We start from the raw sequence: 57671 nt of genomic DNA on the forward strand, positions 1-57671 counted from the left end.
CTTAGATGTTTCAGTTCCCCGGGTCTGCCTTCCATACCCTATTTATTCAGGTAAGGATACTGCCCCATTACGGGCAGTGGGTTTCCCCATTCGGAAATCTCCGGATCAAAGCTTACTTACAGCTCCCCGAAGCATATCGGTGTTAGTCCCGTCCTTCATCGGCTCCTAGTGCCAAGGCATCCACCGTGCGCCCTTTCTAACTTAACCATTGCTAATTTGTGATGACCGTCGGCCTTCTTCGTCAGCTTCACTCGCTCACTCCTCACGTATGTGCAATACGCTCCGGTGCTCGCTCGATTGCTTCCTCGAATCCCTCGGTCCTGACAAATTATCAGTTTTACATCTCGGTGTTTTGAAAATTGACGCAAAAAATTTGCCTTATTACTGTTATCTAGTTTTCAAAGAACAATGTTCATTACCTAATGTCGCGAAAGCGACTTGCCCATCATAACACATTCGTCATGAGAACTGTAAGGTAATTATTGGTTTGAAAGAATTGCTTCTTTCAAAACTGAACAAAACATAAGCGCCTGACGTCTGTATATCCTTAGAAAGGAGGTGATCCAGCCGCACCTTCCGATACGGCTACCTTGTTACGACTTCACCCCAATCATCTGTCCCACCTTAGGCGGCTGGCTCCAAAAGGTTACCTCACCGACTTCGGGTGTTACAAACTCTCGTGGTGTGACGGGCGGTGTGTACAAGGCCCGGGAACGTATTCACCGCGGCATGCTGATCCGCGATTACTAGCGATTCCGGCTTCATGCAGGCGAGTTGCAGCCTGCAATCCGAACTGAGAATGGCTTTATGGGATTGGCTCGGCCTCGCGGCTTCGCTGCCCTTTGTACCATCCATTGTAGCACGTGTGTAGCCCAGGTCATAAGGGGCATGATGATTTGACGTCATCCCCACCTTCCTCCGGTTTGTCACCGGCAGTCACCTTAGAGTGCCCAACTGAATGCTGGCAACTAAGATCAAGGGTTGCGCTCGTTGCGGGACTTAACCCAACATCTCACGACACGAGCTGACGACAACCATGCACCACCTGTCACTCTGTCCCCCGAAGGGGAACGCCCTATCTCTAGGGAAGTCAGAGGATGTCAAGACCTGGTAAGGTTCTTCGCGTTGCTTCGAATTAAACCACATGCTCCACCGCTTGTGCGGGCCCCCGTCAATTCCTTTGAGTTTCAGCCTTGCGGCCGTACTCCCCAGGCGGAGTGCTTAATGCGTTTGCTGCAGCACTAAAGGGCGGAAACCCTCTAACACTTAGCACTCATCGTTTACGGCGTGGACTACCAGGGTATCTAATCCTGTTCGCTCCCCACGCTTTCGCGCCTCAGCGTCAGTTACAGACCAGAGAGTCGCCTTCGCCACTGGTGTTCCTCCACATCTCTACGCATTTCACCGCTACACGTGGAATTCCACTCTCCTCTTCTGCACTCAAGTCCCCCAGTTTCCAATGACCCTCCACGGTTGAGCCGTGGGCTTTCACATCAGACTTAAAGGACCGCCTGCGCGCGCTTTACGCCCAATAATTCCGGACAACGCTTGCCACCTACGTATTACCGCGGCTGCTGGCACGTAGTTAGCCGTGGCTTTCTGGTCAGGTACCGTCAAGGTGCCAGCAGTTACTCTGGCACTTGTTCTTCCCTGACAACAGAGCTTTACGACCCGAAGGCCTTCTTCGCTCACGCGGCGTTGCTCCGTCAGACTTTCGTCCATTGCGGAAGATTCCCTACTGCTGCCTCCCGTAGGAGTCTGGGCCGTGTCTCAGTCCCAGTGTGGCCGATCACCCTCTCAGGTCGGCTACGCATCGTCGCCTTGGTGGGCCATTACCCCACCAACTAGCTAATGCGCCGCGGGCCCATCTGTAAGTGACAGCCGAAACCGTCTTTCCATCCTCCCCCATGCGGGGGAAGAACCTATCCGGTATTAGCTCCGGTTTCCCGAAGTTATCCCAGTCTTACAGGCAGGTTGCCCACGTGTTACTCACCCGTCCGCCGCTGACTTCCGGGAGCAAGCTCCCTTCTGTCCGCTCGACTTGCATGTATTAGGCACGCCGCCAGCGTTCGTCCTGAGCCAGGATCAAACTCTCCGATAGAATTTGTGACGCACATGGATGTGCTAACATCGGCGTTGTCACAGGACGTGACGATCTTAGCCGATGATCCTTAACTCTTGTACTTTTAAAGTGTGTACTCACTATTATTTAGACGTCTTATTTCTTATAGAAGAAACAAGAATCTGGCGCTTGTTTTGTTCAGTTTTCAGAGAACAATTTCCCTTTGTCGTTTCTTTCGGAAGCGACTTGGTTATCATAACATCTGTTATAATTTAAGTCAACACTTTGTTTAAATTATTTTTTCGAGTTACTTGATAAGCTAGCCACCGTTCGGCGACAAGAATTAATATACCACCCCTCCAATATTTTTGCAATATATTTTTTTCGTCTTTTTTAGGTTTGTAATTTTTAAAGGTAAATGACTAGGGTAATTATCTTCCCGATTAACTTTGCAACCTTTTTATTATATGCATATATTTTTTGCTCGAAGCATTTCTCCCAAAGGGCAAGCTTTAAGTAGTTTTAGATACAGGGGATACTTTTATAGGCCCAGGATCTTACTTCTGTTAAGGCTTATTTCGGGCTGTAGCAACTTAGAAACCTCACTTGTGGATCAACTATGATACGAATAATTCTACCAAATAAATTTTACAATTCCGCCACTTCTTTTAAAAACTGTTATTCAAAGTTCCTAGCTGGTGCACAAACAATGTAACAAAAAAGAAGCGCCCTTAATGGATCGCTTCTTTTAAACATTAATCAAGACTTTCGACTTCAGCTTGAATAACTCCGTGTATAGATTTCATATCATAGAACACGTCAGTAGTATAGATATTCTTGTTGGTAGTAACTATACAGCTAATCACAATGTCATCCACTTCCTCGATTACCTTTACTCGTTTAATCGTAAAATGCTTACTTTTCATTTCTTTTAGTAAATTGGTTAAATCAGTGTTCTTCTGAATAAACAATTTGACTTTAGTATCCTTTGTGTTTAATCCTTTCGGCCCAAGGTGTTCAAAGAAATATGGAATAACTTTTATGCCCACTATCAGAAAAAGGATACCCAAAATTGCTTCTCCGTAGAATCCTGCCCCGATAGTAATGCCTATTCCTGCAGAAGCCAAGACTAGAGCGGCAGTAGTTAGTCCTGAAATAGCTTCATTCCCTCTTCTCAATATCACTCCCGCTCCCAGGAAACCTATTCCGCTTATTACATATGATGGAATCCTTCCCGGGTCCATTGGGCGTGCATATTCTTTTGCATACAAGAATGCAGATTCATAAGATACAACGGTCAGTAGACACGCTGTTACCGAAACGATCATACATGTTTTTAAACCAAGAGGCTTCCCTTTTAACTCTCTTTCCAAACCAATGACAACTCCAGCAAGAGCTGCAAAACTAAGTTTAAAAAGCACATGAAAATGTATTATTTCAACGATCTCTTCAAACCCCTCAAATAGTTCTTCCATCAGTGGCTCCTTCAGCTTTACTCAGCCTGTACGCTGGCATGTTCTTGAACAAATAAATTAGTTACTTAGATATATATGTGTAATTCAGTTCGCGTAAACATCTTTTTTGTAATATAATATTCCCCAGTTGTTTTTTTGTGAAAATACTATCGCACAGTTTGGTGTTGCTATGCTTTTGGCTAATATAATGACTTAATAGGTTTTAACCTCTTTCAAAGAAATTGAAACAAAAAGTTTTTTTAAAAATATTATTGACTTTTTCCGTAAAACGGATAAAATAAATCTTGTAACTGATTCGGGGCATTAGCTCAGCTGGGAGAGCGCTACGCTGGCAGCGTAGAGGTCAGCGGTTCGATCCCGCTATGCTCCATTTATATGATTGAAGAAAAACCTTGAGAAATCAAGGTTTTTTTCTATGTAACAGACAATTAGTGTTGAGTAGTACAGGGAGATTGGGGACGAATTGGGGACCGTTTTTTTTTTGATTTATTTCGTTTCACTATCAAATATATCGTCAAATTGGTTGGCAGCAGCTTTTTCCGCATCCTGTAAAACATGGCCGTATATATTCATTGTTGTGCGGATATCAGCATGACCTAACCGATTGCTTATAACTTTCATGTGGACACCCTTATTGATCAAAAGGCTAGCCGATGTATGCCGTAAATCATGGAATCGAATATATTTTAATTCATTTTTTCGGATAAACCTATTCCACCAATTTTTCACACTGGAGGGGTGTAACGGCTTGCCATTAAAAGCAGTGAATAAGAAGCAGTGATTTCCCTCGGCCCATACATTAGCACATCCTTCTTTATTTGCCCTCCATTTTTCATAATAAATCTTTAACATATCCATAACATTTTCGGGAATCGCCACGGTCCGCTTTGAATTTTTGGTTTTTGGCTCTTTGATAATATACTCCCCGTTAACATAGGTCAGTGACTGCTTGATGTGTATAGTATTACCGATAAAGTCCACGTGGTCCCATTCTAAACCGATGAGTTCTCCTCTCCTCATTCCGGTGGTTATCGCAAGATGAATAAATACTTGCCACATTAAACTTTCTGATTTTAAACGGGCTAGAAGTAGTTTTGCTTCTTCTTGGTTATACACTCCCGTTTCCCTCTGATGAACCTTTGGTTTTTTAATATCCTGTAAAGGACTGACTTTTATCACTTTCCATTCTGTGGCTCTCTGAAAAATATTCTTCAAGATTCGATGATTATACTCCACCGTAGCTGTTGATAGACTTGCTTCCTTTCCGTCTTTCCTTCTACCTGGTTCACTTAAATCATTCAGAAAAGTAATTACTGACATCGGTGAAATCTTGTCTAAATTCTTGTGTCCAAAATAGGGAAGAATATGGTTTTTCAAATGATGTTTGTAAGTCGTCAGGGTCGAAGGACTAAGGTTTTTCTTAGCATATTTGCTTTCCCATTCTTCCACAAAGCGACTGAATAGCATTTTTTCAGGGGCAATATACTCGCCAGCTTCTACCTCTGTCACGAACTGGGCAAGCAATTTTTCTGCTTCTCTTTTACCATTTGCTTTTACGGTTTTAGTTTTTTTAATTCGCTTACCATCAGGACCATATCCAAGACTTACAATGAGGCGATAGGAGTTATTACCTCTTTTTTCAATACTTCCTGCCATTGCTAACAACCCTCCATTAAAATGATTTCTATCCTCCCTAACACCAACAAGTACGTAGAATAATCACCTCCTTTAATTATCTTAACCGCATATTTTTTCGTTTCCGTTTTGCAATCCATTGCTCCACCAGTTCCGTTTTGTACCCCCATTTTTCCGCAAACTCTTGAACAGTAGTTTTTTTTTCAATAATAATTTCCTTATAAGCTATCGATTTATGCTTGCGAATACGTTCATTTTTACGTATTTTTTCGGGATTACTTTCCCTATTCCACTTGTCATTCTGTTTTCTTAATATTTTTTGGCACATAGCTTCTCCACAAGTGGATTTCTTACCTCCACGTCCTTTTAATCCTTCCAAGGCGTATGTCTGACCACAGAATGTACAAATACCAAATTTCGCTGAGAGCACTTCAGAAAAACGAACCTCCAGCCAGGCAAAAGATAAAGGATTAGTTGATGCCCCAGTTTGAATAGCCGATTTTGGCTTTGTCAGGTCCTTGGGACTTTTAAATTCCTTTATCACATCTCCATCAATTAGCGTGACCTGTTTAATTCTTTTTGACCGTATTTCATCGGCTAAAGCAAGCGACCCAAACTCTCTTTCATAAAACCAATCGTACTGTTGCTTTAGGGCTTGAAATTCAAAATTTATAGTCGGAGTTGCTGGAGTACGCTCCCATACGTACTGAATCAAACATAATAATTCGTAAATTAGACTGACTTTCACCTTATTTATCGTTACTCTGCCATCTAACAAGCCGTAATGTTCTATTCCTATAAAAGCAGTTGCGTAATCAACACCAAGTGATTTGAAGGCATCTTTCACTATTGTTACCATCACTTGGTCTGCTTCATGGTTTTCAGGCGATAAAACACTTGGGTCTGATCTTAGTTTCTCAAGTAAACGCTTACTAAGAGCAGTAACTATAGGCAAGGGATTTGTCTGCTCGCTTTTGCCTTTAGAAAGGATGGTTTGTGTAAAATATCCGTCTTTTAAGAGTGTTTTGGGTTCTGATAATTGTTCATCCTTGGCGGATTTAGCATGTTGAAAAATTTCTATATCTTGTCCAAATGCAAGTAAAGTGGGTGTCACGTTTTCATTAGTATATAAATAAAATTTTTTCAAGTAGAGAAGCTCCTTGTGAAAAGTATAGATTCAGGATTTCACGTTTTAATAAGTTTTTTATTAAACGTGATAGAATCTTTATACTAATATTAGCAGTAGCAAGAAGGGACTGCAAGAGGGGGTAGAATATTTTGAAAAAAGCGAATTGTGATATCCGGCTTGCTAAAGGCAAGATTCCAAATTGGGTACTGGCCCAGGCTGTTGGTGTCCATGAAATCACCTTCATTAGATGGATGCGAACAGAGCTTGATCCAGAAACAAAGGAAATTATTTTTAACGCAATCACAAAAATAAAAGAAGCAGGTGGTAATGAATGATGAAACAAGACATTACAAACGTAACATTAAGTGTGAATGAGGCAGCGCTTTATATTGGCGTATCCACTGATTTAATCTATGAGCTTGTAAGAAAGAAAAAAATACCCCATTTTCGCGTAGGGCAGAGGATATTATTCAGGAAGGCTTCAGTTGATACCTGGATAGTTGAACAGGAAGCAGCATGTTCCCAAATGGCTTGAGTGCGTTTGATTGCCTGCCTGAATAGGCCTAGGTAGTTCCATTTATGATTCAGGTGGAACATCAACTGCGTTTTGCCTGAATCAAAATTTATATAACAAACACATTAGGAGGAATCCATTCAATGAGAAAAGTAACAGTATATAATTTTGAAGAAGTTTTAGTTGCATTGAAATCTGGTAAGAAAATAAAACGGGTCAACTGGGATGGCCATTGGAAATTGACCGTCTTTGGTCAGCTTGTATTAGTGTCCACAGATGGATTTGGAAAAAACATAACCGACACAGCTAGGCCACTTTCGAAAGACATATTTGCTAGTGATTGGGAGATAATTGATGATTAATCAAAGAGTCCCGAACAGAATAACTCTAGAAGGGGGGATGGTTGCAGAAATGCAACCATCTTTTCAGGAAGTAGATGTTGCAAAGTCAAAGCCACAGCCGGAAACACACTCCAAAGTAGCACGAGAAAAGACTTTTCCAGTATCACTTTTTCCGGCTCCTATTCGAGAATTCATTGTAGAGCAATCGAAGGCGTTAGGCTGTCCCTCCGATTTCTTAGGTATAGCAGTATTAGCGACAGCCAGCACAGCAATAGGCAATAGTAGAAAAATACAGCTGAAAAAGAATTGGAGAGAGGGTGCAGCACTTTATTGCGGGATAGTGGCAGAACCAGGTAGTAAAAAAACATCCGCTATTAGCAAAGCACTCCAACCGTTAAAAGATATTCAAGAGGACAATAAACGAATATATGATATACAGAGCAGCAAATATTCCTCTCAACTGGAATGGATTCAAGCGCAAAAGGAACTTCATAAAAAGTTTTCACCAAAACTGGGTCATAATGATTCCAGTCTGGAGCTTCCAGAGCTTCCTAAAGCGCCGAAAAAACCGCAATTCCAACAGATTATAACAGTAGATGCCACCATGGAGTCATTGCTGGAACTATTGTCGGTGAACGCACACGGTGTTATCCAATATCGTGATGAGCTTGTGTCATTTGTAAAAAGTATGAATCAATACAGGGCCGGAGCGGATCGTCAGTATTGGCTCTCAATGTGGTCAAATGAATCTTTAATTGTTAACCGAAAGGGTTCCGAGCCGCTTGAATTATTGATGCCCTTTTGCACTGTTATAGGAGGAATCCAGCCTGATGTATTGGAAAGTATGGTTCAGGGAAATAAAAATGACGGATTTCTTGATAGATTCCTGTTTGCATATCCCATGTCTCAATCAGCCTTATGGACGGACGATGATGTAACTGAACAAGTGAATGATGGCTATGCTAACATCATTAAGGCAATCTATAAAGCTCCACTCAACAATGAACAACCTTGGGTAATAGAATTGTCTGCAGAAGCGAAAACAATATTTACAAACTGGTACGATGACATCAGCAAGCAAATTTCAGATCCAGCCCTTCCCGTGAATCTAAAGGGAGTATATGAAAAATTAAAGGGTCAATGTGCTCGCATAATGCTAATTCTGCATACCCTCCGCTGGTTTAGTGGCGAGTCAGAACATGAATTGAGTGTCGATAGGGATACTGCCACATATGCGGTATATTTGGTGAATGGCTATTTTAAGCACCATATCTCCAAAGTGTTTCAATACTTAGGCTTTTCGGAAACGGAGATGCACATCCTTAAAATTATTCAGCGCATGAAAGATGTTGGTGAAAAAGATGATAACGGTCGTATAAACATCCGAGTAAATGTTTTAAATAAGGCAAAAATCTTAGGAAGAAAGACCACCAAAGAAAAAATACTCCAGATCTTAATGCAGATGCAGCAAGAGGGAATCGGCGAACTCTATTCAGAAATGATTCATGGTAAACTCATTGATTATTTCGCCTTATATGATGGATCAGTATCGAATGTATAGAACTTTTTGAGTAGCAATTACTCTCTGCAGTCCGATGAAAGCCTCCATGAATCGAACAATCGAACGATCGACATTACACTAAGGGGCATGACAGCATGCCCCTTTAGTGTTTTTTTCATGTTCGACTGTTCGGTTGTTCGACATTGCCCTTCGTCACTTCAGTATGAATAGGAACTGCGTAAAGCAAAAAAGAAGCTATAATAAAAGAGTCCCGACGGTTGGGGACTCTAAACATTTGGCTTCTATCAATTTTTATGTGTAGGCCTCGGAATATTAAACTCCACATTAATTGTCCGGTTTTCGGTGAGTTCCTTCTTTTCCACTGCTTTAAACCCTGCTCTATCCAGAAAGTCTTTCGCAGCTTGTAAACGAATCGTAGGAGTGACCTCCGAATCATTCATAATGTCGTACATAATTTGTCTAGCTACAAATGCATCCGATAAAAACTGTGCACGGAGAGCTTCTGTGGTCTCATTTCTAATGGAAGATATGAGGGCCTGTATCTTTTCCGTTTTTAACATCCGACTAGCTGTCACATGAGCACTGTTTTCTGAATAACCCGCTTGAATGGCGGAAAGAGTTCCATTTTGCGTCTTGACGTAGAACTGGCAAAAAAGTAGCTCCTTATCATTATATTTATGATCATTGTCGTTTAATAATGTCATTCCCAAGTGCATCACTTCCTTTACATTTCTATATATAAAATATAGCAGATATCAAATAGAAACAGTGAATATGGCATCAAATAGAAGGAAATGTTTAGCATACTTTTACGAATAAGTATCCTGGAGCATAATAGACAAGACTTTTTTTAAAAGCAATATAATACAGTAATGTTCCATTAAGTATAGATATACCACTGCATAGTAAGTCAAATCGATGCAGTATACATACATACAAAACCGGCATTTAACATGACAATACCGAATTGAATGTATGCTAAAAACTGTTAAGGAAATTTTATCATCAATAGCTATTTAGTCGAAGATGCGTAAGGTCGCGTGATCTGAATCGTTGTTTTCATGCTCCGCGCTAAACCGAGAAGCTGGGTACACTAAGTCCTGAATGTTTAACAATTGGTAAATATAGTTGGCGAATTCATCTTTAGCGTTGGAAGATTCCGGGTTATTCCTTTGGTGATTGATTCTTCTATTGATAGCGCCGGTAAACAAATCAGAAATCTGGATAAATCTACTGTACTTAGAATCGATTGAGGTAAATGCATTCAACCGAAGATTGCCTTGATAATGCAATGTAAAATTATCCCTTAAGGACTGTTCTATTCTATTAAGCCTCATTGCGCTTTCTCCGTCCTCAGCATCTTTAAAATATGCAATTTGTCGAGGAAGACTTACACGCCCAGTTCTTTGTTCGTGTTCAACCCCCGTCCGCACCAACTGATAAAACAATTCTGTTATAATTTCATCTATAGGTTGGGCTATTTTAGTTTTATTAACAGCGATTGCTTTAAAGCTAATCATATGACCATGAGAAACAACAAAATCGATAAAGTCTTTATATACAGTGAGGTTCCTTCCACCATTATTTATTTTGTTGAAATGAAATTCATCCGGGCAAGTATCATCATCTTGTTTTCTTGCCTGGACCCATGAAGTAACTTCACTCTGCAAAGATCCCACTTCTGCAAGAATCCACATACTGCCGACAATAGCGAAATCATCGTTCTTACCGCTTTCATCAGCATATATGGAAATAAAATCCATCGAAGGTTTTGTGGCTATCTGATATTCCTTTTGCGTTTCTTCTCGATTTTGTCTAAATCTCCGTATCTTCTCGTCAGCCTTAAATAGCCCATATTCATTTTGAATTTTTGCGCGTGTTCTTGAAATGGACGTAAGCCGCTCTAATCTAAACAACTTACTAACACTAACAAAATTCGCTTTATGTCCCTCATATACTTCCCAGTATTTAACCATTAATGCCACATCAGAATTTCTAGTATCAGGGAACCGGTTTAGTATGGACGCGACTTTAGTAATAAGATGTTTCGTATTTCCCGCCTGCACTTCAGTCCATAAAGCGGCGGCCTTCTTCCTTCTTTTAGCCTCCTTTTCTTCCTCCGAATGGTCAGCGAGATCATCTTCCTCTTCTGTTAATATTTCTTCATCTATTCGTTCCAATATTCGATCATGTTCAGTCATAAAAAGAATCCCGCCTCGTTACAAGTTTGACTTCATAATTCGACAGAAAATTTGATTATTCCTTCTTTTTCTAAATCATTTTTCAGCTACACTAAAAATATTTGTACCTAAGACAACAAAATATAGCATGGCATTGCTGCGGATGCGATTCCGTGTTTCTTCCAACTTAAACGCACTTTAACGATGGGTTGGTGTTCTGCTGTGTGCTCGAAATACACATACTGGTGATATGTATGCGTTCGGGCCTAACTCGCTTGAAATTCTAAAAAGTTCTCCACTATGTCCTTATGAAAAAAACAGGCCAGCAGCTATGGCACAGATGGTCGCAATTAGATTCGGGTCCATCTCAAAATTGAACCACTTACCTATTTTTACCTTCACATCTTTCACCCCCTATTCGACTAGGACAATACTCCAGGTCTTATTACTGAAGCTTGGATATGCGCCACAGGAAATCTATCTTCAAAAAAATAAGCCGTCTGAAATGAGACGACTAGTCTAGATCCGTCAAAGGATGCACGGTTATTAATACTTAGAAGCTTATCTTCCATATAGCCAATATAACATGGCCAAATTGAAAAATTGTCCGTTTATTGTACGGAAATTGTTCAGGAAATGTCCGCGAATTGTACGCAGATTGTACGCGTTACTCTTTTTCTTTCTGTTCAGTCCTGCCTCCCACCATAACACTGAAGTCGATGGCGTTCATTAGATTCCCTAATGTATCAAAGATGAATTCATATACTTGTTGGATTTCCTTTGGTTCCAACGTGGTGCCCATAGTGACAACGAGAAGTACCATGAGGACACGGTAGACGGTCATCTTCAGTGCGCCTGTTGAGGCACCAATCGGAAGGGTAATGGCTGCTTCTGGTATGTCATCTGCCAGGTCGTTCTCTTCCATATATTCCACAACTTCGTCTAGGAGTTGCTTTGACTGCACTCCGTCCAGCTGGTCAAGGGAACGGCGCACAACCGAATCCATGAGTCCGTAATCCCACCGGAGCTTCTCCGCAGGAAGACTTGCCGATGCAATAAAATCCGAAAAGGGTCCCTTGATGAGGGTGTTGATGGAAGAGGATAAGGCATTCAATGTGTCATAGGTGGCAGATATGCGTGATGAGAACAAATCTATCTTTTCGGCGTTTGTAATCAGTGACGCTGCCGGAAGGGTGTATAGTTTACCGACAGTTTCTCCATAGTTTTTCACCATGTGTGCCTGCGTGGAAGAAAGCGTGTCCCTCATCTTTGCGTTCATCGTTGCTGCCTTCCCTATCCGATTATAGAGAAGTTCCGCCCTTGTAAAATGCGAATTCAGCCTGCCTGCCATTCTGTCTGCTACATTCGTGAAGTCTTCGATGGTCTTAACCAGTCGTTCTGCCGGTATGTCGGTGGGAAAAGTGAAGCTTTTTTCTGTCATTTCCTACACTCCTTGCCTGTTTGATACCTCCATGGTACATCAAAAAGTGAGAAAATACGCCTCCTATCGCTTTCCCCTCAAGACAAATTCTGTCTTTCTTCAACTAAAGCCCCCGTTAGTTTAAGTGCATTTTTTCACAAACTTGTGCAGGAATGCCTCCATTTATATAAGGCGTTAATCCTTCAATGACTAACGCATCCCAAATTAAATTATGGAGAAATATAATCAGTTTTATCTTCATACAAGAACTACATATCAATCTTCAACTAAATCAAAACTAACGCGTATATCACCGTCACCCACTGCTTGAGCAAATTTGTCTACGTCCTCGATATAACCGAGTCGAGTGTAACTAAAGGAACTTGAGATGCTTTCATAGAAGAGTACCAAGCAATTGTCCCCATAAAGCATAATATCTCCCGCATTAATATTTCCGGGCATCTCAGATTCTGTCGGAAGTTTTTCTGAAAAGTAATAGAACTTTTCATTTCTATGAAGATCCTCCATATCTATGCTTAAGGGAAGTTTTTCAATGAGTGCTCGTGTTGTTTGGTTATCATAAAGCCTTGCTGAGAATACCTCGTCGCCAATAGTTATGTTTAGCCCTATAGTTTGTGGGGATGACATTTCAGCCTCATCCCTTTCTTGGTTATTTTCACTGCTTGGCCCTCCTTCTACATTCATTTCTTCACTTTCCTGTTTATTTTCACTATTTGGCATTTCCTCTGCCTTCATCTCTTCTCTTTCATTTGTTTCACTAGTAGAACAAGCAATCAGACCAAAGCTGATCGTAAACATAAATAGAATTAAAAGCATTTTTTTCATTATGGATACTCCTTTCTTTATAAAATTATTTAAGTACGTTCAATACTTATCACCTTGTAATATGTAAATAACACGAAAACAGCAGGATTACTCCATACTGTTTTCGATTTTTTTAATAATTTTTGCAGGTACACCGCCAACAATAACTTTAGGCGGTACATCCCTGGTAACAACAGCACCTGCGGCGACAATAGCACCGTCACCAATGTTTACACCAGGAACAACTGTCGCGTTTGCTCCAATCCATACATTATTACCTATCACTACGGGTGCAGGATGCAACGTACTCCGTTTGTTGGGATTAATATCGTGGTTAAGGGTAGCCAGAACAACATTGTGTCCAATGAGCGCGCCATCGCCAATTGTAATGCCGCCCTGATCTTGAAAACGACATCCCGAATTGATAAAAACATTCTTTCCGATTTTGATATTTTTACCACAGTCTGTATAAAAAGGAGGAAACATCGCAAATGTCTCATCCACGGGACTGTCGATTAAATCAGAAAACAATTTACGAATTTTTTCCGGGGAATGATAGCTTCCGTTAATCTGAGCAATCAGTTTCAGAGCCTCCTGAGATACTTTATGCATCATTTGGTGTATTTCCGACCCCCCTTCAACAGTCTCACCACGGTTCAAATGTGCTAAAAAATCATGAATTTCCATTGACATTCTCCTTATCTTGGATATATTGGCTGATTAGACGAATATCATTAATTTCTGGCGATACGGGGTACTAGCTAGGCTTTAGGTATAGGCGAGCAAACGACCGGCGAAGATGACACCTGTCCATACAATCAGTGAAACTGCCGCTGCAACGCAGGCGGCGATCGGGGCTACGGCGGCATCGTTCCACGCATTAACCCGACGGTAAACGCCATTATGAAATACTGCGATGTTGATTGCTGCCAAGATGAGTAGCCCAAGCTTCCACGGCGCAGCACCAGAGCCGGCAATAATGGTTGCCTGCGCACTTAGCAGTGGAATCCCAGTAAGGATGACGATTGTCAGACCAATATGGGCGATAGGCAGTAGATAGCGAGCGGCTTTTGTAACCGATATGAGGCGGTGTCCAATTCCTAGAAGCCGCAGGTCAAAAGCGAACGCTGGACCAACAAGGACGACGATGCCGAGAATATGGAGACTTTCAAGCACTGGGTACAGATACGGTGTGCTGCGTGCCGCCTCGCCGAGAGCAGAGTCTTGTAGTAGCACTAGTATTGAGTTAAGGAAATCATACATGCGTTATTTCCCCCGGATGCTGCGACGTAAGTAGAAGAAACCTCCGACACCTATTGCGAGAGCAATAATGCCGAATACTGCCCATACTACCCAGTCCCCGGACTTCTCATTCTCAGATAGCTCCAGAACATCTTTACCCATAATAGGTGTATCTCCAGAATCCGTCGACGAGCCTGGCAGCGGGGCACGTACTGGGAGCGTATTGTCTAGTACTTGGTTGACTGGAGTGCTATCGTCTCCATACCAGAACACGACCGGGCGGAACAATCCATTGTCCTCTCGATTGATGTAGCCGACACCTTGGAAGCGCTCGCCGACCTCCAGTGCACGATCTAGCCCCCACATACCCGACCAAGTTGGCGGTGCGATAATGACCTCTATCTCATTGTGAGAGCCGTTGTATGCGTGGGCAGCTTTGACTCGGGTGCTGTCCTCCGGGTCTTGCAACTGCTCAGGAATCTCCAGATCTGGTGTACTAGCAGGTAGGTTACTGTCTACGGTGATATCAAAGTGCGAGTGCGGATTGCCCCAGGTACCATCTGAAGAAACTGTGCCCGCAACATAGACAAGGTTATTTGTATCAAAGCCATCCCATCCGTGATGCGCCAAAGTGGGTGACGCTGGAAGCAGAATGCTTCCTAGGATTACCACAGCGACGATTCTAAAGATGCTAGGCAGTCGTAAACTGTGAATACCCCAAGTATGCAATATCATGTTTTTCATTTATAAAAACCTCCTATTCGTTCTGTGCGCTTCATCACACTTACGTTCATGTTCTACTGCCCCAGATCCTTGTTATTAATTTTAGCTGTGGATATCTCGTATAACAAATACCTATATCTCATATCAAGATATGTTTTGTAGGCATATCTAAAAAATCTATTTTAAAATAATTGATATAGGGGATTGATTATAGAATTTAAAATTTTGCAATACTTACTGTCGCGAGAGAAAAAAGAATAAAGGGTGCTACTGACTGTGGATGATAAGCAGCCAACATTGTCCAGACTGCACAAGAGTTAGGGAGGATTCTTCGCAGTTACAGTTTCATTCTGGTAGATGAAAGAATGATACTGCGAAATAGAGCAGGAATCGATGTATTGTCGATAAATTAGAGGTAGGGTTTAGTTGACATATATAAAGACTGTCCCAAAAATTTAGGCATTTTGGGACATCTGTAAGATCACAATTAGAATTTATCATTTAGGTAAAATTTACATTGTGCTATTATCAATCACGAATCGATACTTTACATCCGATGCTAATACTCGTTTGTAGGCTTCGTCAATTTGGTCGGCAGAAATTATCTCAATCTTAGGAGTTATGTTATGTTTAGCACAGAAATCTAACATTTCCTGAGTCTCACGAATGCCTCCAATCATTGAACCCGCAAATGAACGGCGATGACCGATAAGTGAGAATACGTTGACTGATAATGGCTCCGCCGGCGCACCGACGTTGACTAGTGTACCATCCAAAGTTAACAGTGCGAAATAAGCATTAATGTCAACTTTTGCACTTACCGTGTTAATAATTAAATCAAAAGTTCCGGCTAGTTTCTCGAATGTCTTAGGATCATTTGTAGCATAGTAGTGGTCTGCACCAAATTGTAACCCATCGTCCTTTTTGTTTAATGTTTGTGAAAGAACGGTGACTTCGGCACCCATAGCGTGTGCAATTTTAACAGCCATATGACCAAGGCCGCCCATACCTATAACCGCTACTTGCTTATCCGGACCTGCACCCCAATGGTTTAATGGCGAATATGTCGTTATTCCTGCGCACAGCAGTGGTGCTGCTGCAGCAAGTTCGATGCTGTCTGGAATTCTTACTACGAAGTCTTCAGTAACAACGATGTGAGTAGAATACCCACCTTGAGTAGGTTCACCGTATTTGTCAACACCGGCATAGGTAGGAATATTTCCTTTGAGGCAATATTGCTCTTCTCCTTTTAGGCAGTTCTCACATTCACCACAGGAATCAACCATACATCCAACACCTACTCGATCACCAATCTCATACTTTGTTACGTTGGTTCCTATACCGGTAACAATTCCCGCAATCTCGTGTCCAGGTACGAGTGGATAGTTTACGGGACCCCATTCTCCATGAGCAGTATGAATGTCTGAATGGCATATGCCTGCATATTTTATTTCAATCAGAACATCATGTGAATCAAGGTCTCTTCTTTTTATTTCAGCCACTCGAAACGGTTTGTCTGGACCGTCAACAGCTCTCGCTTTAGCAGTTATCATTATTAAACCTCCTATTATGTATAACGTTGTGAGACTATATGAGTTTCCCCGGAGAGTCATATAGATTTCCTTGTTAATTATTTTAGCGTGTTTCCTGTGTATATCCTATTACTTATAACTTATATCAAGATATGCTTGATAGGTATATCTTGAATATATATACTTAAAAACATTATAAAGGGGGAGTGATAGATGGAACTTAGAGTTTTACGCTATTTTCTTACTGTGGCAAGAGAAGGGAGCATTACAGCTGCTGCTGATGTACTGCATGTTACACAGCCAACCTTATCAAGACAATTAAAGGACCTCGAAGAGGAATTAGGAAAAAAGCTATTTATTCGCAGTAGCCATAGTATCATTCTCACAGAAGAAGGATTGCTCTTAAGAAGGAGAGCAGAAGAAATCATAGATATGGTTGATAAAGTAGAATCAGAATTTAGTTCGATGGAAGAAACAATAAGCGGTGATGTTTACATAGGTGGCGGGGAAACAGATGCTATGAAACAGATTGCAAGTATAATAAAAGAGTTACAGGTAAGTTACCCCAATATCCGGTATCACCTCTACAGCGGAAACTCAGAAGATGTGACTGAACGGCTTGATAAGGGACTGCTTGATTTTGGTATTTTAATTCAGCCGGCGGATTTATCAAAATACAATTATATCGATATCCCAGCCAAAGATGTTTGGGGTGTTGTTATGAGAAAAGACAGTCCTCTTGCAATGAAAGATGCCATCCAAGCGGAAGATTTATTAAATGTTCCAATAATTTGTTCACGACAAGCAATAAAACAGACATTATCCAAAAATGAATTTTCGAATTGGTTTGGTGAAGATTTCGATAAACTAAACGTTGTAACTACATACAATCTTGCATACAATGCTTCCATTATGGTTGAAGAAGGCATCGGGTATGGACTCGTCCTAGATAAAATTGTGAATACGTCTAGTGATAGTAATCTTTGTTTTAGACCACTAGAGCCAAGACTTGAATCTGGATTAAATATTGTTTGGAAAAAGCATCAGGTTTTTTCCGCTGCTGCTGATTTGTTTTTAAAAGCAATGCAAAAAAAATTCTTTAATTCTTTATCAGGCAAATAGGAGTTTTCAGCACTTATACTCATAGAATAAGCACTAGTTAGAAAAGCAAAAAAGTAGCCGATATAAGGCTACTTTTTATGTTGTATTAACAATAAATTGTGTAATGTAAATTATTTTATCTTGTTATATTCTTCTTCTGTAACCGGCTCCAACCATTCCGGTCTGCCTGCAGTAATTGCGATATGTTCAAACCAGCTGTCTTTTGTAGCTCCATGCCAGTGTTTTACACCATCATGGGTGACAATAACATCACCGGCTTTTAAGAATTGTGCAGGTTTTCCTTCCTCTTGGTACCAACCTTCTCCACCGGTTACTAATAAAATTTGGTATCCATCACGATGGATATGCCAGTTATTCCGGCATCCCGGTTCAAAAGTTACATTCCCGACACCAACACTTACGTTAGGATCAGAAACTAATCCTTTAAGGTAACTTTGTCCCACAAAAAATTGCGAAAATGGATTTTTTTCGCCCACTGGGAAAATAACACCATTTTTAACTTCTTCATGTTTCGCCATTTTGATGCCTCCAATAATATCATTAATATTTTTTATGGCTAATCAACTGCTATAAAAAGTCCTCATTATTACACGTTTACTTTAATTTCCCGCCAAATACCGGGAAGAAGCTATGCTCACCATAATTCTGGATGTGCTCTACATGCTTCAAAGTCTCCATATCTGCGTCGCTGATAACAAAATCTAGCTCTGCATTGTTTCTCATGTGATCCGGATTTGCAGTCTTAGGAATAACTACAAGACCAAGCTGGATATCATAACGTAGGCAAAGCTGAGCAACAGATACTCCATACTTATCAGCTATTACTTTAATCTCTGCATTATCGAGAACTGCACCGTGTGCAATAGGTGAATATGCCTCTACCAGGATGTCATTCTTCTGGCAGAATTCAATTAGTTCAGAAGGAGTATTGCTCACATGTACCAATACCTGATTTACCATAGGCTTAATCTCACAGTTTGCAAGAATATTCTCTACATCATCCTGAAGGAAGTTAGAGAGACCTATTGCCTTTACTTTGCCTGTTTTATAAGCATCCTCCATTGCCTTCCATACTTCTTTGTTTTCCTCGAAGTAACGGTTATCCTCACGGTACTCCTTCCAAGGCTGTGGGCTATGGATAATCAGTAAGTCAATGTAATCTAGTCCCATCTTTGCTAAAGACTCATCAATGGAATGCGTAACTGCATCAAAGCTCTTTGCTTCCGCAGCAACCTTTGTTGTAATGAAAAGTTCTTCTCTTGAGAGACCACAGGAACGTATTCCATCGCCAACACCAACTTCATTCATATAAGCCTGAGCAGTATCAATATGACGATATCCGATAGATACCGCATCACGAACTGCCTGGGCTGTCTGTGCATCGTCCAGTAGCCAGGTACCAAGACCCAATTTTGGAATTTCTACACCATTTGATAATTTGTAAGTTTCGTTAAACATACTTTTGCCTCCTTTGCATTGTTAATTTTTGTTGTACCTTGCCTTATATACTTAGTTTTTTCATTTCTCATTAAGAATTTCTTCAAATGGAACAGAGACGCTTCACTCTCCAGCGTTCACTGGATCCTTTACAGCTTGAACAATCTAATTTCTTAATTTTCAGGAATAATTTCATTGACGCAGGCTAATGCGTTAAGTGTTCTCGGAAAGCCCATATATGGGAGGCAGTGGGTTAGGGCTGTTATTAATGTTTCCTTGTCATTGCCTACATTTTTGTTACCCTGAACATGTGCTTTAACTTGACCTTCCGCACCGCCCAACGCACTAATGATACAAAACGTCAACAACTCTCGTGTTTTCAAATCAAGTCCATCACGAGTGTAGAAATCGCCAAAGCAAAAAGCAGAAAGAAAATCTTGTATGTGCTTCTGATTTAATGGTGCACTTTCCCGCATTTTTGCAATAACATCACCAAAAATCTCTACTTGAACTGCAAGACCTTTGTCAAAACGAGTGCCTTCATCGACAGTCTTTTGACTTTCAATCAGTACAGCAATATTCTTTGCTTTGAAAACCTCATTGACTTCATTGATCGCATTCAAAGTTTTGGGGAATCCAATATACGGAGCACACTGGTAAACAGTCTCTTTGATTTCTAAAGGTGTTAGCCCAACGTTTAGTGCTACGTGAATATGTGCCTTTAGCTGAGGCAACGTCTGGTTAGTCGTAAGAACGGCCAGCGTAATCAGCTCACGCATCTTATCATCAAGGTTGCCTTGAAAAAAAACTTCCCCAAAAATAAAATGGTTCAGAATATCCTGAAAATCAGGATCGGTTTCGTTTGTGGCAGGTACTCCTTCACCAATTAGCTGTTTTAACTTTTTCTTACTCTTTTCAACACGATCCATGATTAACACCCCCTCTTTAAATTTATAAACTCTTCTATTATTCCGAAGGTTGTAAAATTTGATGCTCAAATAATTTGCGCATTGATACGTTATTGCACACCTGTATATAATATAAAATGTAAGCAGGACAACTACAACAAACAAAATGCTACGATTTGTGCGTTACTGCACAACGTGAATAAAAACGTGCGATAATTAAGAAAGCATGGTGATTATTAAAAATGTCTAATGTGGATAGAAGAGTGAAAAAATCTCAAGAAGCAATAAAAAATGCTTTTGTTGAACTGATGTCAGAAAAAAGTTTTGATCATATTACGATACAAGATATTTCAGATAGGGCAAATGTAGGTCGAAGAACCATTTATGATCATTACACGGATAAATTTGATTTATTGGATAAGCTCATCGAAGAACATATTAATGAACTAAGGAAACTGTGTGAATCAGCAGCTGAATTAAGTTTTGCTGAGGGAAATCTGATTTGGTTTGAATACTTTGAACGTAATTATTCATTCTTTTCAACCATGTTAACTAGTAAAGGAGCACCTGCTTTTCGTATTCATTTTCTTGAATTTGTAATCGAGGAGTTGGAGGATGAAGTAGATGTAAACGAAGGAATAAATAAAGGATTAAGTAAAGATTTAATACTTAAATTTTTTGGAGCTGCCATTGTAGAGATAGTAGAAGCGTGGATTACTATGGGAATAACTGAACCAACTAAAGTCGTGGCAGAACAAATGGGGATTTTGTTAGATAGGAATCTATAGTTATTGCGTAGATTCGAAGCTAATGGAGCATTGTAGTAATGGTCCAGTTTGTGAAGTTTTTCACTTAAACTAAAGGGGCGTTGATGCAGGAACGATTAACGGCCTTTTTTATTGAATACCTCTTATTGAGCTGACGGGGCAGGTTAGTTGAACAAGGGAATTTATCGAGAATTTTGAATATTACATGCAGTCCATAATATCGGTTTTTCAGCCTATGGAGTCAATATGTTAGGAGTGATTACATTTGCGTATCGAAAATGATAACATATATCCCAATTGTCAAGTTATTACCAGAACAGTAGAGGTTGGCGGACTTACGAAATCACAGCTCATTCAGAAATTGCAGCAATACTCTATCTTGATCAATGAGTATGGAGATAGGCTATTAGCTGATGATAAATTTACAACTTCTGATACAAAGTACAGCCTTCAGACCGTGGAACTAACCGTTGGCGACCTTGGATTTCCTGACGGAGCTACTACGGCTCAGATCTTTAAAAGAGCAAGCGAACTTGGTTTGGAATTATGTCCGCTTGAGCTGGGACCTCACCTAAGATTGGAGTATCTGGATCAGCCTGAAGGTTCGGCGAATCTTATACAACGACATCAGGCTCCATCTGGCTCCATTACAATAGCGTCGGAGATACTAGCTGAAGACGATGATTTTCCGAAGGGCTTTTATCTTAGACGAATTAACGGAGTGTTGTGGCTACGAGGATACCGTGCTGATCATCTGCACGGTTGGAATCCTGATGATCATTTTATCTTTTGTCAGGCAAAAAAGAACGGGTGTTAGAGAAAAGGTCCAAAGCTGTGTTCTACAGCTTTTTCTTATTGTGCTAAAGGGGCAGTTTAGTTTAAGTATATTCCTTCACATAGTTAAAGAAAAAACCGATTATCCTAGTCATGAAAAGGAAGTTCGGTTTTTTCTTTAATCCAATTTTAAACAATAACAAATCATGTTTCGATACTTAAAACATAATTGCTCATCCGTTAGCTACCATCTTATTTGTTTTCCATCTCTGAAGAATCCTCCGTTAGGTCCTTCTGGTCCAATCGTCGCTAGCCAAAGGATAGACCTAGCGGCTTGCTCTGCTGTTATTGGAGCAGATGGTCCACCCATATCTGTACTTACCCATCCCGGATCGACAGCATTTATTTTGATATCATCAGTGATTTCTGCTGCAATCAATCGTGTCAATCCATTTAGTACAAATTTAGACAACTTGTAAGCTCCTCCTCCTGGGTATGACATTTCGCTCATCGCCCCATATTCTGAGGAAACATTAATGATTCTTCCATAACCTTGTTTTTCCATAAAATGTATAAAGGAACGGATGACATTGTAAGTGCCAAAGAAATTGGTTGTCATTGTTTTCTCCAGAATGGAAGGATCCATCGCCGTTAACTTTTCATTCTTATCTAAATATACACCTGCATTATTAATTAATATGTCTAATCTTCCATACTGCTCATTTACTGTAAGCGCAGCCTGACTGATGCTTTCTTGATTATCTACATTCATAACCACAAATGAAACATCCATATTTGATTCCTTAAGTTTTTGAACAACTTCATAACACTTCTCTGAATCCCGACCGCTTAAGATCACCTTAAAACCCTTCGACGCCAATTGTTTTACCAGCTCATATCCAATTCCTCGATTCCCACCGGTTATAAGTGCAACTTGTTTGTCTTGTAACACTTATATCATCCTTTCTTTATTTTTATAGAAAGTAATTAAAAATAAATATGGACACAACTTATGTGGTTAGTTGTTTTATAGGACTATACATGTAGTTTCTTAGGAAAATAAATATAACACTTAACAGCAACGATAATAATCCTACTAATACAACGTATGGAGTTCCGATTGTTGAAATAAATAACCCGCCTACAGCTGCACCAATTGTTGTACCTAAGTTAGCGGATGTTAAAAATAATCCATTAGCGAAATCCGGGGCTTCGGCAGCTGCAGACAAAATCCAATACTGAGTGATATTCCCCCCAATACCAGCCAATATTCCCCAAATAAGAGTAATGACCGTCATAGGTACGGTAAAATGCCCTGTGAAAAATAATAGGATATAAACTGCTCCCAATACAAAAGGATAAGATAAAACAGATTTGTTCGCATTTTTACTAAGTAGTTTCCCTGCCAAAATATTTCCAATAACATTGGATCCACCGTAAATGAATAACATTATACTAACAGTATGCGAAGACATATTCGTAACTGTTTTCAGATAATCAGCAAGATAACTATAAACTCCAAATACTGCAGAATTTAATAAAATGACAGTCACAATAGAAAGCCAAGTAATTGATTTTTTTAATACCGATAATTGAGCTCCGTAAGAAAGTCTTTTCTCAACCTGCATAGATGGTATAAATAGTAATGTAGCAATGAATGTAATAATATTTACGACAGCAAAGAATACCATAGCCATTTGTAAAGAAACTACACTAGCAATAAAACTTGCGATTGGAACACCGATTACCATACCAGCAGATACTCCTATAAATACTTTAGCAACAGCCTTTGGAGATTCTTCTTTACTAACTGAGGCAGCTGCTACTGAAAAGGCCATTGAACAATATATCGGATGAAAAAAGGCTGGAATAACACGAGCAATTAATAGAATAAGAAAGTTTGTTGTTAATATAGATACGACGTTCCCCAAAACGAAAACACCTAGTACAAGTAACATGACCTTCTTTCGATTTATTCCTGAAAATAATAACGGCATCGTTGGACCAGATATGGCAACAACTAGGGCAAAAAAACTCACCAGCCATCCTGCTTTTGAAACACTAATATGAAAGTATTCAGCAATATTAGGCAATATCCCGATAATACCCATTTCGGTATTTAAGATGCCGAAAACCCCGATGGTTAATATAAAAATGAGCAAATTGTTTTGTTTAGCCAAAAAAACAACTCCTAACCCCAACTTTTAATCGACTTTTTCAATGGTCACTGTAAAATCATCATTCATACTTTCGAGCCTATCTGACAGCTCTTCTATGCCGGATTCAATTTCCCCTAGTTTAATAATCGTGTTTGAATATTCTAAATCCTAATAATATATAGCTAAATTCCCCATTGTTAATTGTTATTTGTTACATGTTACATTCAGATAAAAAAGTGTGAATCCCGACAAGATAAGCAGGATTCACACAGTAATTTCACTCAAAGTTCTTTACGATCTTCAACACAAGCCTTATTTTTTTTCTAGATTTTTTTTGAAAAAGGACTCGAGCTTTTTGAACGGGATGTACTCCATTCTGTCATACAAGTCCACATGACCTGCGCCTGGAACAATATAGAGTTCCTTTGGTTCGGCCGCCAGCTTGTAGGCGTCTTCACTGTAGTATCTGGAGTGGGCATTCTCACCTGCGATGAACAGAATTGGACGCTGCGAAATCGTCTCAATCTTCGCGAACGGGAAGAAGTTCATGAGCGCTCCGGTACTAGTCATGCTATAGGGCATTGAGCGGGGGTGATATCCCCTAGGCGTACCATAGTACTCAGAGAATTCTTGGGCTGCTGCTTGTTGTGAGGGTTTTAGTTCCACGGCAGATCCTGGACCATATTTTATCTGTCCACTCTCAAAATCGATCCAGCGCTGTTCTGCGGCTTCTTCAAGAGCTTTTGTCCGTTCTTCCTCGGTCATTATTTCGCTCGGTACTGGTGCAAACCCCAATCCCTCACGGTTAGCGCGGCCCATGTCATACATACTAACTGTCGCGATGGCTTTTAGCCTAGGGTCAATCTGCGCAGCGCTGACCGCAAACCCGCCACTGGCACAAACGCCGATAACGCCAATACGGTTACGATCCACAAATGGGCGTGTGCCCAAAAAATCCACGGCGGCGCTGAAATCTTCGACTAACGTGTCCGGTAAAGCAATATTACGTGGTTGCCCTCCGCTTTCTCCAGTATAGGAGGGATCAAAGGCGAGAGTTACAAAGCCCCGTTCTGCCATCTCCTGGGCATACAAGCCGGCCGTCTGTTCCTTCACGCCAGAGAACGGGGGTCCGACAATGATAGCTCGGGATTTCTTTGATTTATTAATATTCTTAGGGAGATACATATCCGCGACTATTTTAATACCAAGTCTGTTAGTGTATGAAACTTTTTCAACAGTTACCTTGTTGCTTTGAGGAAAGGTCTTGTCCCATTCTAGGTTATTTGGTTCAGATGCAACAGTCTTGTTCCGTGCTGGGCTGCCTGCCCCAGATGCACTGGTGGTCGTAAATAAAAGCAATCCCAGTGCTATCACTGTAAGTACACGCGTGATAATAGATTTTTTTTTCATTTTAAAATAACACCCTTTCAAATTTGGATAATTAAAGATTTTCTTCTGGGGTATAACTCCTTTTTTCTTTATTCTAAAGTGTTATATATATATATTCTATTGCTTATATCTCATATCAAGAAATGCTTAATAGGCATATCTAAAATATCTATAATAAAAAAATTGAGAGAGGGGAGTGATTATAGAATTAAAAGTTTTGCACTGTAGCGAGAGAAAGAAGAATAAAGGGTGCTGCTGACTGTGGATGATAAACAGCCAACATTGTCTAGACTGCACAAGAGTTAGGGGGATTCTTCGTAGTTACAGTTTCATTCTGGTAGATGAAAGAATGATACTGCGAAAGAGAGCAGGAATCGATGTATTGTCGATAAATTAGAGGTAGGGTTAGTTGACATATATAAAGAATGTCCCAAAAAATAGGCATTTTGGGATTTCTGTAACTTAATGGTAGCATTTCTTCATTCCAATCGGTTAAAGTCGGTTTAGGAAACGTCTGAACCCGTCGTTCCCTTCTTTTGTCTGCTTAAATACCCCGCAGTCTTCCTGCCCTCGTAAAAATTTAGCCGCAATAGCCTGACGAACAAATTCTTCAGCGTCGCCCCGGCTGTCATACGTTAGCCGGAGCTCCTCCGCCCAGTCACGGTGTTCGCTTTTAAGCTGTTCTGATCCGCCGGCCACAAATGCGGCGACTTGGGCTAAATCCTCTTTTAAGCGTGCCGGCAGTACAGCAAGCCCCATGACTTCAAAAACCGGCTGCTCGCGCTGCTCAAGCAAAACGATTTTATCAAGCCGGAGGAAAACGTATCGGCACTCACCATTCCAGAGCTTGTAGAACGGCTGACCGAAGAAGCTGAAGCGAAAGGGATCATGCCGCCGTTTCTAGAAGATAAGGAAATATTTGCAGCGGATCTTATGAATATTTTTGTATCCAAGCCATCTCAAATCGCTCATTCTTTTTGGGAACGCTATTCGGCTGCTCCGCAATTGAAGGAACCATTCCTCGCTTCCAAGCGTTACCGGTAAATCCGGTGATTGGCGCGGGCTGGATGGTTTGCATGCCCTTAGCATACACCTGGTATCGCTTTTCAATCAGCCCGGCCTGCCAGGCTTTTCGGATAAGCTCCTCCACATAAGCAAAAATCATAAACGAGCCGCTCCTTTTGTAGCCATGTGGATGATGCTCATGCCAATGCCAGGCGTCGCGGATAATGGTTGAAATGTCTGTACGGGACGACGACCAGCCGACAAAAATTGTATTTTTCCCCAATATTCAGTTATGTTTACTAAATATTCTATATTCGCCTTAAGATTTCTTTTTTTGTGTAAATAAAAAATTAACGATAGCCTCCGTACCATTTGTTAATACTCCTGGAACAGGCACTCCTATAATAGTTTTTAATGTTTTTAAAATTTTTGTTACAAAATAGTTTCTGCTAAATTATCATAATCGTTTGAATATTTTTACAAATAAGAGAGTGTCCTTTATATTCCTGAAAATATGGGGTACCAGCACCTTCTAGCCCTTTGGAAGGCACCATTGTCACGCCTATTTCCAAAGACACCGGCAGTGCTAGGCAAATATGCGAACAGCTGATAGAAAAAAAATGATATCTTCAAAACGTTATTCTTGGCTAAACCAAAATACTATCATAAAGTATGTAAGGTTCTGGACCAATTAGTGACTCAGCGAATACTGGTGTTTGTTGAAGGCAAAGATAAAGCTGACCGTGTATATTGAATGAAATATTGTTTTGATGAATTGATTGCAAGATTAAGGTTATAGCCGTGAAGTTAACCACTCATTCCTCATAAGAAATACCGGATATATTAACATATACGTCACTTGCTTATCGATAGCGTAAATATTCTACCGTGGTGTATAATCAACTACATTTTGGTAAATAAATACCCGTACAGTAAACATATATTCGTTTCACAAAAAAAGCCTGCAATATGCAGACTATTAACCACAGAATTTTACAAAAGCAGGGCTGCTGAAATTTGTATAGCACTCGTAGAGTTAGATACAAACGATATTTGATTATTTTGAACTCTGATATCTAACCGATAACTAAATGGCTTAAAACGGCAGCTAGCTCCCTTAAAATCGATTTCGAGGTATGAAGTTAAGTGAGGCTTTTTCCCCTATTAACGTTTTGACGGAAGAGTAAAAGAGCACATCTGATCAAGAAAAACTTCAAAGTTGCAGATCGACAGCCAGATGCTATTCTCCGGGGACTGGGGACAATTCGGGGACCAACCAAAACAAATTGTGCCCAAATAAACCCACCGAAACAACATCATCATTAATCGAATGCCAATGTAGCCCACTATATCAACACATCTGTTACAATCGAATTCACTATTCTTCTCTGGCAGCGTAGAGGTCAGCGGTTCGAGCCCGCTATGCTCCATATATATGTTTTCTAAAAAAACCTTGAGCAATCAAGGTTTTTTTCTGTATAACATACCAGACAAAATTTCAACAAATGTATTCATAATCTTACCCGAAATATATAACAACAATTTTTACGACTTACAGATATTATTTACATGTTTTCGGATTGTACTGCTTCGTTTGTTTATAAACTGAATCACTGCAGGTACAAAAAAAAGACCACAAGTCCAGACGTATTGACGTATACTTGTGATCTTTAGTTGAAAGGATGCTATGTAGTATATGCACTTATATTTAATGTAGATCAATTACATTTTCTATATAGCACCACTCGTACATAGAATCCAGGAATGGCATTTAAAGGCTGTCCTTGTTCAGTGAGTGAATACTCCACTTTTGGCGGATACTTGCCTTTTTACGATATGATCATGCTCTAGCTCGCGCAGCTGATTCACCAGCATTCTTGGTGTTATGCCAGGCATAAGGGCTTTTAACAGTTTTACCTCATTTTTTAAGGGAGAGGGGATTGCAATTCGGTTTTATCCACAACCCTACGCCAAACTCCCACCAGATTATTGTTTTACAAATTTGTTTTTTGGGACTGTTTTGTCTTGCCTTTTTCAAGTTTTGTTTTCATGGTAAGGCTGTAATAAAAAATGCTGCTAAAACAATCATATAAACTTCATTTTATACTCGGCTTGGAACGTTTCACCTATTTCAAGTTTATTGATTCCAAATTTCTCCTTAAGTTTCCCGGATGCATTATATGTATCGGCAATGCCGTACCAGGGCTCAATGCAAACAAACGGCGCCATCGTATTATCAGCATCCATATATCTTGACCATATGCCAACAAACGGAAATTTTTCAAACATTACTTCTACACCATGACTCGATTTATTTGATAACAGTGTAATTAAATCAATATTACTGTAAATAAGTGCATCATTTATGAATAGAGAATCAGTGAGTTTAACGGTGGAAATATCATCTGCAGGTCCTTTTTTATGAATAAGAGAATCCTTTAGCTCGTACTCCATCACATTCTTATTCGCAGCAGCAGTAAAGTGTAAACTGTAGTCCTCAATTGTTTCATTTTCTAAAAGCGGAACCCTAAAAGCAGGATGAGCCCCAATGGAAAAGTACATTTCTTCCTTGTTTTCATTCACTATTTCCCATCGAATGTTAAGTGAATCCTCTATCAGTGTATAGTGAATGAAAGCTTTAAATTCATAGGGATAAATATTGGCGAAACGTCCAGCAGAGTCAAACGAAAAAGAAACGTTTGTTTTCGTCTGATTGACCAGATCAAATATAACATCACGCAAAAAGCCATGTTGTGACATCTTATAGGTCTGAGCATTGAGTTGATATTGATCTCCCTTCAAACGTCCAACTATCGGAAATAAAACCGGGGAGACCCGTCCCCAGTAAGCGTCATCTCCTGTCCACATATAGTCTATCCCATTTTTCTTATGCTTCACTTTACGGACTTCTGCTCCGTCACTTTCTATTTCTACCTTTAACCAATCATTTTCGATTTCTATCATCTTGTATCTCTCATTTCTGCTACAGATTTCTCTTCTTTATTATACGGAAATCCTCCCGTTAATAAAATTATCTTAAATCATCTTAAATTTTATCTCTCAGTGGATAAGTATTTACCTGTTGAAGACCTATTCTTTTGTTCTCTGCACTGTAGAGGTCAGGGGTTCAAGTTCCTATGCTCCATACAAATGATTAAAGAAAACCTTGAGAAATCATGTTCTATTCCATTGCTCAGAAAACAAGTGCTAAGTAATACAGGATGGACGCAGCCCAAAAAGGGCACCATTTATTTTATGTTTTGAATTACGCACTATTTGTTAGATATATCTTAGAATATGCCTTGGCTACACTCTTTTTGAAAGCTCGCACAACTGAGCATGTCGTTGGGGTAAAGATCGCTCAATTCCCTTCGCTTTCAGTCAGGGCTGTAATTTGTTGCTCCTAAATCAACAACCCGCCTTGTTAGGAACTAGTAATATTATTTGATCATTCATATTCAGATCCAGCCGCCTTAAGAATTTCACAACATTTTATATATCACAGGGTTAAAAAAAGAGCCCCAAAGAGCTCCCGGATTTTATTGCCCGATTTCGGATCTGATTTTTTCCACTTCAGCATTGATTTTGGCTATTTGAGCTTTTAAAAGGTCTTGTGCCATTTGCAGATTGGTTGTCTGTTTTTCAGCCTGGAGATCTAATTTAGCCTGGTCCAGCTTTTGTTGGCTTATCTCTTTATTTCGTAAGTAGGCTGTTTTCTCATCTTGCAATTGCTGTTGTCTTTGCATCTGAGCTTGTCTATCCTGCTCCTCTTTTTGTAGCCTGTCATCTTCTTTTTGTTTATTTGCAGCACGATCATACCCATTTTGATTGGCAACGTTTTTATTGTTTGATTGTATTATATAAGAGCCATCAGACATCGAAATGATGATCATGGATTCGCCTTGAGTCTTTTCAAACACACTGCGCTGCCCTTTAGCCACATGGTATTCGCCATTATACTCAAAGAAAACGTCATCTCCTTCAACGTGAGCCGTGCCAATATTCGATACAAAGCTTTGAACAGGATCAGCACTGCTTTGTCCGCATCCAGTCAGAATTAATAAACCACCAATCATAAAAGTTAAAAGAAATTTCTTCACAAAGTTCCCCTCCTAGTAGCTACATAACTAATATCGTTTAGAGGGAATGTTTTTTAATAACTGCTTCATTAAAGATTGACTAAAAATAAATTTCCAGCTGAACTTTTAAGCATGGGATTTAAAGGCTTCTTCTGGTTCTACTTCATGAATAGCTTAATTTTATTCAAGGCATTCTTGGTTGTCGGATAACGAAAAGGAATGTCGAATCTTGTGGTCTGTTTTAATATACTTTTTTCGTGCGTAAAAACATCAAAGCTTCCTCGTCCATGATAAGCACCAATACCGCTCTCACCTACACCGCCAAATGGAAGATAGGGAGAGCTTAGATGATAAACTGTATCATTGATACAGCCGCCCCCAAATGAAATATTGTCTAAAATCTGCTGTTGGATTCGTTCACTCTCAGAGAAAATATATAAAGCCAGAGGCTTTGGCCTGTTGGTGACCTGGGTAATGATGCTTGATACATCGTTGTATTCCATTACTGGCAGTATTGGTCCAAAAATTTCATCCTGCATAACCTTGTGATCCCACGTTATATTCGTAAGGATTGTCGGCTCTATAGCTAGCCTGTTTCTGTCATGGCGTCCGCCATGGAACGTTTGGCCATCGTCAAGAAAAGTGATAAGCCTGTTGAAATGACGCTCACTGACAATCCTGGTATACTCTTTGCTGGATAATGCTTCCGTTCCGTACAATTCAATAATCGCATCCCTTAAAAGCTTCAGAAAATCATTCTTTATTCGGCTGTGTACAAACAGATAATCAGGTGCTACACAGGTTTGGCCTGCATTCATATACTTTCCCCACGCTATTCGTTTAGCAGCAAGCTTTAAATTGGCATCCTCATGAACAATACATGGACTCTTGCCTCCAAGCTCAAGTGTCACAGGAGTCAGATTTTTTGCCGCTGCCTCCATGATGATCCTGCCGACAGGGACACTTCCCGTAAAAAAGATATAATCGGTCTTTTCCTGTAATAATGCCGTGCTTGTTTCCGCAGTTCCCTCGACTACGCATATGTACTCCTCCGGAAAACTCTCGCTGATCAATCTCGATAATAATGCGGAGGTTCGGGGCGTTAGTTCAGAAGGTTTCAATATCGCACAATTTCCGGCACCGATCGCTCCTATCAGCGGTGCAACAGCAAGCTGAAAAGGGTAATTCCAAGGAGCGATGATAAGCGACACTCCATAAGGCTCAGGATATATATAGCCCTTGGATCCGATAAGAGTTAAAGTCGATTTCACTTTTCTTGGCTTGACCCATTTTTTTAGATGCTTCATCGTAAAGCTGATTTCTGAAAGGACGATCCCTATTTCAGTCAAATAAGAATCAAATTCACTTTTATTCAGGTCCAGCTTTAATGCCTCCATCAATTCCCTCTCGTTTTTTTCGATGCAGGTACGCAGCGCGGCAAGAGCATTCATGCGGAAGCTCACAGTTCTCGTTGCTCCTTGATTAAAGAATTCTCTCTGCTTTTTAACCAGCCAGCTATAGTTTTCCATGCATTACGCTCCCTATTATGTGCCGTGTTAACCAGTGGCCCATCAGTAATCTTCTTTCAATATGTTTGCTGCATGATTCCTATCACTTTTGCAATGCTGCATTAACGGTTTTTCTGATGTACTGTATCGACGCCTCGATTATCCATGCTGACTAAATGTCATTCTAATTCGATACATCTGTAAAACTGTGGATGTTCCCGAGACCAGAGTGTGCCAGTCAGTGATCCGTTAAATGCTTCGTACAGTTATATAATTCATTTTCCCAAACATCATTTGTTAATCTTATTTTAGTGAGCGAGGTGTTCATCAGCCGTTCTGTTTTTGTTAACTTCGGTACCAATTGCTCCAGCAGCTGTCTTATGAAGGAACCATGGCTGATAATCAGGACATTCGAATCGGGATGTCTTTGTATAAGCTCGTTAATGAAAGAAAGGCCCCTGGAGACTACACTCTGGTTTGTCTCCATCCCTAAATCGAGATCCCTCCAATTATCGCCCCATTTCTGGATTCTTTCCTCTACGGTTGTACCCTCAATTTGCCCTCCGCCTGCTTCACGGATCCTCTGGTCAACTACTACCGGAATATCTAGCTTCTCACCTATTATTTCTGCTGTCTTTTGAGCACGAAGCAAATCACTGGAATAAATAAAATCCCAGTTTTCTTTACTAAGCCTGTCTGCTAATTTTTCCGCTTGAAATAATCCTTCCCGGTCCAGTGGTATATCCGAACTTCCCTGTGCCCTGCCTTCTTTGTTCCACGCAGTACTTCCATGGCGAATAATCCCTAATAATGTCATTTGATTTCTCCCTTTATATTTGGATTGATTCTTTATTACTCAAAAATAGCCGCTTTTTTAAAATTTTTATTGCTTGTATGGTTAACATTAAAACCATTAATTCTGTGTTATTCAATAACATTTTACAAAAATTATCAAAAAAATCCCTAAATCTGCTCTGGAACCTACAGATTTAGGGGAATTACAGACAAATAAAAGACCTCCGTCAGAAGGTCTGTAATATATAAGATTTAGAATTCGTTTTCTGAGGGAAAGTCTCTCCCTGTCGCTCCTGGATGTTTATCCGTGTTCATTTGATTGTTGTAGCCAGGGTCGTTTTTGCCCCTCCGCGGGTATTGTTCTCTCGTCCCGATGTATTCTGATTTGTGTTCCTGCTGGATTTTATTGAATTTGGTTTTATCAACATTGACCATAATTTCCGACCCTCTCTTAAACGATATTTTGCAGATAAGGCTGCCTGAATGTTTATGTTTCGCTATTTTCAGCGAAGGTATACAGGGCAAGTTGGAGGTCCGGTGTTTATTGTCGCATAATTTGAATATAATGGCTGAGGATTCTTGCCGTCAGGCCCCAAATAACTTTATTGCCATACGTGTAAAAATGCTCATCCATACTGCGTGTTTGCCAGTTATAATTTCCCCCGCCCGCAATCCGTTCAAGAGGGAAGTTTTCTTCTGGCTCGGCTTTAAAATTTACACGGTACACTTCCGGTGGATTATTTATAAAAAAGTGGATTGGAACCGTAAAAATTTCTCCAACCTCCTCAGGATTTGGACTAATGTGCTCCGGCCTCTTAATAAACGCTGCATACGGATAAATGATCATGCCAAATGCGGATATAAAATAATCAAGCGGGAAAGCTTCAGAAATATCTTCTTTTCTAATTCCCAATTCCTCAATTGTTTCCCTAATTGCGGCACTTTCTTCATCTGCATCCTGAGGGTCGATTCGTCCTCCAGGAAAGCAAATTTCTCCGGGCTGCCTTCTTAATTCCAATGACCTCACTTCAAACAATATATGGGTCTCGCCATCCTTTTCAATTAATGGGAGAAGCACAGCATATTTGGAAAACCCTTCACTCCCAAGTATCTTAGGTCTGTGATTACGGAGTCTGTTTAATATATCTTCCTTTTCCATGGCCCTCACCTCCGCTATTACCAGACATCAAACCACTAGTTATCCAGTTTATTCACATGGCGTTGTGCAGGAAATGACACACGAAACGCCGTTCCCTTCCCAATCTCGCTTTTTACATCAATCGTACCGTCCATGGCGCGCACAATGCCATATGTAACCATCATGCCAAGTCCCGTTCCCTTAGCCCCTTTGGTGGAATAGTATGGTTCCCCCAACCGTTTAACCTGTTCATTTGACATGCCTGTTCCAGTATCTTTAATCTCGACTGATACACTGGTTTGGTTAAAATCAGTCTCTACTGTTAAATGTCCGCCGCCAGGCATAGATTCAATGGCATTCTTAATTATATTCAAAAAGCATTGGTGGAACTTTTGCCTGTCGCCTCTGATGGTTCCCAATACAGCAAAGCTGGTGGAAATCTGTACCGAATTTTGGTTTGCCAGCGGCTGTAAAATATTTAGAACATGCCTTAGTTCTTTTTTAATATTTACTTCTTCAATATATTCTAACGAAGGCTTGGAAAAGGTCAAATAATCCTGGATGACCCTCTCGGCCGACTCTAATTCTTCCTTAACGATTGATAAGTATTGTTTTCGTTTATGGGGCTCTATGGAGGTTTCCTGAAGAAGCTGGACAAAGCCCATCGCTGCAGTAAGCGGATTTCGTATTTCGTGGGAGATTGCTGCTCCCATCTGCTCGACTGCCTGAAGCTTCTCAGTTTTGATCAATTGTTTATACATATTCAGATTCTGGACGACAAATTCAATGGCATAGGTAATGAGATAAACACCAAGGGGAGGCACTATCAAATAAGCAACCCAGAGGTCGAATACCCCGCTCGGCGGACTTACGATTTCAATACACACCACATTCAAAAAGCTGATAATTATAGCAATGTATACTGAGGCAGTGATCCGGCGCCTCGGGGTTTGGTTCCAAAACCACGGATGGATGCGCCACATAAAAACAGTTAATGTTCCATAAAAGAAGAAATTTATATAGAAGCCCGGGTCTATTCCATATAACCCGCGCACAACTATGGCGATTAAGGATAATAAAGGACCGATTCCTAAGTACAGTCCACCGATAAGTATAGGTATTGTCCGCAAATCAATACGAAGACCCGATGAAGAATTGAAGGAGAATAGAAAGCAAAGCAAAATGGAAGCAATAAAGAAGAAGATGGCTGATTTTCTGGTAAATGGCCTTTTTTGGAATCCTTCCGACCATGCCAGACAAGCAAACATCAATATCAGCAGTAAGCAGAGATTAAAGAAAAAATGTTTTGTTATTTCCACCATAATCACCGTCCAAATGATATCACCTTATGGTGAATTCTACAGTTTTTTTGCTGGGTCTACAATGAATTTTTATTTGAAAATGACAAATATTAGCATATCATGGAATTGAAAAATGTGGCTGGTTTATGGATTAGGTTCAATTTTGTATAGGATTCATGGCCATATTGCTCGAGCAAACCGTTCCCTGCCCTATTATAAAGCCAGGGAACAAACTTTTCTTTGGCCGACAGGATTCATCCTGAAACGATAATACTACCATTGTACCAATTTATAAATAGAGTAGTACAACTACTGCCAGCTGCATTGTTCGTGCAACGATTTGGTATTGATTTTATGTGGCCGCCTTTGATTTTCGCGATTCATAATGTGTCAAGTAAACCAATTTTTTATCAATTTCAACGGTCAGTCGCCACTTTTTAAAATGGAGGGGTTTATTTGAGTACATTTTTCGGCAGAAAAATTGTAGGGGTCACCCTAGCCGGCGCAGTCGCAATTTCCTCTTTAGGATTGGCTGCAAAGAAAGAAGATGTGCAAGCAGACAACAGGCGCAAACAACCAACAAACGTAATTATGATCGTTATGGATGGGACAAGCTCAACTGCTACGACCCTGGCAAGATGGTACCAAGGCGGCAAGCCGCTAGCTATGGATGAAATGGCTTCCGGCGGTGTCAGGACATACTCCGCCGAGTCAGCAATCACAGATTCGGCTCCTGCAGGAACAGCACTTGCTACGGGAAATAAATCAAATGACAAATTAATCGGTATTCTTCCATCCATTGTAAACTCCCCTGGCGTGAGCGCCGTAAGTGAAAAAGATGTACACAGGCCCGTAGCAAATGTGCTGGAGGGCGCGAAACAATTAGGCAAAGCTACCGGCATAGTAGCAACGTCGGAAATCCAGCATGCTACACCAGCAGCATATTCCGCCCACGCTACACATCGATCACAGTACGATAATATAGCAGAACAGCAAGTTTATCAGAATATAGACGTAGTCCTCGGAGGCGGTAGAGAGGCCCTTTCCGCCGGAACCGGAAAGAACTCGCGGAAAGACGGTGAAGACCTATTAAAGGTATTAAAGGCCAAGGGATATGATTTCGTAGAAGACAAGAATGGCCTCTTGAGCACTAAATCCAGCAAGATTTGGGGCAGCTTCGCGCCAAATGAACTTGCATATGACTTTGACCGCGCGTCGGCTAAACCGAACCAGCCTACTCTTGCGGACATGACAGATAAGGCAATTAAGACCTTAAATAAGGATAAAGATGGCTTCTTCTTATTTGTGGAAGGCAGCAAAGTCGACTGGGCAGCACATGCCAATGACCCGATTGGGATAATCAGCGATGTATTGGCCTTTGATGCAGCCGTAAAAAAAGCACTGGATTTCGCCAAAAAAGATGGAAATACAATGGTTATCGCATTGGCGGACCATGGAAACAGCGGTATATCAATCGGAAGCAAGCTGACTGACACAACCTATTCTGAAACTCCCGTTTCCACATATATCGATCCTTTAAAGAAGGCAAAACTAACGGTTGAAGGCGCAAAAAACCTCTTAAAAGAAGATAAATCAAATCTAAAAGAAGTGGCAGATCTTTATGGACTCGACAATCTGACTGCACAAGAACTGGAAACGCTGAAAAATTCGGCCAACATCACTTCAGATATGTCTAAAATGCTGTCAAATCGGGCGCATCTCGGGTTTACAACAGGCGGTCATACAGGTGAAGACGTTTTCCTATTCTCCTATGGTCCTTCCAGGCCGACAGGAATCATCGAGAATACCGATATCGCCAAGAAAATTGCGAAGTTCATGGGTTTTGATTTAGGAATTCTAACTAAAAAACTTTATATTGGCGCATCGGAATCCTTCAAGAAAAAGGGCTATACAATGCGTATTGATGTAACAAATGCCAGCAATCCGGTGTTCATAGCAGAAAAAGAAGGGTACAAGCTTGAGATTCCAGCAAACAAAAATCATGTCAAAGTAAGCTACAAAAATGTACAAAAAACCATTTCAGTTAACGGGGTCCATGTGTACAACGGCAAAGATTTCTACGTATCCGAAAATGTATTAAAACTTGCCAAGTAATAGATTTAGAAAACCTTCCTGTACATAGCAGGAAGGTTTTTCTATTGTTAGAGAAGCCGCCTAACAGTTCTCCTATCCCTCCCCTTTATTTCCAGTCCTTTTATTTCAAGTCCGCCTCCCGTGTGTCTCTATTGGACAAATATAACAAAATTATCGCCGTGTTTGTGTTGCTGTCCTATACAATTAGTAATCCGGAGCATAGGTTGGTAAAAAACAAAGAAAATCAAGTCCCTGTAAGAAAGAAAAAAGCTGTAACTTCAGCAAGGACTGCCATCCGGTTCATCCAATATTTAAAAGGAGGGAGACAGTGACTCAATATATAGAGCCGTGGGAAACCCACGAGTTTACCCATGAATTTTATGTACCTGAATATATTGAACAAATGGCTCAAAACGTCCTGTTACATTATGATTTTTCAGTCAATTCCATGGAAGTGGTCACTACAAAATCCGATAAGGGCGGCGCAATCTGGAAGCTCAATACGGACCATGGGCCAAAAAGTTTGAAGCTCCTGCATCGCAGACCAGGAAGAAGCCTCTTTAGCCTTGCAGCCCAAGAGTATTTAGTGAGTGTTAAACATGCAAGGGTCCCTCCCATTGTGAAAACAAAGGAAGGGGAAAATTTCATTGAGGCGGGCGATAAACTATGGTTTGTAGCGGAGTGGATTGAACCGCTTGAGCCTGTCAGCAAAGATTTGGAGGGAGCTAAGCATCTTTGCCGCGCGGTTGGAGAATTTCACCACTTAAGCAAAGGCTACAGCCCTCCACCTAAAGCTGAAATAGCGACCAGGATTCATAAATGGCCGAAAACGTATAAAAAGGTAATAGAAAAAATGAATTGGTTCAGGAACATTGCAGCTGCCTTTCCTCATTGCCCGGCAAGCGCGCCTTTGCTAGCCGTCATCGACAAATTCGAAACACAGGCCAAAACGAGCCATGAAATGCTGGTTCAGTCAAGCTATTGGGAATTGGCCAAGAACGGAAATGAATATTGGGGGCTGGTTCATCAGGACTATGGCTGGTCAAATGGGCAAATGGGAAAAAACGGCATGTGGATCATTGATTTGGATGGGGTAGCTTACGACCTTCCCATTCGGGATTTAAGAAAGCTCATTAGCGGGACAATGGCTGACCTTGGCAATTGGGATGTCCATTGGATCACGGAAATGATAAAAGCGTACCATGAAGCAAACCCGCTTACCGAAGAATTATACGATTTGCTGATGATTGATTTATCCCTGCCAAATGAGTTTTATAAAAACATCAAGGAAATGGTCTATCAACCTGAAGTATTTCTAAAAGAACCCTCGACCGTCCAATTAATACAGTCCATCATGGATACGGACAAAACGAAATGGCCTGCACTGGAAGCTTTAAAAAATGATTGGAAGGGAGCTATAGGAATATGAAAATACTGATGATCAGCACAGAGAAGCTTCCGGTTCCTCCAGTGTTGGGCGGCGCCATCCAAACTTATATATCCGGAATCCTTCCCTTTTTAAAAAAGGCTCATGATATAACAGTATTAGGAATCAGCGATCCATCCCTTCCAGATAAGGAAACGCTTGATCATGTACATTATGTGCGTGTTCCGGGAAAAATATTTGAACTGTACCATACAGAAGTTTGCAAATATATCGAACAAAATGAATTTGACCTGATACACATTTTCAATCGCCCTCGCTTGGTTTTGCCTGTCCGGCAAGCAGCGCCAAAATCCAAAATCACTCTCAGCATGCATAACGACATGTTCAACCATAACAAAATCTCCTTTGAAGAAGCGAACTTAGTTTTGCACGAAGTAACACGGATTGTAACCGTGAGCAATTATGTAGGAAATGTCATCAGAACTCTTTATCCCCAGGCAGATCCAAAATTGAGGACGATTTATTCAGGGGTAGACACGGAAAGGTTCTTGCCAGGGCATTCACCTAAAATGCAAGACATCAGAAATGAGCTCCGCAGGGCAAATGGCCTGGACAATAAGACTGTCATATTATTCGCTGGCCGGCTGTCCCATAACAAGGGGGTTGACAGGTTAATCCGTGCTCTGCCGGAACTCAGTGAGAAATTCCGTGATTTAGCCCTCGTCATAGTCGGCAGTAAATGGTTCTCCAAGGATGATATGACAGACTATATAGCTTATGTTAGAGCCCTTGCAGAAAAACTTGATATACCAGTCGTTTCTACAGGATTTGTAGCACCAAATGAAATCCAAAATTGGTTTGCCGCTGCGGATTTATTTGTGTGCACCTCATTATGGCAGGAGCCGCTGGCAAGGGTTCACTATGAAGCTATGGCAGCCGGGCTTCCTATCGTCACTACGGCGAGGGGAGGCAACCCCGAGGTTATCATACCAGGGGAAAATGGATTGGTTGTAGACAATCCAGAAGCTCCTGCGGATTTCGCTGAAAAAATTTCTGAAATCCTATCAAACAGGCTGCTTATGAAACGGATGGGAGAAAATGGCCGGCAGCTTGCCCTTTCCGAATATCAATGGGACAGAGTCGCCTCAGATGTTTTGCAGGTCTGGAATGAGGCAGAAGTAACGGAATTGCTCGAAGGATATGAAACAGTCCCCAACATATCAAGTAACATAGCTAAGGACGGCGAAGACACCGTACCCGATTCCATTGCCATTGAGGCTGCTGCTGATCATTCCTCCCATTCACCAGAGGAGATGGAGCTGCCAACACCTGATACAAGCATAACCCAGGGATCCGGCAAAACTATATGGAACCGAAAAATGCTATCTGCTCTAAAGAAAAAGCGCGAACAAAAAACCAGGAAAAACATCTCCGCCGCATTTGCCGCCCCTCCCCTGCCAGTGAATCAATTCGAAATATCCTCCACGCAAAAGACTAAAAGGGACACAATAAAATCCCATTTAAGAGAATCCATAAGGACAAATTTAGCTGACTTTTTGAATGGGGTGCGAAATGCAGAGAACACCTAAACATTCAAAGGATATGGGTGATAGCTCATGCCCTTAAGGCATAAGCCGCATAAACTATATTAAAGAATGGTGAATCTATCTGTTAGGAGGTTACAACTACAATGGCCCAAGAGCACGATTTTTCCGAATTATTGCAAAGGCTGGACCCAGGTTCGGAAGTAAATGTCCATATGAATCATAAAACATTGTACAATGCCAAATTCCGAAAGTTCAATCGAACAAAAGGAATTGCCTATTTTCATATTGACCAGTTTTACCAGTTTGGGAACTTGCTGGTGCCTATATCCATCAACAGGATCACTTCCCTAGATCTGCCGGTGTCGCTGGAGGCTACTGCTCTTATTAACGAAGACGATGAAGATGAATAAAAATGAATCCGCAAATATACAAGACTGTCCATAGAATTCCTATGAGGCAGTTCTTTTTTATTTCTCTCTCACTTACAGGCATTTGTTTATATTCTTTTTCCCGGATATGGGCTAATGCCATAGCAATTGGGTTTTCCTGCTAATAAGATATAAAATCTTAGAGCTTAAGAGAGGGGAACACACGCCATGGAAATCTGTGTTATAGGAGCGGGATATGTAGGATTAACAACAGCGGCTGTCCTAAGCGATCGCGGGCATACTGTTTGTTGTGTGGACACTGACCTGGACAAAATTAATCTTCTGAGACGCGGAGAGGTTCCAATCTATGAACCGGGGCTAGAAGAACTAATAGCTAAGAATCAGGAAAACTTAAGCTTTAGCGCTTCTCCAGCTGAAAGTGTGAGGGCCGCCTCTGTAATTTTTGTAGCAGTAGGAACTCCTTCACGCCCGGACGGCAGTACTGATTTACGCTATATTTTATCAGCTGTTGATACGATTGCTGAGGCGACCTCAACATATAAAACGATCATTATTAAGAGTACGGTTCCTCCCGGTACAAATGAACAAGTTTATCTAGCTTTGCTTCGGAAAGGATTAGCTCCCGAACTTTTCGATGTAGTGTCCAACCCTGAATTCCTTAAAGAAGGCAGTGCCATCAATGACATGATTCATCCCGATAAAATTGTAATAGGGAAACAAGACACGGATACTACTTCCTTCTCCGTTTTGCAGCAAGTGTATAAGGGCATTGATGCACCAATCATACTTACCTCGCTGAATGGAGCAGAAATGATTAAATATGCATCCAACGCTTTTCTGGCTACCAAAGTATCTTTCATAAACGAAATTTCAAGGATATGTGATAAATACGAAGTGAATATTGAAGATGTCAAAGATGGCATCGGTACCGACCCAAGAATTGGGCCTCTCTTTCTTTCCTCAGGCTTGGGCTATGGCGGCTCGTGCTTCCCCAAGGATGTTCGTTCATTGGAACACTCTGCACAATCCAGGGACGTTATTCCACATATTCTCCAGGCAATACAAAACGTCAACGCTACACAAATTGACATTTATATAGATAAGTTATTGGAGTATTTTGAAGATTTAACAGATAAAAACCTGGCTGTTTTGGGCATTGCCTTCAAGCCAAATACCGATGACACAAGGGATTCACCGGCCGTTTCTTTGATTAAAAGATTAAGTGAGCATAGCTGCAGGATCCAGGTCTATGACCCCAGAGCTAAATTCCCCCATCCAGAATTGAAAAACGTGACGCAGCAGGAAACTTGTGAGCATTCCATTCTCAATGCTGATTGTGTCATTATTGCTACCGAATGGGATGAGTTTGTGCAGCTCGACTGGCGTCAGGTTAAGGAATGGATGAAAGGAACCTATATAATGGATGCCCGAAATTGCATTGACGCGCAAAGTGTAAGAAGTACAGGATTATCTTATATCGGGATAGCCCGGCCATGAGAATCCTGGTAACAGGGCTAACCGGATCCATAGCAGGCTCCCATCTTTGTTTAACATTATTGAGATTTTTTAAGCTCTATGGCAAACCCTTGAACACATGGGCGGATATTCCCAAAGCGAACAGGCTGCTTGGATATGGTCCTAAGGTCTCGCTTGAAGAAGGATTATCAATACAAGTAGATTATATCAATAAGGCTGATAAGGTATGAAAATAGCTCTTATATGCACCGAGAAACTGCCCTCTCCTGCTGTGAGAGGCGGGGCCATCCAGATCATGATAGATGGCATTTTACCATTCTTAATCCAACATCATGATGTAACCGTATTTTCGATAACCGATCCAAACCTGCCTGACAGAGAGACCAAGCCTTCGCTTGAATATGTTCGTTTTCCCAGGGATCAGTACGAGCAGCTGGTTTGCGGTGAACTGAGAAAAAGAGAATTTGATTTGGTACATGTATGTAACCGTCCCAAAAATATAGCGATGTATAAACATGCTGCGCCAGGCAGTGCATTTGTTTTAAGCCTCCACAACGATATGTTTTCTGAATTGAAAATATGCCGTGAGGACAGCCTGGAGGCTATCAAACACGCAGATGCCATTACTGCTGTAAGCGAATATATAAAGCGTTGTGTTATTGGAAGATATCCTCACGCGGAAGCAAAGGTGCATGTTCTATATTCCGGAGTAGATTTGTCCTTATTTTCTCCCCCCTGGTCCGGGTACGGCCGTATGTTGCGGGAAGAAGCCCGTAAAGCATACGGTCTGAGGGAAAGCAAAGTTATACTCTTTATTGGCAGATTAAGTAAAACAAAGGGACCCGACATTCTAATAGATTCCCTGCCAGATGTATTGTCCGAGCACCCCGATTCTGTATTGACCATTGTCGGAGGCAAGTGGTTCAGTGATAATACGGTCAATGAATATGTAAGATCCTTACATGAAAAAGCACAAAATTATGGGAAACATGTGACATTCACAGGGTATATTCCTCAAGATAAGATCCCTGAGATTATGGCGATGGGAGATCTTTTCGTCTGCAGCTCGCAATGGCATGAGCCGCTCGCTCGAATCCACTTTGAGGCCATGGCTGCAGGAATTCCGATCATTACTTCCAACAGGGGTGGAAATCCCGAAATCATCAAACACGGCATAAACGGACTTATAATCCAGGAATACGATCGATCCGGTGCCTATGCAGAGGCCATCAACCAACTTCTTTCCAATCCCGTTAAGGCAGGGGCCATGGCACAAACGGGCAGACAAATAGTCGAGGAAAAGCATCAATTTAAGCATGTTGCTGCCAATCTTGCAGCTATCTACAATAAGGTGCTGGCCGAGCGAAACAGCAGCGCCTCTTAATTTATTTTAAAATCATGTTCAGAAATCCGGCGTGTTCTAAACTGCATGGCGGATTTTAAATTGGATCATTTAGTTTAGCCCCAAAATTTTAGGGAAGAAGATTTGTGGGTATATGTCATATGTAATCCATACTTTAGGAGGGTGATCAATGAAGGCAGTAACATTCCAAGGGGCAAAGGATATACAAGTAAAACAGGTAGAAGATCCGTCTCTGCAAAAGAACGATGATATCATTGTCAGAATCACATCGACAGCCATCTGCGGGTCAGATCTCCACATTTACCAGGGGGCTTTGCCGACACACCCCGGATATGTCATAGGCCATGAACCTATGGGAATAGTCGAGGAAGTTGGCCCTGAAGTTACGAGAGTAAAGAAGGGAGATCGTGTAGTGCTTCCTTTCAATATTTCGTGCGGCCATTGCTTCTATTGCCAGCACGATATGGAAAGCCAATGTGACAACTCTAATCCAAACAAAGAGATTGCAGATACCGGCGGTTATTTTGGTTTTACGGAAAGGTATGGAAACTATCCCGGCGGACAAGCAGAACTATTACGGGTACCTTACGGAAATTTCATGCCATTCGTGATTCCCGAATCATGCGAACTGGAGGATGAAGCGCTTCTGTTTATGTCGGATGTATTGCCCACTGCTTATTGGAGTGTGGAAAACTCCGGCGTAAAAGATGGAGACACTGTCATTGTCCTCGGGTGCGGCCCTGTAGGATTAATGACGCAGAAATTCGCCTGGATGAAAGGTGCAAAACGTGTCATAGCAGTGGATAACCTGCCATATCGGCTGAATCATGCAAAAAGAATGAATAATGTAGAAACGATTAATTTTGAGGACTACGATAACGCAGGTTCCTATTTAAAAGAAATAACCGAAGGCGGAGCTGATGTTGTAATTGATTGCGTAGGGATGGATGGAAAAAAATCAGTCGTCGAAGCAGTGGAACAAAAACTGAAGCTTCAAGGCGGCACCCTTAGTGCAATTGAACTGGGCTTGAATTCAGTCAGAAAATTTGGCACCATCCAGCTAACCGGTGTATATGGTTCCAAATATAATATGTTCCCGCTCGGAAATATCTTTGAACGGAACGTTACTTTGAAAATGGGACAGGCCCCTGTCATTCATTATATGCCAATGTTATTCGATAAAATTACCAATGGTGAATTCGACCCTACTGAAATCATTACACATAAAGTGCCTTTAGACCAGGCAAGTGACGCCTATAAAGTCTTTAATGACCACCAGGATGAGGTAATAAAGGTAGTGTTGAAGCCTTAGTCTTATTCTTGATACGAACGGCATCAAAATGTTACTGCCACAATACCAATGCCCTGCACCCAATTAGGCGCAGGGCATTGGTATGCTACTTCAACAAGGTCTCTGCCAAAAGCTCGTAGGAATGGACCTTGGCATCGAAGTCATGGACATTGGTTATAATCATGAATTCATCGGTTTGATAAATTTCCTGCAGAAGCTCTAATTCCTGTTTTACTTTTTCAGGCGTTCCCACAATGGCTCGTTTTCTGTTATGCAGTATTTTTTCCCGATCGCTTTCATTCATAGTGGCATTCTCTGCTTCTTCAATGGAAGGGATTTTGGTATCCAGCCCTTTTTCTACATTCAAAAGCCATCTATCCTGGCTCATCGCCAATCTCTCAGCCTCCTCCTGGCTATCGGCACATATCACAAAGATACAAACGTTCATTTTTGGCTCTTTCAACGAAACGGAGGGGCGAAAACTGCTAAAATATAGTTCGGATGCTCTCTGTCCGTCTGCAGGAGAAATGAAATGTCCATATGTAAAGGCAGTACCGATTTCTGCAGCTAATCTGGCTCCCCTATGTGATATTCCCAGCAGCCACATCTCTGGTTTTTCTTCCGTAATCGGCGTGGGCCTTACTTGATAATACGGATGGTCCTTTGGCAGCGACCCATTAACAAATCCTTGCAAATCCCTTAATTGGCGGGGAAATTCATTCAAGCTTCTGATATTTCCATCCGTCAAGGCGAGCCTGGTAACAGGTGAGCCTCCCGGAGAACGGCCGACTCCAAGATCAACTCTTCCCGGAAACAAAGCTTCCAGAGTCTGAAAGTTTTCAGCCACCTTATAAGGGCTGTATTGAGGCAGCAGGATTCCTCCAGAGCCCACCCTTATTGATTTTGTATGAGAGGCTATATGGGAAAGAAGGACTTCCGGCGAAGAGCTCGCTAAACCATTCGTATTATGATGCTCTGCGACCCAGAAACGGGTATACCCAAGCTCTTCAGTTATCTTTGCTAAACGCACTGTCTGCTTCAGCGCTATTCTGGAGGTTGCTCCCCTGGAAATGGGAGACTGATCAAGCACACTGAGCTGCAATTAAGACACCTTCCCTTTGATTGATAACTGAAATATATATGAACAATGTGTCCTAATGCAAAGAATTGAATGAAAAATATCCAGCAAGTATCAAGATATTATCAACAGAGATTTGAATGGGAGCGCAAGATCTTATTTATCCAGACCATGACGGACGGCATAAAGGGCTGCCTGGGTCCGGTCCTGTAAGTTTAATTTGGCTAGGATGTTCGAGACGTGAGTTTTCACTGTTTTTTCAGTAATGAACAAATCGGCTGCAATTTCTTTATTGCTCTTACCTTTTGAAATCTCCTTTAATACTTCCTTTTCACGTGCCGTAAGTTCCTCCTTCAGTTTATCTTTTTCCTGTAAATGTGATAATAATTGGGAGGTTATTTTGGGATCGAGCTCATTTTCACCCTTCACAATTTTATGTATGCCTTCTACCAGCTTCTCCGGGTCGCTGTCCTTGAGCTGATACCCGCTGGCCCCAGCCTCCAGAGCAGGCAGTACATGATTTTTATCTGAAAAACTGGTGAGGATCATCACCTTGGCGGAAGGGTTTTCTGAACATATGATCTTTGTAGCTTTAACTCCGTCCAAAACAGGCATGGACAGATCCATCAGGACGATATCAGGTTTAAGCTCCTTCGCTTTTTCAATGGCAATCTGTCCGTTTTCAGCTTCCCCTACCACTTCAAGGCCTTCCTGTGTCTGGAAAAACAGCACAAGGCCTTTCCGGACAATGTGATGGTCATCCGCAATTAAAATCTTTATGGACATTGAACCTTCCTCCTAAAATGGAATAGACACGATTATGGCAGTTCCCTTCCCTGGTTCTGTTTCCAAAGTGAAGCTCCCGTGTAAGGATTCAGCCCGGTTCTTCATATTCCTTAGGCCGTTAGAAGGCAGCTCCAGATCCGGATTATGCGAGAAACCACAGCCTTCATCTCGAATGGTCATAATAACAAGATTCGGTTTAAATGAGAAATCAAAAAATATTTCGTTCTTTCCTGCATGTTTTTGGCAATTATTAATTGCCTCCTGGCCAATGCGCCATAATGACTCCTCGATTTGAGCAGGAAGTCCCACTACTCCCTGGGAAGCGGTATCGACGTGAACACCAAGCATGTCCCCGTATCCATTCAGAGCATATATGATTCCCATTTCAAGACCCTTGGGGCGCAGCTGCCAAATCAAGGCTTTCATCTCCGCCTGTGCATGCTGGGATATACTCTGGATTTGTTCAAAGACGTCCTTATCTTGGCCCCCTTTGGACGAACCCGCTTTTGCCATAAGCGTGATGGAGTATAACAGCTGATTTACCGAATCATGCAAATCCTGGGCAAGTCTGTTGCGTTCCTCTATAAGAGCCACCTCCCTGGCTTGCTCAGTTAAACGGATCCTTTTGATAGCGTTGCCTATTTGAAATGCAATTGATTCAAGAAGCGCGAGCTCCTCCTTTTTAAATCTGCCTTTGCCAGCGGACGCAATATTCATTATGCCAAATTTTTCTTCGCCGGAACGTAATGGAACAGTGGCATGATGGGTAAGCCCCAGCGTATCCCCCCAATTTTGTTCGGATGCATCCTCCAGCCTCTTACACTCTAAAATATTTGTGGCCTTTAATAATTTTCCAGTTTTGTAATGGTCGACACACCAGCAATTATTCCCGCACATCGGCTTATGCTTGGTATTCAAAAGAGCCGGGGGGAGATTTTTGGCGGCAGTCAGGGTTGAATTTCCATTCTCATCAAACAGGAAAATCCATCCGGTTTCAAAACCGCTTACATCAAGAAGCTGGCTTAAGACTTGATATAATGTCTGATTAATATCCGTTCCCTCATTTAGTTTTTCGGCAATTTCCTTAAGAATCGTCAGCTCCGATAAATGGTCCTGGTCGCCCATATTTGTTCTCCCTTTTGTCATATTGGTAGAATTTTCTCTATAATTAAATATACCATTAATAGTCTGCAATAATTAGCCTTCCAGTTTCTTTACATACAATAGTTTACCACCTGCAATTATCACTGGTGGCACCCTTCATTCTCAGTCTCATATATTGTATAGTGCCCATTGTAAACTGAGAGGAGATTCCCCTATGTACTTTCCTGAAACACATTATCCGAGCTTCCCCTTTCGCTACATGAGTCATGCAGCCCAACCAGTCTATCCTTTCCGACAGCAGTTTCCTTCCCTAGATGTTTCAACATTGCAAATTTCCGTTAAAAGATTTCGTGAACTCATTGCACAGGCAAATATACTTTTAAACTCCCTTGAGAATAGACAATTTGCCCAGCAGATTATGGCGAGTGCTCAAAAAGGCGATGACCCAGCTGTACAAAGATTGGTACGATCCATTGGAGTCAGGGTGCCTGTCACCACTCGTTTCACGCCTACCGGTGTATTTTTTAATCTGCGAATCAATCCGCTCCATGAGGAGAATTGCTGTTCTCTTTCCGTCGGTTTAAGATGGGGCGAGTGATAAATGAAGCCCGTTTAAAGTCTTGATTTCTTTTAAAAAAGCGTAAAGCCTCTGCTGCCAGGCTTTACGCTTTTTTATCATGCTTAATCCTATCAAAATATTTATAATGCATTGTAAACATTTTCGCATTCTTCCCCGGTTGGCTCATAAAAACAATGAAGTTTATAGCGTCCAACTATCGGCTGGTCATACCAGGTAGAAGGACAATTCCCTTGTGGCCTGAAATACCATAAGCTGAATCTGGCGGGCCATAATCTCTCCCCGTTAATGACCCTGCGTGCCAAGGCTCTTTCAGACTCACGGGGCCTCTGGTAAAAATACCCCTTCTGAACTGCCTCAAAAGCATGCGGTTGATAGACCATTTGCGAAATGGTCCTAATCCCTCTAAAATCAGAACAGTTTGCTCTTATTCTATTGATCCCTACATTTCCGACCATGAGCATTCCCTGTTTACCTTCACCCTCAGCTTCCGCTCTCAGTAATCTCGCCATCAAGTCAATATCTTGCTGTCTAGCTTTTACAACTGCCATATCGTCACCCCCGATTGGTGTATCTCTTTATCATATTGATATCTCCTGTACATGTTGAAGGGTTTTCATGCAAAACTGCAAATCCTCAAGCCAGCATCTTCCCTTTTTATCAATATTAAATAATTTCATTATAATAATTTACGATAAATTATAAGCATTATGTTCTAGAGAACAGGAGAGTGAGAGAAAGTGTTATATTTCCTTTGCGCCATTTTATCTATACTATGTACCTAATTAATGCAACGTCACTTTACAAACAATTAGTTTATTACTATTATTTTTAAGAGAATGGTTAGAAATGTTTGAATCTTATTATGGTACTATGCGATTTGAAAAGAGTATAGACTAACACTAACCTTCGGATACATATGGATTTCTTTACTATCCAATATTTCAGAAAGCGCTTACCCGACATGGAAATATGGTTAATCTACAGCAAAGGAGCTCACGATGGCAAACAAAAGAGAAGAATCACAACTGCATAGAGGATTGGAACAGCGGCATGTTACCCTGATGTCGCTTGGAGCGGCGATTGGCGTAGGCCTTTTTTTAGGCTCTGCAGACGCAATCCAGCTTGCCGGCCCAGGAATTTTATTGTCTTATGCAATAGGAGGGCTGGTTATATTTTTCATAATGAGAGCGCTTGGTGAAATGGCAATAAAAAACCCTGTCGCCGGTTCCTTCAGCCGTTATGCCAGGGATTTTATCAGTCCGCTTGCAGGCTTTATCACTGGATGGAATTATTGGTTTTTATGGATTGTCACTTGTATGGCAGAAATAACAGCGGTTGGTATTTACATGCAGTTCTGGTTTCCCGGGACTCCCCAATGGGCTTGGGCCCTGGCTGCCTTATTGATCATGACCTGCATTAATTTCCTGGCTGTTAAAGCATATGGTGAATTGGAATTCTGGTTTGCTTTGATAAAAATCGTTACGATTATCGGGATGATCATTGTTGGAGCAGGAGTCATCTTTTTCGGCTTTGGGAATGGAGGTGCTGCTGTAGGAATCAGCAACCTTTATGAGAATGGCGGTTTCTTTCCTAACGGACTTAAAGGAGTTCTATTGAGCCTTCAAATGGTGATGTTCGCATATCTTGGCGTTGAAATGATCGGAGTTACAGCAGGTGAAGTAAAAGACCCGAAGAAATCCTTATCACGTGCCATTGATTCTGTGTTTTGGAGAATTTTGGTGTTTTATGTCCTGTCCTTGACAGTTATAATGTCCATTTATCCATGGAATGAAATTAATCACAAAAACAGTCCATTCGTTCTTACCTTTGATAAGATCGGCATACCGGGAGCAGCCGGTATTATTAACTTTGTCGTACTGACTGCAGCATTATCTTCATGCAACAGCGGAATCTTCAGTACGGCAAGGATGCTATTTAACCTGGCACAACAAAACGAAGCGCCAAGAGGCTTTGAACGCACAAATAAAAACGGCGTGCCTGGCATTGCCGTTATCGTATCCGCAGCAGCTCTTCTTATAGGTGTATATTTAAATTATATCGTTTCTGAGAAAGTGTTCAGCTGGGTTACGAGCATAGCCACATTCGGCGCTATCTGGACGTGGGGCACCATCCTTATTTCACAGCTTCGATTCAGAAAAAGAATGCATTCAAGTGAATATAAAAAACTGGAATATAAAATGCCCTTACATCCCATCAGCAGCTATTTTTCATTAGGGTTCTTGCTATTAGTCATCGTTTTACTGGGTTTTTCAGAAAACACTTTCATAGCGCTCATCGTAGGCCCCATTTGGATTTTATTGCTGATTGCCGCTTATTATGGGCGTGGCATGCATAAAAGGCAAAATTAAAGGATCAGGCACATCCTGCATCATAATCGAAAACCTCCCCGACGGCTGGGAGGTTTTCGATTATGGTTACTTCTTCTTCCTTTTCCCTATAAACCTGTAGCAAATAAAACAAATAATCGATAATAGTACCAGTACCGGCAAATTTCCAATGATGAACACGAATAGGGCCGAAGCCGCACCAAGCAGGAAGTTCAGGCTTGCAGCGAACTGTCTTTTTGTTTTTTCCCATGTATTAAGATCACTGCTCTCAAGATCGGGAACTACCACAAGATCCTCATGCATGGATATCTGCACAGTGGAATATGCCACCTGATTATCGAGGAATTTCATCCTGCCCAGGATGGTTTCCATTTCTTCCTGAACGGAAGCCAAATCAGCGGAAATCTTTAGCAGGTCCTCAGTTTTTGCTGCTTTCTTCATAAAATCCAGGAGCCTCGCCTCGACTGCCCGTTTGGACTTGAGCCTGGACTGAAGATCTACATATTCCTCGGTAACATCTTCACCTTTCATATTTCTTTCAAGCACCTTTACAGCCGCCTCTTCGGTATCATGTAGAAACTGCTGAAAGTTTTGTTCCGGGATTCTTGCTGTCATCACTCCGCTTAGTCGCCCTTCCCCTTCGTCAAAAGAGGTGGACTCAACGATATAGCCTCCGTATTCCTTAACTTTATCTTCGATTTTTTGCTGAGTTACCTCAAATTTCTTAACTTCTATATTGACGGTTGCTGTGTGGATAACCCTTCTTTCTGTAGCAGCATGCTCCTGTTTTGCATCTTCCTTGCTATTTTCCTGGCTATCGCTGCCGACTGACGCAGAATCAGACGCTGATTGTTCAGTCGACTTACTATCTGACTTGGAGCTTCCTCCATCAATTGAAGAATTGCTGCATCCATTCACCAAAAGCAGCAATGCTGCCAATATTAACACTACTTTTTTTATGGGCACACTGTTTCCTCCAGTCGCTTTTACTAATTTGACGCTGCATAGGGGGAGAAGTTACAGCCCATTTATTGCGGCTTTAATACAAGAAGATCTCCAGATGGTTCTTTTATTTTGGTCGTGTGATACCTGCCCTGCACCCAGTCATCCAATTGATCATGGTACCATTTACTCTTAACATGACCGGACTGTCCCGGACCTACCAAATGGTAGCTCTTAGCCAGATTATTTATGTCGATGACAAATCTCCAGGAGCCGCCATGGTTGACGATTCCATCCTCAGTAAAAGCTGCGGCTTTAACCGTAACACTGCTGCCTCCTGTAGGAGTCCCTCCTTCGGGGTTAAATAAATACTGGAGCGGCGTAACACTGGATAATGGATGGGTGAACTTGACCTGATGGAACTCTCCCCATTTCCAATCGGCTATATCCTCCCCTTGTGTTTCACTAATTACGTCAAGCGAAAGCCTCAGGGAATCAGCCAATACCTTGGATATCCCTCCGTTTTCTTTTAGCCAGGGCCCCGGCTCTCCGTCCAATCCACGGCGTAAAAGCTCATCAACCGCTTGTTTTTTGCCACGGAAAAGCTCAAGCATTTCGTCTGAAACCTGTTTATTAAAGATTACTTCAGGAATCTTTGTCATCCACACATTAAAAATCAATGGAGCTGCTTGCTTGTCTGAGTCGATATAGTCCCATTCTTTTAGTGCTGAAACGGCCTCCCGGATTTTGGAGTTTCGGTTACTCTCCAGCACCTCTATAAACCGAGGAACAAATTCCCTGGCCTGCAAATTCATTTCATCCATTTGCAGTTCCTGCATATCCTTCACAGTTAAATCATTTTTGGAACGCAGGAACTCCTGGATTCGCATTTGTCTGTATGGCTGGGCCCAGTTATTGCTGATATGGTATGGATAATCATCAGATATAACTTTATTATTGGCTGTTGACAGAAACCCGTCCGCCGGATTTACTGCTTTTGGGAGTTTGTCAAAAGGGATATAGCCTGACCATTCATATTCATCAGTCCAGCCCGGTACAGGTAACAGGCTGTCACCTTTTCGGATGGGTATTTTTCCATTGGCTTTATAAGCAATAGTTCCATCTTGTGCTGCAAAAACGAAATTCTGCGCAGGTGTATGAAATTTTTTTAAAGCTTTTTCAAATTCATTCCAGGTGCCGGCTTTATTCATATCCAAAACTGCTTCCAGCTCAGCTGAGGCTTCCAGGGCGGTCCATTTTAGCGAAAGGACTGTATTTTTTCCAGTTTCTCCGGCAAACTCCGAAATCACGGGTCCATGACGGGTAATGGTTACGTTATAGTCCACGGTCTTTCCGTCTTTTACTTTGATGGGTTCCTCGATCACTTTTGCCTTTTCCCAGTTCCCCATATAGCTGAATTCGTTCTTGTTGGATGGATTTCTTTTTTCAATATAAAGATCCTGTACATCTGGACCTGTATTTGTCACCCCCCAGGCAACCTGTTGGTTATGGCCGAGAATGATTCCCGGAATTCCTGCAAAAATAACCCCGCTCACATTGACTGTAGGCGCTTCCAAGTGCATCTGATACCAGATGGATGGGGTAGCAAGGGCAAGATGGGGGTCGTCTGCCAATAATGGCTTTCCTGATGCTGTCTTTTTTCCGCTGACAACCCAATTGTTGCTCCCATTGAACTCAGGGGGAATGATTGCATCGGCAAAGCTTTTCTCAATATCCAGGCTCTCTTCGCCAATTATGTAAGGTGCATGTTTCGGATACGCAGGAAATAGATCATACGCCTTGTCCTTTTGGAAATTCTCAATTAAATATTGTCTGAATGCCTGGTCCTCCCAGTTGCCTCCCAAATCAAAGGCCATGTACTTTCCTATGGTCAATGAATCCACAACAGACCACGGTTCGGGCGTATATCCAAAAATTGAGAATTCCACTGGCCATTTGCCTGTCTTGTTAAGTTCATTTATGTATAGATTTACCCCGTCAGCGAACCAGTTTAATACATTTTTCCCCTCGGCTGAGTACTGTTCGTAGGAATCCTGTGCTGCCCGTCTGAGCCCAAGGGTGCGAAAATACTTATCATTTTGCAATGTTGCATCTCCAACAACCTCACTAAGCCTGCCAGATGCCTGGCGCCTGCTTAAATCCATTTGGAATAAGCGATCCTGAGCCTGGATATATCCTTGCGCCATATATAAATCCCGTTCATTCTCCGCTTTCAAATGAGGCACTCCAGATGAGTCGCGTATCACATTTACAGGGGCTGACAGCGCTTTGAGTACGATTTCTCCATCTGTCTTTGGCAGAGACCTGGATATGTAGATATTAGCCCCAATCACAGCTGCAATCACTAAAAATACAAGGGCTCCCCCCAGCCATAGAAATAACTTTTTCCACTTCACTTTTCTCTTTTTCTTTTCTATCACAACTTCCATACACCAACCCCCTGATCACTGCACGTCTCTATTTGTTTTTCTTCAACATATATTCAAGGGGGAAAGTCGTTTTTCCTACTAATACTCACGTGGAAATAACAAAAAAGCAGCGGAATATCTCCGCTACCTTAAAATTCTTAGAAATTGGTTTATTGATAAGAAGCACATATCAAGCCAAAGTATGTGGGGCACTCATAGGAATGCAAATCGACAATTCTGTCTTCGGCAGGTATCGCGCCTGCGAGAATCAGTGTCTGCCAGATACCGTCAGGTTTTGCTGCATCAATGAATGACAAGTCCCAATCCATCATTTTTTCCAGTTCATTTGCTTTAATAAGCTGCACGGCCTCTTCATCCAATTGCTGCGCAGCAGGATCAAAGCCGTAAGGTCCATTCTCATCATGAGCATGTGACCAATCACAGCTTGCAATCAGTCCTACTCTCTTTCCTGATTTCTGTACTGCCTCTCTAATCGCTGTCCCAAATCTAATATGCAGTTCAAAGCTCACTTCTCTGCTTGGAGTAATAATGACGACAGGCACCTCGGGCATAAAGCGAAGCGGTACCATTGCTCCCCAATCAAGAGGCAGACAAGAATACGGTCCCTCACTTGTCGCATAATTAATTGAAGCTGCCGGGATATCTTGCTTTCTGGATTGTTCTACTATCAACCTGGCTAGGGTACGGTCCGTGGGTCTCTCCATCCTGTAAACCGAACCATTCTCTTCAAGCACCCCTGTCAATCTCTCTGAATCAGCAATAGAGAATTGGCCATTAATCCTGGTACCATGTGGAGTAAGCAAAATGATACAGTCAGGCTTGGCTTCTTCCATCTTTTGTCCCATTTTCTTCATATTATCTCTTGTAACACCCATTCGCTCCGGTAACTCTCCACTAAGTTCAGGAATGATTTCTCCACCATGGGGAGCAATGCAGGCAAAAACTAAAGGACTCATTTTACATCTTCTCCTTATGTTTATTTTTTTGGCCGGACATTCTTCCAGCCCGCAGGATATGTATGTTATGCACTAGCTTGGAAGCATGATGGTTATTTATTTTCTTGCCGCAAAAAAGAGAAGGCAGATATCCTTCCTTCTCATTGTAGTACCGGTAATTTTCACTGTAAATTAAAAAACTGAATATATTTTGTATTTTATATCTTCAATCATTCTGTCCATCAGGATAATGAAATGCATAGACACAATAGAGAAACTCGCTAAATAACAAAGAAGACTCGCCAGGCAATTCTCCGTTCCCTGCGACACTGGTGCAAATATCCTCACCCCATTGCTGGGCACTGTCGTTATTCGGATTGTAAAAATAGACTCTTATCTGTCCGGCATGGTCTTTTGCCACTCTTTGGATCAAAACCGCATGGGCACCAAGAGGCTGCCCGCTCGTGCTGTAAATCAATATTCCGGCTGGCTGAGGCAGTTCAGTAATGTATGTCGGCTCTAGGGGATTATAATATTTCTTAAATTTATCGCGAAATTTGGTATCATGATATATATCAGTAAATCCCCTCATCACCTTAGGCCCATAAAAAGCCGGGTTGATCCATTTATGAATATCCTCTCCCCTGAATCCCGTCCTCTTTATCATTTCTGCATAAACAGCGTCAAGGTGCGGAAGCAGGACCAGTGAAACGGGATCCATTCGTATGCTTTCATCCATATCGTTTTTTATGAGAGTATCTGATTGGATCATGCTATTTTCATATGGTATGGCAATTGAATCATTCACTATGGCACTATGGTAGAGGTCCAGCAGATACTCCGGATTAATTTGGGACCAATAGCTGAGAGCCCTTGTTGACTGACACGTAGGATTATTGCCTTGGCCGATTCCCAAGGGAAGGCCCAATACTTGAACCATCCCAGACACAATTAAAGTCCTGGATGGTAATTGATCTTGAAAGCGGCTCAAAGCTGAAAGCCTTCGCTCAGCTTCTGCACACGGCTTACTAAGCATGATCCGTTTTATGGCTTCTGTAAAACGATCCGTAAAAATATCGCGTTCGAGCAGCCTAGCTAATCCATATAGTGATTGCTTTGTTTTCCTTGTGATGGACCATTCAATCAATTCCATCATCAACGGCAGGTGAGACTCTAGCTGCTTTAAACCAAGTGCATTAATTCCCAGCACCTTGCCAATCCACGCAGGCTTGTTGGCATTGCAATATCGGAGCAGGCTTGCATGATATTCTGATACTAAGCCTGTTTCATTCATTAATTCGCAACAGCGCTCAGCTTCCCTGCACAGCAATTCCTCAGCCATTAAGCTAAAATTCCCATGCCAGTTATCTGCATGCTGCCTGGCAATGTTAGTGGGGTATAGCAGAGCCTGCTCAAATCTTTCAAAATCGGGATTCGTTTCTTCCAGCATCCTTGAATGCTTGCCGGTCACAATTAGGTCCTCTATGGTGTCTGTGACTATGGGACGCTGCACGGCCAGGGTTTGAATTTTACCATTTATATGATCCAGCACATTTGAGCTTGAGTACCTATTTATAATAAACCTTAACAATGTAATGGTATTATGGGGCCTTTGCTTAGCCTCGATTCTTGTTTCTTCGGTTTCTGCAGGATAAAGAATATCCAAATTTTCCGCAATGACCTGATCCAAATAATTTTGTGCATCACGGCTGCTTATACTGCCATGTTGATACTGTTCAAGGGCTATCGCCAAAAATCTTAAATTGCTCAACACTTCAGCAGCTGCTGTTGCTCCTCCAGCCTGTATCGTCCCACGGACCAGGGGCGGCTGCAATTTATCTGTCCGTTTCCATGGACCTTCAAAAAAACCAAGCTGATCCAATTGCGGGGCATGCTGGAACAAAATTTGCAGGCCAGCTTCATCGCCAATCAAGCGTAAAGCCTCAGCATACAGACTCTTTCGGCAAAAGTCTTTTTGAAATTCTCCGGACTGTCCAAAGGCGCTTACGAGAGCTGCGAAATATAGATTTTCTGAATTCCTTAATAAGCCCATCAAAACAAGTCCTTCCATATGGATTTACTATATTATAGACAAAAACAAAAAATATTCTATAAGCTGCTGAAAAAATAGGCTCACGCCTTATAAATTCGATTATTTATCCAATAATTAATCGGCCGTTCTTGTTTTAATTGAGCCATTTCGGGAAAAAGGGGACAAAGGAGGGATTTTGTAATGAAAGAAGACAACCTAAGAGAAGTTGAACAAAAATTTCAATCAAACAAGAACCCGGTTAAGGACTTAACAAAGGAAGGGCGTCATCCCGATCAGCAGCACCGCCTTAAAGACCAAGAAAATTTAAGGAAGTAAACAGTATATTTATACGAACAATATAAATAAATATACATTCGCTTGTATATCATATGCAACCTTTTTATTCATGATATCAAAAAATCTGTGTTCTTCTCGGAACACACAGATGGCCGGCAAAAAGGGGCTCGGAATGGAAGCATTCCGAACCCCTTTTTTAATTTGATACATTTGATTCCTAAGCTGGCAACAGTTTGGCAACGCTCCATCATAACGTCAGAACCGCGGGATCAGTAGGGCAGTCAGGTGAGACCTCCATGAACAGCAGCGGAAAAGAGGCTCACCGCCCGCTCCGAGGGTTCATTCACTGCAACCAACATAATCGTTTAACAGATCCAAAAAACGTAGGCAAACTCATTTTTTATCTCGTTTGTTTACAGTCGTCTGGAACCGTTTCTTTTCGGAAGCGCAGAATTGGTTCCTCGATTCTACATCAGGCAGTTTCTCTCCGACTTCCGGTAAAGTAAAGCCCCATGTATCAAGAAGGGCTGTGTCCATTTTAAGAACACAGCCCTTCTTCCTGTTATATCCAGGTGTAAGCTTCTCCCCAG

The 57671-nt window shown here is 41.5% G+C and carries 54 protein-coding genes, 1 tRNA gene, 2 rRNA genes and 1 pseudogene (2 of these 58 only partly in view); 20 read left to right on the forward strand and 38 right to left on the reverse strand.

Features of this window, described 5'->3' with window-relative positions; translation table 11 throughout:
• The 3 genes from V1500_RS21050 to V1500_RS21060 form a co-directional block, all read right to left on the reverse strand.
• Nucleotides 1-207, reverse strand: a 23S ribosomal RNA gene (locus V1500_RS21050); it reaches 2739 nt to the left of the window's first position.
• A gap of 344 nt (nt 208-551) precedes the next feature.
• A 16S ribosomal RNA gene (locus tag V1500_RS21055) occupies nt 552-2101 on the reverse strand.
• The 16S and 23S rRNA genes sit together here, the layout of an rRNA operon.
• A 716-nt stretch (nt 2102-2817) precedes the next feature.
• Nucleotides 2818-3537 carry an MgtC/SapB family protein gene (locus V1500_RS21060; protein ID WP_409302324.1) on the reverse strand — a complete coding sequence of 240 codons (720 nt, stop codon included), beginning with the start codon at nt 3535-3537 and terminating at the stop codon, nt 2818-2820.
• A gap of 297 nt (nt 3538-3834) precedes the next feature.
• Between V1500_RS21060 and V1500_RS21065 the strand changes: the two genes are divergently transcribed.
• Nucleotides 3835-3907: transfer RNA gene (locus tag V1500_RS21065), tRNA-Ala, on the forward strand.
• Between the two features lie 116 nt (nt 3908-4023).
• On the opposite strand, the gene V1500_RS21070 is transcribed toward V1500_RS21065, so the two are convergent.
• Entirely contained in the window at nt 4024-5193 is a 1170-nt protein-coding gene (locus V1500_RS21070; RefSeq protein WP_409306067.1) for a tyrosine-type recombinase/integrase, read from the reverse strand.
• Between the two features lie 76 nt (nt 5194-5269).
• Nucleotides 5270-6319, reverse strand: a complete 1050-nt coding sequence (locus V1500_RS21075) for a hypothetical protein (RefSeq protein WP_409302326.1) — start codon at nt 6317-6319, stop codon at nt 5270-5272.
• A gap of 131 nt (nt 6320-6450) precedes the next feature.
• Between V1500_RS21075 and V1500_RS21080 the strand changes: the two genes are divergently transcribed.
• From V1500_RS21080 to V1500_RS21095, 4 genes are all read left to right on the forward strand, one after another.
• Nucleotides 6451-6636 (forward strand): hypothetical protein, encoded by a 186-nt coding sequence (locus tag V1500_RS21080; protein WP_409302328.1) that lies wholly within the window; start codon nt 6451-6453, stop codon nt 6634-6636.
• Nucleotides 6633-6836, forward strand: a complete 204-nt coding sequence (locus V1500_RS21085) for a helix-turn-helix domain-containing protein (RefSeq protein WP_409302329.1) — start codon at nt 6633-6635, stop codon at nt 6834-6836. Before V1500_RS21080 ends, V1500_RS21085 begins: the two co-directional genes overlap by 4 nt.
• Before the next feature lie 122 nt (nt 6837-6958).
• Nucleotides 6959-7177, forward strand: coding sequence for a Thoeris anti-defense Tad2 family protein (locus V1500_RS21090; protein WP_409302331.1), 219 nt, complete (start codon nt 6959-6961; stop codon nt 7175-7177).
• Nucleotides 7170-8717: a YfjI family protein gene (locus tag V1500_RS21095; protein ID WP_409302333.1), complete on the forward strand. Its 1548-nt coding sequence runs from the start codon at nt 7170-7172 to the stop codon at nt 8715-8717. Before V1500_RS21090 ends, V1500_RS21095 begins: the two co-directional genes overlap by 8 nt.
• A gap of 245 nt (nt 8718-8962) precedes the next feature.
• Here V1500_RS21095 and V1500_RS21100 read toward each other — a convergent pair whose 3' ends face one another.
• From V1500_RS21100 to V1500_RS21135, 8 genes are all read right to left on the reverse strand, one after another.
• A complete protein-coding gene (locus V1500_RS21100; RefSeq protein WP_409306068.1) occupies nt 8963-9382 on the reverse strand; it encodes a terminase small subunit in 420 nt (139 codons plus the stop codon).
• Nucleotides 9383-9694: 312 nt separating this feature from the next.
• Nucleotides 9695-10879, reverse strand: a complete 1185-nt coding sequence (locus V1500_RS21105; protein ID WP_409302334.1) for a DUF3800 domain-containing protein — start codon at nt 10877-10879, stop codon at nt 9695-9697.
• A gap of 646 nt (nt 10880-11525) precedes the next feature.
• On the reverse strand, nt 11526-12299 hold the full coding sequence (locus tag V1500_RS21110) for a hypothetical protein (protein ID WP_409302336.1): 774 nt from the start codon (nt 12297-12299) through the stop codon (nt 11526-11528).
• A gap of 255 nt (nt 12300-12554) precedes the next feature.
• Nucleotides 12555-13124 carry a cyclophilin-like fold protein gene (locus V1500_RS21115; protein WP_409302338.1) on the reverse strand — a complete coding sequence of 190 codons (570 nt, stop codon included), beginning with the start codon at nt 13122-13124 and terminating at the stop codon, nt 12555-12557.
• A gap of 87 nt (nt 13125-13211) precedes the next feature.
• Nucleotides 13212-13790 carry a DapH/DapD/GlmU-related protein gene (locus tag V1500_RS21120; RefSeq protein ID WP_409302339.1) on the reverse strand — a complete coding sequence of 193 codons (579 nt, stop codon included), beginning with the start codon at nt 13788-13790 and terminating at the stop codon, nt 13212-13214.
• An 81-nt stretch (nt 13791-13871) separates the two neighbouring features.
• Nucleotides 13872-14366 carry a hypothetical protein gene (locus V1500_RS21125; RefSeq protein ID WP_409302341.1) on the reverse strand — a complete coding sequence of 165 codons (495 nt, stop codon included), beginning with the start codon at nt 14364-14366 and terminating at the stop codon, nt 13872-13874.
• Between the two features lie 3 nt (nt 14367-14369).
• Nucleotides 14370-15089 carry a hypothetical protein gene (locus V1500_RS21130; protein ID WP_409302343.1) on the reverse strand — a complete coding sequence of 240 codons (720 nt, stop codon included), beginning with the start codon at nt 15087-15089 and terminating at the stop codon, nt 14370-14372.
• Between the two features lie 491 nt (nt 15090-15580).
• Entirely contained in the window at nt 15581-16621 is a 1041-nt protein-coding gene (locus tag V1500_RS21135) for an NAD(P)-dependent alcohol dehydrogenase (protein WP_409302345.1), read from the reverse strand.
• Nucleotides 16622-16813: 192 nt separating this feature from the next.
• On the opposite strand from V1500_RS21135, the gene V1500_RS21140 reads away from it, so the two are divergent.
• Nucleotides 16814-17722 (forward strand): LysR family transcriptional regulator, encoded by a 909-nt coding sequence (locus V1500_RS21140; protein WP_409302346.1) that lies wholly within the window; start codon nt 16814-16816, stop codon nt 17720-17722.
• A 110-nt stretch (nt 17723-17832) separates the two neighbouring features.
• Here the strand turns inward: V1500_RS21140 and V1500_RS21145 are convergent, their stop codons facing one another.
• From V1500_RS21145 to V1500_RS21155, 3 genes are all read right to left on the reverse strand, one after another.
• Complete coding sequence (locus V1500_RS21145; protein ID WP_409302348.1) at nt 17833-18240, reverse strand: cupin domain-containing protein; 408 nt, start codon at nt 18238-18240, stop codon at nt 17833-17835.
• A 76-nt stretch (nt 18241-18316) separates the two neighbouring features.
• Complete coding sequence (locus V1500_RS21150; protein ID WP_409302349.1) at nt 18317-19180, reverse strand: aldo/keto reductase; 864 nt, start codon at nt 19178-19180, stop codon at nt 18317-18319.
• Between the two features lie 152 nt (nt 19181-19332).
• Nucleotides 19333-20088 (reverse strand): carboxymuconolactone decarboxylase family protein, encoded by a 756-nt coding sequence (locus V1500_RS21155; protein WP_409302351.1) that lies wholly within the window; start codon nt 20086-20088, stop codon nt 19333-19335.
• Nucleotides 20089-20309: 221 nt separating this feature from the next.
• Here V1500_RS21155 and V1500_RS21160 point away from each other — a divergent pair, with 221 nt between their 5' ends.
• Nucleotides 20310-20855, forward strand: a complete 546-nt coding sequence (locus V1500_RS21160) for a TetR/AcrR family transcriptional regulator (protein ID WP_409302353.1) — start codon at nt 20310-20312, stop codon at nt 20853-20855.
• Between the two features lie 244 nt (nt 20856-21099).
• Nucleotides 21100-21651 carry a helicase gene (locus V1500_RS21165; RefSeq protein ID WP_409302354.1) on the forward strand — a complete coding sequence of 184 codons (552 nt, stop codon included), beginning with the start codon at nt 21100-21102 and terminating at the stop codon, nt 21649-21651.
• A gap of 201 nt (nt 21652-21852) precedes the next feature.
• On the opposite strand, the gene V1500_RS21170 is transcribed toward V1500_RS21165, so the two are convergent.
• The 5 genes from V1500_RS21170 to V1500_RS21190 form a co-directional block, all read right to left on the reverse strand.
• Nucleotides 21853-22560, reverse strand: coding sequence for an SDR family NAD(P)-dependent oxidoreductase (locus V1500_RS21170; RefSeq protein ID WP_409302356.1), 708 nt, complete (start codon nt 22558-22560; stop codon nt 21853-21855).
• Nucleotides 22561-22618: 58 nt separating this feature from the next.
• Nucleotides 22619-23788, reverse strand: coding sequence for an MFS transporter (locus V1500_RS21175; protein WP_409302357.1), 1170 nt, complete (start codon nt 23786-23788; stop codon nt 22619-22621).
• 291 nt (nt 23789-24079) lie between these two features.
• Nucleotides 24080-25177 carry an alpha/beta hydrolase gene (locus tag V1500_RS21180; RefSeq protein WP_409302359.1) on the reverse strand — a complete coding sequence of 366 codons (1098 nt, stop codon included), beginning with the start codon at nt 25175-25177 and terminating at the stop codon, nt 24080-24082.
• Nucleotides 25178-25648: 471 nt separating this feature from the next.
• Complete coding sequence (locus V1500_RS21185; RefSeq protein ID WP_409302360.1) at nt 25649-25951, reverse strand: hypothetical protein; 303 nt, start codon at nt 25949-25951, stop codon at nt 25649-25651.
• A 136-nt stretch (nt 25952-26087) separates the two neighbouring features.
• A complete protein-coding gene (locus V1500_RS21190) occupies nt 26088-26321 on the reverse strand; it encodes a hypothetical protein (protein ID WP_409302362.1) in 234 nt (77 codons plus the stop codon).
• 534 nt (nt 26322-26855) lie between these two features.
• On the opposite strand from V1500_RS21190, the gene V1500_RS21195 reads away from it, so the two are divergent.
• Nucleotides 26856-26915, forward strand: coding sequence for a hypothetical protein (locus V1500_RS21195; protein ID WP_409306069.1), 60 nt, complete (start codon nt 26856-26858; stop codon nt 26913-26915).
• Nucleotides 26916-27869: 954 nt separating this feature from the next.
• On the opposite strand, the pseudogene V1500_RS21200 reads toward V1500_RS21195, so the two are convergent.
• From V1500_RS21200 to V1500_RS21235, 8 genes and pseudogenes are all read right to left on the reverse strand, one after another.
• Nucleotides 27870-28069, reverse strand: a pseudogene (locus tag V1500_RS21200) (winged helix-turn-helix transcriptional regulator); the annotation flags it as partial.
• 177 nt (nt 28070-28246) lie between these two features.
• Entirely contained in the window at nt 28247-29125 is an 879-nt protein-coding gene (locus tag V1500_RS21205; protein ID WP_409302364.1) for an aldose 1-epimerase family protein, read from the reverse strand.
• Nucleotides 29126-29700: 575 nt separating this feature from the next.
• Nucleotides 29701-30261 (reverse strand): hypothetical protein, encoded by a 561-nt coding sequence (locus tag V1500_RS21210; protein WP_409302366.1) that lies wholly within the window; start codon nt 30259-30261, stop codon nt 29701-29703.
• Between the two features lie 137 nt (nt 30262-30398).
• A complete protein-coding gene (locus tag V1500_RS21215) occupies nt 30399-31769 on the reverse strand; it encodes an aldehyde dehydrogenase (protein WP_409302367.1) in 1371 nt (456 codons plus the stop codon).
• 217 nt (nt 31770-31986) lie between these two features.
• Nucleotides 31987-32565 carry a histidine phosphatase family protein gene (locus V1500_RS21220; RefSeq protein ID WP_409302368.1) on the reverse strand — a complete coding sequence of 193 codons (579 nt, stop codon included), beginning with the start codon at nt 32563-32565 and terminating at the stop codon, nt 31987-31989.
• 230 nt (nt 32566-32795) lie between these two features.
• Entirely contained in the window at nt 32796-32978 is a 183-nt protein-coding gene (locus V1500_RS21225) for a hypothetical protein (protein ID WP_409302370.1), read from the reverse strand.
• Between the two features lie 106 nt (nt 32979-33084).
• Nucleotides 33085-33702, reverse strand: coding sequence for an NUDIX hydrolase (locus V1500_RS21230; RefSeq protein WP_409302371.1), 618 nt, complete (start codon nt 33700-33702; stop codon nt 33085-33087).
• Nucleotides 33703-33737: 35 nt separating this feature from the next.
• Nucleotides 33738-35003: an ATP-binding protein gene (locus V1500_RS21235; RefSeq protein WP_409302373.1), complete on the reverse strand. Its 1266-nt coding sequence runs from the start codon at nt 35001-35003 to the stop codon at nt 33738-33740.
• A gap of 435 nt (nt 35004-35438) precedes the next feature.
• On the opposite strand from V1500_RS21235, the gene V1500_RS21240 reads away from it, so the two are divergent.
• From V1500_RS21240 to V1500_RS21275, 8 genes are all read left to right on the forward strand, one after another.
• Nucleotides 35439-37097 carry an alkaline phosphatase gene (locus V1500_RS21240; protein ID WP_409302375.1) on the forward strand — a complete coding sequence of 553 codons (1659 nt, stop codon included), beginning with the start codon at nt 35439-35441 and terminating at the stop codon, nt 37095-37097.
• Between the two features lie 307 nt (nt 37098-37404).
• Nucleotides 37405-38505 carry a CotS family spore coat protein gene (locus V1500_RS21245; RefSeq protein ID WP_409302377.1) on the forward strand — a complete coding sequence of 367 codons (1101 nt, stop codon included), beginning with the start codon at nt 37405-37407 and terminating at the stop codon, nt 38503-38505.
• Complete coding sequence (locus tag V1500_RS21250) at nt 38502-40052, forward strand: glycosyltransferase family 4 protein (RefSeq protein ID WP_409302379.1); 1551 nt, start codon at nt 38502-38504, stop codon at nt 40050-40052. The genes V1500_RS21245 and V1500_RS21250 overlap by 4 nt, the downstream gene beginning before the upstream one ends.
• 101 nt (nt 40053-40153) lie before the next feature.
• Entirely contained in the window at nt 40154-40420 is a 267-nt protein-coding gene (locus V1500_RS21255) for a hypothetical protein (RefSeq protein WP_409302381.1), read from the forward strand.
• Nucleotides 40421-40606: 186 nt separating this feature from the next.
• Nucleotides 40607-41896: a UDP-glucose dehydrogenase family protein gene (locus V1500_RS21260; protein ID WP_409302382.1), complete on the forward strand. Its 1290-nt coding sequence runs from the start codon at nt 40607-40609 to the stop codon at nt 41894-41896.
• Nucleotides 41893-42105: a hypothetical protein gene (locus tag V1500_RS21265; RefSeq protein WP_409302384.1), complete on the forward strand. Its 213-nt coding sequence runs from the start codon at nt 41893-41895 to the stop codon at nt 42103-42105. The genes V1500_RS21260 and V1500_RS21265 overlap by 4 nt, the downstream gene beginning before the upstream one ends.
• Complete coding sequence (locus V1500_RS21270; RefSeq protein ID WP_409302386.1) at nt 42102-43259, forward strand: glycosyltransferase family 4 protein; 1158 nt, start codon at nt 42102-42104, stop codon at nt 43257-43259. The genes V1500_RS21265 and V1500_RS21270 overlap by 4 nt, the downstream gene beginning before the upstream one ends.
• A 148-nt stretch (nt 43260-43407) precedes the next feature.
• A complete protein-coding gene (locus V1500_RS21275; RefSeq protein ID WP_409302387.1) occupies nt 43408-44550 on the forward strand; it encodes a zinc-dependent alcohol dehydrogenase in 1143 nt (380 codons plus the stop codon).
• A gap of 85 nt (nt 44551-44635) precedes the next feature.
• Here the strand turns inward: V1500_RS21275 and V1500_RS21280 are convergent, their stop codons facing one another.
• The 3 genes from V1500_RS21280 to V1500_RS21290 all read right to left on the reverse strand — a co-directional run bounded on the left by V1500_RS21280 (nt 44636) and on the right by V1500_RS21290 (nt 47518).
• A complete protein-coding gene (locus V1500_RS21280) occupies nt 44636-45631 on the reverse strand; it encodes an LLM class flavin-dependent oxidoreductase (protein WP_409302389.1) in 996 nt (331 codons plus the stop codon).
• A gap of 132 nt (nt 45632-45763) precedes the next feature.
• Nucleotides 45764-46393 (reverse strand): response regulator, encoded by a 630-nt coding sequence (locus tag V1500_RS21285; protein ID WP_409302390.1) that lies wholly within the window; start codon nt 46391-46393, stop codon nt 45764-45766.
• A 12-nt stretch (nt 46394-46405) separates the two neighbouring features.
• Entirely contained in the window at nt 46406-47518 is a 1113-nt protein-coding gene (locus V1500_RS21290; protein ID WP_409306070.1) for a GAF domain-containing sensor histidine kinase, read from the reverse strand.
• A 193-nt stretch (nt 47519-47711) separates the two neighbouring features.
• Between V1500_RS21290 and V1500_RS21295 the strand changes: the two genes are divergently transcribed.
• Nucleotides 47712-48095, forward strand: a complete 384-nt coding sequence (locus V1500_RS21295) for a hypothetical protein (protein ID WP_409302392.1) — start codon at nt 47712-47714, stop codon at nt 48093-48095.
• A gap of 101 nt (nt 48096-48196) precedes the next feature.
• Here the strand turns inward: V1500_RS21295 and V1500_RS21300 are convergent, their stop codons facing one another.
• On the reverse strand, nt 48197-48625 hold the full coding sequence (locus tag V1500_RS21300) for a cell wall hydrolase (RefSeq protein WP_409302394.1): 429 nt from the start codon (nt 48623-48625) through the stop codon (nt 48197-48199).
• A gap of 450 nt (nt 48626-49075) precedes the next feature.
• On the opposite strand from V1500_RS21300, the gene V1500_RS21305 reads away from it, so the two are divergent.
• On the forward strand, nt 49076-50446 hold the full coding sequence (locus V1500_RS21305; protein WP_409302396.1) for an amino acid permease: 1371 nt from the start codon (nt 49076-49078) through the stop codon (nt 50444-50446).
• A 66-nt stretch (nt 50447-50512) separates the two neighbouring features.
• Here V1500_RS21305 and V1500_RS21310 read toward each other — a convergent pair whose 3' ends face one another.
• The 4 genes from V1500_RS21310 to V1500_RS21325 form a co-directional block, all read right to left on the reverse strand.
• Nucleotides 50513-51391: a DUF4349 domain-containing protein gene (locus V1500_RS21310; protein ID WP_409302398.1), complete on the reverse strand. Its 879-nt coding sequence runs from the start codon at nt 51389-51391 to the stop codon at nt 50513-50515.
• A 62-nt stretch (nt 51392-51453) separates the two neighbouring features.
• On the reverse strand, nt 51454-53817 hold the full coding sequence (locus V1500_RS21315; RefSeq protein ID WP_409302399.1) for a penicillin acylase family protein: 2364 nt from the start codon (nt 53815-53817) through the stop codon (nt 51454-51456).
• Nucleotides 53818-53966: 149 nt separating this feature from the next.
• A complete protein-coding gene (locus V1500_RS21320) occupies nt 53967-54773 on the reverse strand; it encodes an extradiol ring-cleavage dioxygenase (RefSeq protein ID WP_409302401.1) in 807 nt (268 codons plus the stop codon).
• Nucleotides 54774-54978: 205 nt separating this feature from the next.
• Nucleotides 54979-56808, reverse strand: a complete 1830-nt coding sequence (locus V1500_RS21325) for a hypothetical protein (protein WP_409302402.1) — start codon at nt 56806-56808, stop codon at nt 54979-54981.
• A gap of 177 nt (nt 56809-56985) precedes the next feature.
• Here V1500_RS21325 and V1500_RS21330 point away from each other — a divergent pair, with 177 nt between their 5' ends.
• Complete coding sequence (locus V1500_RS21330) at nt 56986-57120, forward strand: hypothetical protein (protein ID WP_409302404.1); 135 nt, start codon at nt 56986-56988, stop codon at nt 57118-57120.
• A 523-nt stretch (nt 57121-57643) separates the two neighbouring features.
• Here V1500_RS21330 and V1500_RS21335 read toward each other — a convergent pair.
• A protein-coding gene (locus tag V1500_RS21335; RefSeq protein ID WP_409302406.1) for a hypothetical protein crosses the window boundary here: on the reverse strand, nt 57644-57671 show its final stretch. 1937 nt of this gene lie beyond the right edge of the window; only the last 28 of its 1965 coding nucleotides appear in the window; the start codon falls outside the window, past its right edge; the stop codon is at nt 57644-57646.

This window comes from Peribacillus sedimenti, assembly GCF_046237635.1.
Taxonomy (GTDB): Bacteria; Bacillota; Bacilli; order Bacillales; family DSM-1321; genus Peribacillus; species Peribacillus sedimenti.

Excerpts from the sequence above, each read along its gene's own strand:
- V1500_RS21225 (WP_409302370.1), bottom strand. The coding sequence starts at position 32,978 with ATGGTCAATGTTGATAAAACCAAATTCAATAAAATCCAGCAGGAACAC.
- V1500_RS21230 (WP_409302371.1), bottom strand. The coding sequence starts at position 33,702 with ATGGAAAAGGAAGATATATTAAACAGACTCCGTAATCACAGACCTAAG.
- V1500_RS21265 (WP_409302384.1), top strand. The coding sequence starts at position 41,893 with ATGAGAATCCTGGTAACAGGGCTAACCGGATCCATAGCAGGCTCCCAT.
- V1500_RS21135 (WP_409302345.1), bottom strand. The coding sequence starts at position 16,621 with ATGATAACTGCTAAAGCGAGAGCTGTTGACGGTCCAGACAAACCGTTT.
- V1500_RS21330 (WP_409302404.1), top strand. The coding sequence starts at position 56,986 with ATGAAAGAAGACAACCTAAGAGAAGTTGAACAAAAATTTCAATCAAAC.
- V1500_RS21305 (WP_409302396.1), top strand. The coding sequence starts at position 49,076 with ATGGCAAACAAAAGAGAAGAATCACAACTGCATAGAGGATTGGAACAG.
- V1500_RS21140 (WP_409302346.1), top strand. The coding sequence starts at position 16,814 with ATGGAACTTAGAGTTTTACGCTATTTTCTTACTGTGGCAAGAGAAGGG.
- V1500_RS21255 (WP_409302381.1), top strand. The coding sequence starts at position 40,154 with ATGGCCCAAGAGCACGATTTTTCCGAATTATTGCAAAGGCTGGACCCA.
- V1500_RS21260 (WP_409302382.1), top strand. The coding sequence starts at position 40,607 with ATGGAAATCTGTGTTATAGGAGCGGGATATGTAGGATTAACAACAGCG.
- V1500_RS21190 (WP_409302362.1), bottom strand. The coding sequence starts at position 26,321 with ATGATTTTTGCTTATGTGGAGGAGCTTATCCGAAAAGCCTGGCAGGCC.
- V1500_RS21100 (WP_409306068.1), bottom strand. The coding sequence starts at position 9,382 with ATGACATTATTAAACGACAATGATCATAAATATAATGATAAGGAGCTA.
- V1500_RS21250 (WP_409302379.1), top strand. The coding sequence starts at position 38,502 with ATGAAAATACTGATGATCAGCACAGAGAAGCTTCCGGTTCCTCCAGTG.
- V1500_RS21155 (WP_409302351.1), bottom strand. The coding sequence starts at position 20,088 with ATGGATCGTGTTGAAAAGAGTAAGAAAAAGTTAAAACAGCTAATTGGT.
- V1500_RS21290 (WP_409306070.1), bottom strand. The coding sequence starts at position 47,518 with ATGGGCGACCAGGACCATTTATCGGAGCTGACGATTCTTAAGGAAATT.
- V1500_RS21235 (WP_409302373.1), bottom strand. The coding sequence starts at position 35,003 with ATGGTGGAAATAACAAAACATTTTTTCTTTAATCTCTGCTTACTGCTG.
- V1500_RS21060 (WP_409302324.1), bottom strand. The coding sequence starts at position 3,537 with ATGGAAGAACTATTTGAGGGGTTTGAAGAGATCGTTGAAATAATACAT.
- V1500_RS21095 (WP_409302333.1), top strand. The coding sequence starts at position 7,170 with ATGATTAATCAAAGAGTCCCGAACAGAATAACTCTAGAAGGGGGGATG.
- V1500_RS21125 (WP_409302341.1), bottom strand. The coding sequence starts at position 14,366 with ATGTATGATTTCCTTAACTCAATACTAGTGCTACTACAAGACTCTGCT.
- V1500_RS21205 (WP_409302364.1), bottom strand. The coding sequence starts at position 29,125 with ATGATAGAAATCGAAAATGATTGGTTAAAGGTAGAAATAGAAAGTGAC.
- V1500_RS21285 (WP_409302390.1), bottom strand. The coding sequence starts at position 46,393 with ATGTCCATAAAGATTTTAATTGCGGATGACCATCACATTGTCCGGAAA.
- V1500_RS21160 (WP_409302353.1), top strand. The coding sequence starts at position 20,310 with ATGTCTAATGTGGATAGAAGAGTGAAAAAATCTCAAGAAGCAATAAAA.
- V1500_RS21300 (WP_409302394.1), bottom strand. The coding sequence starts at position 48,625 with ATGGCAGTTGTAAAAGCTAGACAGCAAGATATTGACTTGATGGCGAGA.
- V1500_RS21110 (WP_409302336.1), bottom strand. The coding sequence starts at position 12,299 with ATGACAGAAAAAAGCTTCACTTTTCCCACCGACATACCGGCAGAACGA.
- V1500_RS21320 (WP_409302401.1), bottom strand. The coding sequence starts at position 54,773 with ATGAGTCCTTTAGTTTTTGCCTGCATTGCTCCCCATGGTGGAGAAATC.
- V1500_RS21295 (WP_409302392.1), top strand. The coding sequence starts at position 47,712 with ATGTACTTTCCTGAAACACATTATCCGAGCTTCCCCTTTCGCTACATG.
- V1500_RS21275 (WP_409302387.1), top strand. The coding sequence starts at position 43,408 with ATGAAGGCAGTAACATTCCAAGGGGCAAAGGATATACAAGTAAAACAG.
- V1500_RS21090 (WP_409302331.1), top strand. The coding sequence starts at position 6,959 with ATGAGAAAAGTAACAGTATATAATTTTGAAGAAGTTTTAGTTGCATTG.
- V1500_RS21180 (WP_409302359.1), bottom strand. The coding sequence starts at position 25,177 with ATGAAAAAAAAATCTATTATCACGCGTGTACTTACAGTGATAGCACTG.
- V1500_RS21150 (WP_409302349.1), bottom strand. The coding sequence starts at position 19,180 with ATGTTTAACGAAACTTACAAATTATCAAATGGTGTAGAAATTCCAAAA.
- V1500_RS21215 (WP_409302367.1), bottom strand. The coding sequence starts at position 31,769 with ATGGAAAACTATAGCTGGCTGGTTAAAAAGCAGAGAGAATTCTTTAAT.
- V1500_RS21220 (WP_409302368.1), bottom strand. The coding sequence starts at position 32,565 with ATGACATTATTAGGGATTATTCGCCATGGAAGTACTGCGTGGAACAAA.
- V1500_RS21105 (WP_409302334.1), bottom strand. The coding sequence starts at position 10,879 with ATGACTGAACATGATCGAATATTGGAACGAATAGATGAAGAAATATTA.
- V1500_RS21270 (WP_409302386.1), top strand. The coding sequence starts at position 42,102 with ATGAAAATAGCTCTTATATGCACCGAGAAACTGCCCTCTCCTGCTGTG.
- V1500_RS21315 (WP_409302399.1), bottom strand. The coding sequence starts at position 53,817 with ATGGAAGTTGTGATAGAAAAGAAAAAGAGAAAAGTGAAGTGGAAAAAG.
- V1500_RS21120 (WP_409302339.1), bottom strand. The coding sequence starts at position 13,790 with ATGGAAATTCATGATTTTTTAGCACATTTGAACCGTGGTGAGACTGTT.
- V1500_RS21070 (WP_409306067.1), bottom strand. The coding sequence starts at position 5,193 with ATGGCAGGAAGTATTGAAAAAAGAGGTAATAACTCCTATCGCCTCATT.
- V1500_RS21085 (WP_409302329.1), top strand. The coding sequence starts at position 6,633 with ATGATGAAACAAGACATTACAAACGTAACATTAAGTGTGAATGAGGCA.
- V1500_RS21130 (WP_409302343.1), bottom strand. The coding sequence starts at position 15,089 with ATGAAAAACATGATATTGCATACTTGGGGTATTCACAGTTTACGACTG.
- V1500_RS21145 (WP_409302348.1), bottom strand. The coding sequence starts at position 18,240 with ATGGCGAAACATGAAGAAGTTAAAAATGGTGTTATTTTCCCAGTGGGC.
- V1500_RS21115 (WP_409302338.1), bottom strand. The coding sequence starts at position 13,124 with ATGAAAAAAATGCTTTTAATTCTATTTATGTTTACGATCAGCTTTGGT.